The organism is Escherichia sp. MOD1-EC5189, assembly GCF_002966045.1.
In the GTDB taxonomy this organism is placed as follows: domain Bacteria; phylum Pseudomonadota; class Gammaproteobacteria; order Enterobacterales; family Enterobacteriaceae; genus Escherichia; species Escherichia coli_F.
The window spans coordinates 1-55,467 of record NZ_PTRX01000003.1 but is presented as its reverse complement, the minus strand read 5'-3'; the positions used below and the strand labels follow the sequence as shown (position 1 = coordinate 55,467).

The following is a 55,467-nucleotide window of genomic DNA, read 5'->3' as shown; positions in this document are numbered from 1 at the left end:
TGCAAATCCACGCCTATAACGGCGATGAAGTCGTCTACAGCAAAACTTATTATTCCATCGGCGGCGGTTTTATCGTCGATGAAGAACACTTTGGTCAGGATGCCGCTAACGAATTGAGCGTGCCGTATCCGTTCAAATCTGCCACCGAACTGCTCGCGTACTGTAATGAAACCGGCTATTCGCTGTCTGGTCTCGCTATGCAGAACGAACTGGCGCTGCACAGCAAGAAAGAGATCGACGAGTATTTCGCGCATGTCTGGCAAACCATGCAGGCATGTATCGATCGCGGGATGAACACCGAAGGCGTACTGCCAGGCCCGCTGCGCGTGCCGCGTCGTGCGTCGGCCCTGCGCCGGATGCTGGTTTCCAGCGATAAACTGTCTAACGATCCGATGAATGTCATTGACTGGGTAAACATGTTTGCGCTGGCAGTTAACGAAGAAAACGCCGCCGGTGGTCGTGTGGTAACTGCGCCAACCAACGGTGCTTGTGGCATTGTTCCGGCAGTGCTGGCTTATTATGACCACTTTATTGAATCGGTTAGCCCGGACATCTATACCCGTTACTTTATGGCTGCGGGCGCGATTGGTGCACTGTATAAAATGAACGCCTCTATTTCCGGTGCGGAAGTCGGTTGCCAGGGCGAAGTGGGTGTTGCCTGTTCAATGGCTGCTGCGGGCCTTGCCGAGCTGTTGGGCGGTAGCCCGGAACAGGTTTGTGTGGCAGCGGAGATTGGCATGGAGCACAACCTCGGTCTGACCTGTGACCCTGTTGCAGGGCAAGTTCAGGTGCCGTGCATTGAACGTAACGCCATTGCGTCAGTCAAGGCGATTAACGCCGCGCGGATGGCCCTGCGTCGCACCAGCGCGCCGCGCGTCTCGCTGGATAAAGTTATCGAAACGATGTACGAAACCGGTAAAGACATGAACGCCAAGTACCGCGAAACGTCTCGTGGTGGTCTGGCAATTAAAGTCCAGTGTGACTAATACTTTATCCTCGCCCATCTGCAACGGATGGGCGAATTTATCCCCGCTTTCTCGTCTGCTGTAATTTTCCCCACTACACTTCCACTGTTGCGTCAGGCGTTTGTCGCCATACGCTTACAGGGTGGCCCGCATGCAAAAAGCACAACGGATCATTAAAACCTATCGCCGTAATCGAATGATTGTTTGTACGATTTGCGCACTCGTTACGCTCGCTTCGACCCTGAGCGTGCGATTTATTTCACAGCGTAACTTAAATCAACAACGGGTAGTACAATTCGCCAATCACGCTGTAGAGGAATTAGATAAAGTACTGCTTCCCCTACAGGCAGGTAGCGAAGTCTTACTTCCGCTAATTGGTCTGCCCTGCTCTGTCGCCCATTTGCCATTACGTAAACAGGCGGCAAAACTCCAAACTGTGCGATCCATTGGCCTGGTGCAAGACGGCACACTTTATTGCTCCAGCATTTTTGGTTATCGCAATGTGCCCGTCGTGGACATTCTGGCTGAACTTCCTGCACCGCAACCACTTTTACGACTGACGACCGACCATGCCCTGATTAAAGGCAGTCCGGTTTTGATTCAATGGACGCCTGCAGCGGGCAGTAGCAATGCTGGGGTCATGGAGATGATCAACATCGACTTACTGGCGGCAATGCTGCTTGAGCCACAACTGCCGCAAATCAGTAGCGCCAGCCTGACGGTGGACGATCGGCATTTGCTCTATGGTAATGGGCTGGTAGATTCCCTTCCGCAACCTGAAGACAATGAAAACTATCATGTTTCTTCGCAACGCTTTCCTTTTACCATTAACGTTAATGGTCCGGGGGCTACGGCGCTGGCATGGCACTATCTTCCAACACAATTACCGCTGGCGGTGCTGCTAAGTTTACTTGTGGGCTATATCGCCTGGCTGGCGACCGCTTACCGGATGAGTTTTTCCCGTGAAATCAATCTGGGCCTGGCGCAACATGAGTTCGAATTGTTCTGCCAGCCTTTGCTTAATGCGCGCAGCCAGCAATGTATTGGTGTAGAGATTTTGCTGCGCTGGAACAATCCACGTCAGGGCTGGATTTCACCGGATGTGTTTATTCCTATCGCGGAAGAACATCATTTAATTGTGCCACTGACCCGCTATGTGATGGCAGAAACCATCCGTCAGCGGCATGTTTTCCCAATGAGTAGTCAGTTTCATGTTGGCATTAACGTCGCACCCAGCCATTTTCGCCGTGGTGTGCTGATAAAAGATCTCAATCAGTACTGGTTTAGCGCTCACCCGATTCAGCAACTGATCCTCGAAATCACCGAACGCGATGCCTTACTGGATGTTGATTATCGGATTGCCCGCGAGCTGCATCGTAAAAACGTCAAACTGGCGATTGATGACTTCGGCACCGGCAACAGTTCATTTTCCTGGCTTGAAACATTACGTCCTGACGTGCTGAAAATTGATAAGTCATTTACCGCAGCTATAGGTTCTGACGCGGTTAACTCGACGGTGACCGATATCATCATCGCACTGGGGCAAAGACTGAATATTGAACTGGTGGCGGAGGGTGTGGAAACACAAGAACAGGCGAAGTATTTGCGCCGTCATGGCGTGCATATTTTGCAAGGGTATTTGTACGCACAGCCGATGCCGCTACGTGATTTTCCCAAATGGCTGGCGGGCAGCCAACCGCCGCCCGCCCGGCATAATGGACATATCACGCCCGTTATGCCGTTACGTTAACGCTTACTCATCTTCATCGTGCGCCGGTTGCTCTTTAACAATGCGAACCAGATCAACACGATAATCATTGGCTTCAATGATGGTAATATGCAGTGGCCCTACATCAATCACATCGCCCACACGGGGAATGTGACCATTTGCCGAGATCACGAGGCCCGCGACCGTCGCGATATCATCGTCATCGGCAAGGTGCTCAACATCAAGCGCCTGCTGCAAGGCATGCAAATCTGTACCGCCTTTTACCAGCCAGCCGTCACCATCGGTAATGATTTCCGGCGTTTCGTCAGCGTCCGGGAATTCACCCGCAATGGCTTCCAGCACATCCAGCGGCGTGACCAGGCCTTGTACCACACCAAACTCGTTGGTCACGATAACGAAGCTCCCGCGAGCACGACGCAGCACGCCCAGTAGGTTGATCGGGTCAAGGGTTTCAGGGACGATAATCGCCGGAGACGCCGAAGCAATCGCCGCCACATCAACACCTTCTTCGAGCGCCACCAGCAGTTCTTTAGCACGTACGATACCGATGATTTCATCCAGTTCACCGCGACATACCGGGAACAGACTGTGCGGTGAGGAGAGCAGCTGCTCACGGATTTCATCCACCCCGAGATTAGCGTCAACCCAACTTATTTCACCGCGCGGCGTCATGATCCCGCGCAGAGAACGCGACGCCAGCGTCAGTACGCCGTTAATCATATAACGTTCTTCTTCGGCAAACGCACCTTCCGGTACCGGGATAGGCATCGGGTTATCGGCATCGTGCTGAACATTGGCCTGACGTTTCCCCCCCATCAAACGCAGGATGGCATCGGCAGTACGCGCACGCAGCGGCAAAGTCGACTGGTGACGAATAAAGTTGCGACGCGCAATCTGGTTAAACACTTCGATGATGATCGAGAAGCCAATCGCGGCATACAGGTAACCTTTCGGAATGTGGAAACCGAAACCTTCTGCCACCAGACTCAGACCAATCATTAACAGGAAGCTCAGACAGAGCACCACTACCGTTGGATGCTGATTAACAAATCGCGTCAGCGGTTTCGATGCCAGCAACATGACCGCCATCGCAATCACCACCGCAGCCATCATCACCGGTAGATGGTTAACCATCCCTACAGCAGTAATCACCGCATCCAACGAGAAGACGGCGTCAAGGATGACGATCTGTGTGACGACCACCCAGAAACTGGCGTAGCCTTTACCGTGGCCGGAATCATGATCGCGGTTTTCCAGCCGTTCATGCAGTTCGGTTGTTGCTTTGAACAGCAAGAATATCCCCCCGAACAACATAATCAGGTCGCGTCCGGAGAAGGAGAAATCCATGACGGTAAAGAGCGGTTTGGTCAGCGTGACCATCCATGAAATCAGCGACAGCAGCCCCAGACGCATAATCAGCGCCAGTGATAACCCCAGCAAACGCGCTTTATCGCGTTGTTTTGGCGGCAGTTTGTCAGCAAGAATGGCGATGAAGACCAGGTTATCGATACCCAGCACAATTTCGAGAACAACAAGCGTGAGTAGCCCCGCCCAAATTGAGGGGTCCATTAAGAATTCCATGACAAGCTCCTGCTTAAGGAATAGCTATTCGGCGCCAGAAATAATGCAGGCGTAACGACAAAAGGCAAACGAAAGGTGCGGCATAAAGTGCCAGAAAAGCAGGCGTTAAAAGGCCTGATGCTGAAATGACGTCGGTGACGATCCATACTGCGGGCTACTGCCCTATACTCCATGGTTGTTAAACGGGAGTTAAACATATCAGAGACACATCTGATTTGGCAAAGATTTACCTTCCTTTGCAAACGAATGTGACAAGGATATTTTACCTTTCGAAATTTCTGCTAATCGAAAGTTAAATTACGGATCTTCATCACATAAAATAATTTTTTCGATATCTAAAATAAATCGCGAAACGCAGGGGTTTTTGGTTGTAGCCCTTATCTGAATCGATTCGATTGTGGACGACGATTCAAAAATACATCTGGCACGTTGAGGTGTTAACGATAATAAAGGAGGTAGCAAGTGACCATTGCTATTGTTATAGGCACACATGGTTGGGCTGCAGAGCAGTTGCTTAAAACGGCAGAAATGCTGTTAGGCGAGCAGGAAAACGTCGGCTGGATCGATTTCGTTCCAGGTGAAAATGCCGAAACGCTGATTGAAAAGTATAACGCTCAGTTGGCAAAACTCGACACCACTAAAGGCGTGCTGTTTCTCGTTGATACATGGGGAGGCAGCCCGTTCAATGCTGCCAGCCGCATTGTCGTCGACAAAGAGCATTATGAAGTCATTGCAGGCGTTAACATTCCAATGCTCGTGGAAACGTTAATGGCCCGTGATGATGACCCAAGCTTTGATGAACTGGTGGCACTGGCAGTAGAAACAGGCCGTGAAGGCGTGAAAGCACTGAAAGCCAAACCGGTTGAAAAAGCCGCGCCAGCCCCCGCTGCCGCTGCCCCAAAAACGGCTCCAACTCCGGCAAAACCAATGGGACCAAACGACTACATGGTCATCGGTCTTGCGCGTATCGACGACCGTCTGATTCACGGTCAAGTCGCTACCCGCTGGACTAAAGAAACCAATGTCTCCCGTATTATTGTTGTTAGTGATGAAGTGGCTGCGGATACCGTTCGTAAGACACTACTCACCCAGGTTGCACCTCCGGGCGTAACAGCGCACGTGGTTGATGTCGCCAAAATGATTCGCGTCTACAACAACCCGAAATATGCTGGCGAACGCGTAATGCTGTTATTTACCAACCCTACAGATGTAGAGCGTCTCGTTGAAGGCGGCGTGAAAATCACCTCTGTTAACGTTGGTGGTATGGCATTCCGTCAGGGTAAAACCCAGGTGAATAACGCGGTTTCGGTTGATGAAAAAGATATCGAGGCGTTCAAGAAACTGAATGCGCGCGGTATTGAGCTGGAAGTCCGTAAGGTTTCCACCGATCCGAAACTGAAAATGATGGATCTGATCAGCAAAATCGATAAGTAACGTATTGTGTTGATTATCACTCAGTTTTCACACTTAAGTCTTACGTAAACAGGAGAAGTACAATGGAGATTACCACTCTTCAAATTGTGCTGGTATTTATCGTAGCCTGTATCGCAGGTATGGGATCAATCCTCGATGAATTTCAGTTTCACCGTCCGCTAATCGCGTGTACCCTGGTGGGTATCGTTCTTGGGGATATGAAAACCGGTATTATTATCGGTGGTACGCTGGAAATGATCGCGCTGGGCTGGATGAACATCGGTGCTGCCGTTGCGCCTGACGCCGCTCTGGCTTCTATCATTTCTACCATTCTGGTTATCGCAGGTCATCAGAGCATTGGTGCGGGTATCGCACTGGCAATCCCTCTGGCTGCTGCAGGTCAGGTACTGACCATCATCGTTCGTACTATTACCGTTGCTTTCCAGCACGCTGCGGATAAAGCTGCAGATAACGGCAACCTGACAGCGATTTCCTGGATCCACGTTTCTTCTCTGTTCCTGCAAGCAATGCGTGTGGCTATTCCAGCCGTCATCGTTGCGCTGTCTGTTGGTACCAGCGAAGTCCAGAACATGCTGAATGCGATTCCGGAAGTGGTAACCAATGGTCTGAATATCGCCGGTGGCATGATCGTGGTGGTTGGTTATGCGATGGTTATCAACATGATGCGTGCTGGCTACCTGATGCCGTTCTTCTACCTCGGCTTCGTAACCGCAGCATTCACCAACTTTAACCTGGTTGCTCTGGGTGTGATTGGTACTGTTATGGCAGTGCTCTACATCCAACTTAGCCCGAAATACAACCGCGTAGCCGGTGCGCCTGCTCAGGCAGCTGGTAACAACGATCTCGATAACGAACTGGACTAACAGGTGAGCGAAATGGTTGATACAACTCAAACTACCACCGAGAAAAAACTCACTCAAAGTGATATTCGTGGCGTCTTCCTGCGTTCTAACCTCTTCCAGGGTTCATGGAACTTCGAACGTATGCAGGCACTGGGTTTCTGCTTCTCTATGGTACCGGCAATTCGTCGCCTCTACCCTGAGAACAACGAAGCTCGTAAACAAGCTATTCGCCGTCACCTGGAGTTCTTTAACACCCAGCCGTTCGTGGCTGCGCCGATTCTCGGCGTAACCCTGGCTCTGGAAGAACAGCGTGCTAATGGCGCAGAGATCGATGACGGTGCTATCAACGGTATCAAAGTCGGTTTGATGGGGCCGCTGGCTGGTGTAGGCGACCCGATCTTCTGGGGAACCGTACGTCCGGTATTTGCAGCACTGGGTGCCGGTATCGCAATGAGCGGCAGCCTGTTAGGTCCGCTGCTGTTCTTCATCTTGTTTAATCTGGTGCGTCTGGCAACCCGTTACTACGGCGTAGCGTATGGTTACTCCAAAGGTATCGATATCGTTAAAGATATGGGTGGTGGCTTCCTGCAAAAACTGACGGAAGGGGCGTCTATCCTCGGCCTGTTTGTCATGGGGGCATTAGTTAACAAGTGGACGCATGTCAACATCCCGCTGGTTGTCTCTCGCATTACTGACCAGACGGGCAAAGAACACGTTACCACTGTCCAGACTATTCTGGACCAGTTAATGCCAGGCCTGGTACCACTGCTGCTGACCTTTGCTTGTATGTGGCTACTGCGCAAAAAAGTTAACCCGCTGTGGATCATCGTTGGCTTCTTCGTCATCGGTATCGCTGGTTACGCTTGCGGCCTGCTGGGACTGTAAGACTGTTGTACACTACCGGGGCCTTTTGGCCCCGTTTTTTTATCTGGAGGATTAATGACAATCACGGACCTGGTACTGATTCTTTTCATCGCCGCACTCCTGGCCTTCGCGATCTACGATCAGTTCATCATGCCCCGCCGTAACGGCCCCACCCTGCTGGCAATTCCTTTGCTCCGGCGTGGTCGCATCGATAGCGTTATCTTCGTCGGATTGATTGTCATTCTTATCTATAACAACGTCACGAATCATGGCGCGCTAATAACAACATGGTTATTAAGTGCACTGGCTCTGATGGGTTTTTATATATTCTGGATCCGCGTTCCGAAGATCATTTTTAAACAAAAAGGTTTTTTCTTCGCCAATGTCTGGATTGAATATAGCCGAATCAAAGCGATGAACTTGTCGGAAGATGGCGTGTTGGTGATGCAATTAGAACAGCGTCGGCTGTTAATCCGCGTTCGAAATATCGACGATCTGGAAAAAATTTATAAGCTTCTCGTTTCAACTCAATAAGTTATCAATTTAGCCAAAGCTATGTTTAGTGTATTTTTAATAATCAGACATAGCTTAGGCTATATTACCCCTTCCCTTATTTGTTATTTATTTTAACGTTTCATTGATATATAAATCTAAATGACAATCGTTATCAATTAACTGCTGAAATAATATATCCCAACAGTTGTTTTATATTCTAAAAATATGTTAATGTTGCGCCCTCATTTGGGGAGTAGCCGATTTCCAGATTCCGGAAATGTACGTGTCAACATACTCGTTGCAAAACGTGGCACGTACGGACTGAACACTTTCAGTCAGGCGAGACCATATGCACATCAATCGCTATGCCTGCATGAACGCGAAAATCATCGCGGTTTGTTGTTCATGTATGCATGTTTGCTGGGGGCGATGATGTGTTTTATGGATACCCCGGTCAGGACGTTGTCATGAATATCACTGCTACTGTTCTTCTTGCGTTTGGTATGTCGATGGATGCATTTGCTGCATCAATCGGTAAAGGTGCCACCCTCCATAAACCGAAATTTTCTGAAGCGTTGCGAACCGGCCTTATTTTTGGTGCCGTCGAAACCCTGACGCCGCTGATCGGCTGGGGAATGGGCATGTTAGCCAGCCGGTTTGTCCTTGAATGGAACCACTGGATTGCGTTTGTGCTGCTGATATTCCTCGGCGGGCGAATGATTATTGAGGGTTTTCGTGGCGCAGATGATGAAGATGAAGAACCGCGCCGTCGACACGGTTTCTGGCTACTGGTAACCACCGCGATTGCCACCAGCCTGGATGCGATGGCTGTGGGGGTTGGTCTGGCCTTCCTGCAGGTCAACATTATCGCGACCGCATTAGCCATTGGTTGTGCAACCTTGATTATGTCGACATTAGGGATGATGGTTGGTCGCTTTATTGGCTCAATTATTGGGAAAAAAGCGGAAATTCTCGGCGGGCTGGTACTGATCGGCATCGGCGTCCAGATCCTCTGGACGCACTTCCACGGTTAATAAGAACGCTGCCAGAGGTGAATATTAAAGTCCGTCTGGCAGTCGAACACTTCTTTTGCTGCCAGTGTTTGCCAGACTTCTGACTTCGCACGCCAGGCAAACGGCGTCATCTGCAATAATGCGACGGCTTCGTCACCGCGAAGACGCATCGGATAACACAACTCATCACTCTGCTGTAATGTAAAACCTTCCAGTTGTTCTGCATGTGGTGCATGAAGATGTACTTCATTGTAAATCAGCCCCTTCAGCTCCATCAAATGTCGCGGTCCCGGCGTGGCAGTAATGACCCAACCGCCAGGCTTCACTACTCGCGCTAATTCTTCTGCTTTACACGGCGCGTAAATACGTATTATGGCGTCCATACTGGTATCGGAAAACGGCAAACGGTGGCTGGAAGCAACACAAAAAGTGACCTGCGAATAGCGTTTCGCCGCCGCTTTTATCGCTACCTTCGAGACATCCAGGCCAAACGTGGTGATTTCGGGCAGCGCATCGGCAAATGCGTGTGTGTAATACCCTTCACCACAGCCAATATCCAGCACCGCCGTGGCCTTTTCATCAAGTCGTTCCCGCAGTTGGGCGACAATTGCATCACGCAGCGGCTGATAATGTCCGGCATCTAAGAATGCGCGGCGTGCTTGCATCATTTCCGCGCTGTCGCCCGGATCACGAGACCGTTTATGCTGAACGGGCAGCAGATTGACATACCCTTCTTTCGCCATATCAAACTGATGTCGCTGGGGACAGATATAGCTGTTTTTTTCACGCGAAAGAGGCTGATGGCAAAGTGGACAGGAAAACGACATGACAACTCCGGCAGGATACTAAAGGCCGCAAGTGTAACGCGAATCACGCGGCGGGCAAATATCCGAACGCCAGGAGCGAAGATAAAGCAAAGTAAAAAGCCTCGCATTCGGCGAGGCTTTATAGCGAGATTGAAGCGTATTCACACTTCAGATCAGTGGATTCGATCAGATAGCTGTTACGTTAACAGCTGCCGGACCTTTCTGGCCGTCCTGAATTTCGAACTCAACGTTCTGACCTTCAGCCAGAGTTTTGAAGCCATTACCCTGGATAGCGGAGAAGTGTACGAACACGTCTTTGCTGCCATCAGCCGGAGTAATGAAGCCAAAACCTTTAGACTCGTTGAACCACTTAACCTGACCTTTAATCTTTGCCATTTGAAAAATTCCTTAGATTGTTTTCTTCGCCCGCAGGCATAACATAGATAAAACTGACACATTACTGCATGAGGCACCAATATAAGGCTCGGCAGAGAAGCGGTATTCAACGTCAACGTGTTTACTCAGGACTTCTTTACTGAAAATGCCACACATAAACAGAACTGTACCTCGTTTAACCCGAAATCTGTTATCACATACAACGTTAATTATGGCAAGCCATTTTTAAACATGTCTCGATCAGACGCACAAATCTCGATACGTCTTCCACTTTTTTTGCACACTTATGCAACGGAATACGCGCCGATATATCATTGTGCTTAACCTTGCCAGTTCAGGCAGATACTTAAACTGACGTATTTCCTAACATAGTTCAATAAGTTCAGTTGTTCCAGGCCAATGGGAGAAGTTATTACATAGTGCGTGCAATATCACATTTTCTGCTATGCAATGAATAAAAAGTTATATCACTTTTTCTCATAAAACAGTCAGTTAACGCCTATCAATCACCCCAAAGAGAAGTCAATCGCCAAAGGTATTGTAAATTTAAAATAAGAAAAATTGATGAATGCGCAAAAAATCAAGAGAGAAACGTTTCGCTAATAAATAATAACACGCTTAATCACAAATCCGATGTAAACATCCTAATAAATTAATGGGCTAAATATCTTTTTCTGATATCCCGTTACGCAAATAAATAATATGATAATTATTTGAAGTCAGACCAGAGTTTTAATTTGAAGCAGTTGCACCATGACAGTGCGTATAATCAGGATGAATTGAGTAACCCTTCAACGACGGGGTTACTCAAGATTGAGGAAGGATTACCGTTCGGCGACCAGACGAATAATATCTTCGTCTTCAACCGATTTTTGACTCTCAACGGTCTTTTTATCTGCTTTCTCAGGTTCGTTTGCTTCGCACAAACGACGTAACAGTGCATTTTGACGTTTTTGCTGATCCAGCAACGCCTCAAGCAGTTCAATCTGTTCGTTAGTCCGTGAACTGGCACGATTGATAAAAAACCACAAGATGAGCCCGATAAGAAGAACCACCACCGATACAACCAAAGACGCAATGTTCATCACGCCTGAATTTACAACTTCGTTCATTTCACCACCTCTGAGTAGAGGCGCTATTCTACCACTGCTGGAGAGGAAGAAAATCTAGTGCTGAAAAAATGATATCACCACGGGATAAACTGGTTAATGGCACAAATTCCGCTGAAAAATTGTACATCCTGATCGCACATCATGTTGAATACCTGCGCCCAAAGCAGCAAGCAAGCCAACACCACGACAACCAGAACGACCCATCGAAACTTTTTCACTCCAATCTCCGTTTCACCTACCTTATGTCATTAAACTAGCATGCGTTAGTTAAACAGCGCCTAACTATGTCGATATTCGTGCTTTTTCAGAATGAGTCGCTTGCTTCAGCGCATATTGCCGCTACGATTAAGCGAACATAAAAAGAGAAGAGGTTGTAATGCGATTCATCATTCGCACAGTTATGCTGATAGCACTGGTATGGATAGGATTATTACTCAGCGGATATGGCGTTTTGATTGGAAGCAAAGAGAATGCCGCGGGATTAGGTTTGCAATGTACCTATCTGACCGCCAGAGGCACCAGCACGGTACAATACCTGCACACTAAAAGTGGTTTTCTGGGGATAACAGATTGCCCGTTGTTACGTAAAAGCAATATTGTGGTCGATAATGGTTAAGGGTAATAAATAACCAGATTCTCACTCATGAGTAAAATATTCTTATCGCAAGTGCGTTTAATATAACGCCACCTTCAACTTTATTTTTCTCATGCTAAATAAAGAACCTGTCTGTTTGATATTCAGACAGGTTCTTACTCTCATCAGAACGGATAGTCGTGATAACCCATTTGGGCAGAAATTTTGCGCGCCGCGGTATGCAACATTGCGACATATTCCTGTAAACGCTCTTCAGAGAAACGCAACGTCGGGAAGGAGATGCTCAGACCGGCAATGACCACGCCAAAGCGATCAAATACCGGAACCGCAATGCAACGCAGTCCTTCTTCCTGCTCTTCGTTATCTTCGCCATACCCCTGCTCGCGCACCTGGTCCAGAACGGGTAATAACGCTTCTGTACTGGTGATGGTCCGTTCGGTACTGCGTTTATACTCCACGCCCTCAAGAATTTGCTTCACTTCATCGCGATCGCGCCATGCCAGCAGTACCTTACCAATCGCGGTGCTGTACAGCGGATTACGACGCCCAATCCGTGAATACATGCGCAAATTGTACATAGAGTCAATTTTGTGGATGTAAACAATACTGTCTTCGTCCAGTGCGCCAAGGTGGATAGTTTCTTTCGTCAGGCGGGAAATCTCACGCATCTGGATATCTGCGCTACGAATTAAATCGACGTTTTGTAACGCGCGAGCGCCCAGTTCAAACAATTTCAGGGTCAGCGAATATTTCTCCGACTCCCCTTCCTGCGCCACATAACCCAGGGTTTTCATGGTCTGTAAAAAGCGATAAACGGTGCTTTTTGACATCATGACGCGCTGCGACAGCTCGGTTATCCCTATTTCGCGCTCTTCACCCAGCGCCTGCAAAATGCCAAAAACTTTCAGCACGGAAGATACAGAATCAGGCTGTTTATCCAGATCTGCGTTAGCCATTTATCACCTCATTGCGAGTGTTTTATAAAAATCAGAACTGTTTTTTATTATAATTTCGCACCTGGGTGGTCGCAATCCATCTTTTGCCGGTTAGTTACAATTCTGCGACATCCACCGTGAATATCAGTGCTAGAATCTTACCCCTGCCGATTATTCACCAAAGATATAAAATTCCTATGCCAAAAGTTCAGGCCGACGGCCTGCCATTGCCCCTGCGATACGGTGCGATATTAACCATTGTGATTGGTATTTCGATGGCTGTGCTTGACGGCGCAATCGCCAACGTCGCCTTGCCAACAATCGCCACAGACCTTCATGCCACACCGGCCAGTTCCATCTGGGTAGTGAACGCCTATCAAATCGCCATTGTCATCTCCCTGCTCTCGTTTTCGTTTCTGGGCGATATGTTTGGCTATCGACGTATTTATAAATGCGGTCTGGTCGTTTTTCTGTTGTCTTCACTGTTCTGCGCCCTTTCTGATTCACTACAAATGCTCACCTTTGCGCGTGTCATACAAGGTTTCGGCGGTGCAGCGTTGATGAGCGTTAATACTGCACTTATCCGCCTGATCTATCCACAACGTTTTCTGGGTAGAGGGATGGGCGTAAACTCGTTTATTGTTGCCGTCTCTTCTGCTGCCGGGCCGACAATTGCTGCAGCAATCCTCTCCATCGCATCCTGGAAATGGTTATTTTTAATCAACGTACCGTTGGGTATTATCGCCCTGCTTCTGGCCATGCGTTTTCTGCCACCCAATGGCTCTCGTGCCAGTAAACCCCGTTTCGACCTGCCCAGCGCCGTGATGAACGCGTTAACCTTCGGCCTGCTTATTACTGCATTGAGTGGTTTCGCTCAGGGGCAATCGCTGACGTTGATTGGCGCGGAACTGGTGGTAATGGTTGTCGTTGGTATTTTCTTTATTCGCCGCCAGCTTTCTCTTCCCGTACCGCTGCTACCGGTGGATTTACTGCGTATCCCGCTGTTTTCGCTTTCTATTTGCACATCTGTTTGCTCTTTCTGCGCACAAATGCTGGCAATGGTTTCCCTGCCCTTTTACCTGCAAACCGTGCTCGGGCGTAGTGAAGTCGAAACAGGTTTACTTCTGACACCGTGGCCGTTAGCAACAATGGTGATGGCTCCGCTGGCAGGCTATTTGATTGAACGCGTACATGCAGGATTGCTGGGTGCTTTAGGGTTGTTCATCATGGCTGCGGGGCTTTTTTCCCTGGTTCTGCTGCCCGCGTCACCTGCGGATATCAATATTATCTGGCCGATGATCTTATGTGGCGCTGGATTTGGCTTATTCCAGTCACCCAATAACCACACCATTATTACCTCCGCTCCGCGCGAACGTAGCGGTGGGGCCAGTGGCATGTTAGGGACGGCTCGTCTATTGGGTCAGAGTAGTGGCGCGGCGCTGGTGGCGCTGATGCTAAATCAGTTTGGTGATAATGGTACACACGTCTCGCTGATGGCTGCGGCTATTCTGGCAGTGATTGCTGCCTGTGTCAGTGGCTTACGTATTACCCAGCCACGATCCAGGGCATAAAAAAAGCGCGTCGATCAGGACGCGCTTTTTAGTATTTACTTCATATTACTTCAGGTATTCACCCGTACGCAGAGCTTCAATACGTTTATCCAGCGGCGGGTGAGTCATGAACAACTCACTGAGCGATTTCGACTTCCCGTTAATACAGAAAGCCATCATGCTGGTTGCTTCTTGTGGTTCATAGCTGGTTTTCAGGCGTTGCAGCGCGGCAATCATTTTCTCACGACCAACCAGTTTTGCTGAACCCGCATCGGCGTGGAATTCACGGTGACGCGAGAACCACATGGTGATAATGCTCGCCAGAATACCAAACACCAGTTCCAGCACCGTCGCGACGGCAAAGTAGATCAGTGGGTTGCCGTTGCTCTCTTCACCTTCGTCACGGTTACCGCCCATGAAGCCAGCAGCCAGCTGCGCCAGAATACGTGAAATAAAGATAACGAAGGTGTTCACCACGCCCTGAATCAGCGTCATGGTGACCATATCACCATTGGCGATGTGACTGATTTCGTGAGCAATTACCGCCTCAGCTTCATCCGGGCTCATGTTCTGCAGCAAACCGGTGCTGACAGCAACCAGAGAGGCATCACGGCGCGCACCGGTTGCAAAAGCGTTGATGTCCGGCGCATGGTAGATAGCCACTTGCGGCATAGCGATCCCCGCCTGACGAGCCTGGGTTGCTACAGTATTGACCAGCCAACGTTCCCTTTCGTTACGCGGTTGCTCGATCACTTCCCCGCCAACAGATCGTAATGCCATCCATTTGGACATCAGAAGCGAAACGAAGGAACCACCAAAACCGAACAGCAAGGCCATGATCATCAGCCCCTGAACGCTGCTCGACTGTATCCCTGTCAGGCTCAGTACCAGCCCGAAAACGACCATTACGGCCAGGTTCGTTAGCAGGAAGAGCGCGATTCGCATCATAATTTTCTTTTTACCTCAGTTTAACAAAACGCAATATGCGATACCCACATCGTATGGGTTACGCGACTATTTTCAAGTCTGGATAGTGCGTAAGTCACCAGAAAGACACAACTTTACATTTTGTAGCATCTGATTTACGGCATCTTGCCGCTGTTAAAAAATCAGGCACAATTTCTTGTGCCTGATTGATGTTACTTGACGGGAGCGGGTTGTTCCGCGGGTCTGGCTTTTTCAAGCTTCGCCAAATCGAGTGCGATATTCACCGTCTCATCCAGATAAGGATCCGGTTCCTGGTAATCTTTCGGTAGATCATCCAGCTTCTTCAACTCCGGTTTACCTTCGCGTTTAAAGCGTTCGTTCAAACGCGCCAGACGCGTCGCATCATCTTCATTATTCTCTTTCTCACGCACCGCGTAATTCAGAGAAACGATATTGCGCTTGTCCTTCATGGCGTTGAAGCGCGCGATATCCTTCATGATGTTCTGGAACTCAGGATCTTTCGCGATACGCGCATTATGCGCCTTCAGCAACTCCGGTTCAAAGGCCGTTAAATCGCCTGATTTCACATAGGTTGCAGCATCAATGCTATCCCACGGCAGCGCGTTATCTTCAAATTTCTCTCCCGTTTCCGTTTCTTCATTACCTGTCGGCATGATGATGTCTGGCGTTACGCCCTTACGTTGCGTACTGCCGCCGTTAACGCGATAGAATTTCTGGATCGTGTATTGAACAGAACCCAAAGCTGGCCATTCAGGACGTAACATCTGATCGTAAATACGGTTCAATGAACGGTACTGCTGGACAGTGCCTTTACCAAATGTCGGTTCACCCACAACCAGCGCACGACCGTAATCCTGCATTGCCGCAGCAAAGATTTCTGAAGCCGAAGCACTAAAGCGGTCAACCAGCACCACCAGCGGGCCTTTATAGAAGACCTGACCGTCGGTATCGCTGTCTTCACGAACTTTACCGTTGTTATCACGAACCTGAACAATCGGACCTGCAGGAATAAACAGGCCTGAAAGCGATACTGCCTCGGTCAACGCCCCACCGCCATTGCTACGCAGGTCGATGATCACACTGCTGACATTCTGTTTTTCCAGTTTCTGCAGTTGTACTTTGACATCATCTGTCAAACCCACATAGAAGCCAGGAATATCCAGCACGCCAACTTTCTCTTTACCGACGGTCTTCACCGACATTTTAACCGCGCGGTCTTCGAGGCGAATACGTTCACGGGTCAACGTTACAGTACGGGTCTTGGTCCCTTTACCGGCAGGTAAAATTTCCAGACGAACTTTACTGCCCTTCGGCCCTTTAATTAAGGCAACCACGTCATCAAGACGCCAGCCAATCACGTCAACCATCGGCTTGCCTGTTTGACCAACACCGACAATTTTGTCACCAACGCTGATAGCTTTACTCTTCGCTGCCGGGCCACCTGCCACCATCGAATTGATAACGGTGTAGTCATCATCCATTTGCAGCACTGCGCCAATACCTTCCAGCGACAAACTCATTTCAGTGTTGAACTGTTCGGTATTACGCGGGGAAAGATAGTTGGTATGCGGGTCTATTTCACGAGCAAACGCCGTCATTGCCAGCGAGAAAACATCTTCGCTGTTGGTTTGCGCCAGACGACGAATGGCAAATTTGTAGCGGCGAGTCAGGGTTTCACGAATTTCTTTATCCGTTTTTCCTGTCAGCTTAAGACTTAACTCGTCGAATTTGACTTTACTGTCCCACAGCGCGTTCAACTCAGCCTCGTTTTTCGGCCATGGAGCTTTGCTGCGGTCAAGGTTATAAGTGTCGTTGCCGGTAAAATCCATCGGCTTTTCCAGTACCGACAAAGCGTACTGGTAACGTTCAAAACGGCGCTTTTGCGCCAAATTGTAGAGATCGTAGAAAACGTCGAGTTTGCCTGAACGCAGTTCATCGCCTAACTCGGTTTTCTTTTTCGCGAACTGTTCAACATCGCTTGCCAGCAGCACGTTGTGGCTGTAATCGAGCAGATTCAGGTAGCGGTCAAAGATTTTAGCCGAAAATGCCTGATCGAGGTCGAACTGGCGATAATGAGAACGGGTGAAGCGCGACGTTACGCGCTCACTCACCGTCGCATGCTGCGTCTCTTCCTTTAACACCGGAATTTGATCAGCACGCGTGATATCTTCTACAGCGAAGGTCTGGCCTGCTATTGCAAGCAGGCCAGCTAACGCGGTAAGCCTAAAAAACATGTTCATGCCTGGCCCGGCCTCCGTTTCAGAACACCAGGTGTTCTGCGCGCACAATCAAAGACATACCCGAATTCAGTTGGACGCGGACGCCGTCTTTGGTGATTTCTAATACGGTGGCATCCATCGCGTTTTGACCCGCTTTCACCTTCAGGGCTTGTCCGACAGTCAGAGCTGAAATGTCAGAAACTGGGGTGTGCTGTTCTTCGCGAGGTGCTTTTGCTGTTTTTGGCGCTTTCTCTACCGGCTTTTGCGCACGTGGTTTACGCTCAGCGCCTTCTTTGCGGCGTGGCGTGGTCGGACGTGGCTTGCGTTCACGGCGCGGTGCGTCTTCTTTCTCACCAGCAGCTGCGGCAGCTTCGCGTTTTTTCGCTTGCTGCTCAGCACGCTGTGCTTGAACACGTGCTTTCGCTTCTTCAAGCTGCTTGCGAGCATGCTCTACATGTTGCTCGTCCAGCTCACCGCATGGGTTGCCGTCAAGATCGACACGCGTTGCGCCGGGTTTAACACCGTAAAGGTAACGCCAGCTCGAGGTATAGAGACGTAAAGCGGATCGCAATTGCGTTTTGCTCAGGTTCATTTCCCCGGCAACACGATCGACCAAATCCTGAAAAATACCGATTTTCAGCGGACGCGCTTCACCTTCCGCACTGAAACAGTGGGGAAAACGTTCGGCCAGAAACGCGATTACTTCTTTACTGCTATTCAACTTAGGTTGATTTTCCATGAAATTTCCTGATTACAACGGACGTAGCCAACAAGCGCAGGCATGAACAGGCGTCATTATAATGACGCCATCAGTAAATGCTACGTTATCCGTTGATTATCCTGCGACGCTCGCAAAGAATTTTTTGTAATCCGTCATTGCAAGCACCTTTTCAAGCTGTGCCACAAGCTGACGTAAGCCCTGCTCGTCCTCGTCTGTAAAGCGACCGAAGACGGTACTGTCGATATCGAGAACACCAATAATCTGATTTTTCACCACCAGCGGCAGGACAATTTCAGAATTACTTGCTGCATCACAGGCAATATGTCCGTCAAAAGCGTGAACATCCTCGATTCGCTGCACTTCATTACGGGCAACTGCAGTGCCACACACACCGCGCCCGACGGGGATGCGTACACAAGCAATTTTGCCCTGAAACGGTCCGAGAACCAACGTCTCGTCCTCAAGTAAATAAAAACCTGCCCAGTTTACGTCAGTGAGACGCTCATATAACAACGCACTGGTGTTCGCAAGCGTTGCCAGAAAACTGGTTTCTCCCGCCATCAGCGCGTTAAAGTCACGGTTTAAATCCGCGTAAAATTCTGTTTTGTTCATTATGTAATCACTTGGTTGTCTTACCTGGAACTGCCAGCCTATTAAAATAAGCATTAAATGCGTTAATGCTCAAGATCATTCCCATCATGGGTTAAGATTAATGTTAATTCTTATTACATTTGGCACGTCATGGCTCTTAACACACCACAAATTACGCCGACAAAAAAGATAACAGTGAGGGCAATTGGCGAGGAACTGCCGCGTGGTGATTACCAACGTTGCCCACAATGTGACATGCTGTTTAGCCTACCCGAGATAAACTCTCATCAAAGTGCCTATTGTCCGCGCTGTCAGGCAAAAATTCGTGACGGGCGCGACTGGTCGCTAACGCGCCTGGCAGCAATGGCATTCACCATGCTGTTGCTGATGCCGTTTGCCTGGGGCGAACCGCTGTTGCATATCTGGCTGTTAGGTATTCGTATTGACGCCAATGTCATGCAAGGCATCTGGCAAATGACCAAACAGGGCGATGCAATAACGGGGGCGATGGTCTTTTTTTGCGTTATTGGTGCCCCCCTTATTCTGGTGACCTCCATAGCTTATTTATGGTTTGGTAACCGACTGGGAATGAATCTACGCCCGGTACTGCTGATGCTTGAGCGATTGAAAGAGTGGGTGATGCTGGACATCTATCTGGTCGGTATTGGCGTTGCTTCTATAAAGGTGCAGGATTATGCGCACATTCAGGCGGGTATTGGTCTGTTCTCTTTTGTTGCATTAGTGATATTGACCACGGTGACGTTGTCACATCTTAATGTCGAGGAACTGTGGGCGCGATTTTATCCACAGCGCCCCGCTACGCGTAGGGACGAGAAACTTCGTGTCTGCCTGGGATGCCATTTTACCGGCTATCCCGATCAGCGTGGTCGCTGCCCGCGTTGCCATATCCCGCTACGCCTGCGTCGCCGTCATAGTCTGCAAAAGTGCTGGGCAGCGCTGTTAGCATCAATCGTGTTGTTGTTACCTGCCAACCTGTTACCTATTTCTATCATTTATCTGAATGGTGGGCGGCAGGAAGATACGATTCTTTCCGGGATTATGTCGCTGGCAAGTAGCAACATTGCGGTCGCCGGAATCGTGTTTATCGCCAGTATTCTGGTGCCATTTACCAAAGTGATCGTCATGTTCACTTTACTGTTGAGCATTCATTTTAAATGCCAGCAAGGTTTACGCACACGGATTCTGTTACTGCGGATGGTGACCTGGATCGGTCGCTGGTCGATGCTCGACCTGTTTGTCATATCTTTAACCATGTCGCTAATTAATCGCGATCAGATCCTCGCTTTTACTATGGGACCGGCTGCGTTTTATTTCGGCGCAGCGGTAATTTTGACTATTCTTGCTGTGGAATGGCTGGACAGCCGCTTACTTTGGGATGCACATGAGTCAGGAAACGCCCGCTTCGACGACTGAAGCGCAGATTAAAAATAAACGCCGTATCTCACCTTTCTGGCTGCTGCCGTTCATCGCGCTTATGATTGCCGGTTGGCTGATTTGGGACAGTTATCAGGATCGGGGTAATACCGTCACCATCGACTTTATGTCGGCGGACGGTATCGTCCCGGGCCGCACACCTGTTCGTTATCAGGGCGTTGAGGTCGGAACAGTGCAGGATATCAGCCTGAGCGACGATCTTCGTAAGATTGAAGTCAAAGTCAGCATCAAGTCCGATATGAAAGATGCGCTGCGCGAGGAGACACAGTTCTGGCTGGTGACGCCAAAAGCCTCGTTGGCAGGTGTCTCCGGGCTGGACGCCCTCGTCGGGGGTAACTATATCGGCATGATGCCGGGTAAAGGTAAAGAGCAGGATCACTTTGTCGCACTCGATACCCAACCGAAATATCGGCTGGATAATGGCGATCTGATGATCCACCTGCAAGCCCCCGATCTCGGTTCACTGAACAGTGGTTCACTGGTCTATTTCCGCAAGATCCCGGTGGGTAAAGTCTACGACTATGCCATCAATCCCAATAAACAAGGTGTGGTGATAGATGTCCTGATCGAGCGGCGTTTTACCGATCTGGTGAAAAAAGGTAGCCGTTTCTGGAACGTTTCTGGCGTTGATGCCAACGTCAGTATCAGTGGTGCGAAGGTGAAACTGGAAAGTCTGGCGGCACTGGTTAACGGTGCGATTGCCTTCGATTCACCTGAAGAGTCGAAACCTGCCGAGGCGGAAGATACCTTTGGTCTGTATGAAGATCTGGCCCACAGCCAGCGTGGCGTAATAATAAAACTGGAACTGCCGAGTGGGGCCGGATTAACCGCCGACTCGACGCCGTTAATGTATCAGGGGCTGGAAGTCGGACAGCTGACTAAACTGGATTTAAATCCTGGTGGTAAAGTCACTGGGGAAATGACCGTTGATCCCAGCGTCGTCACGCTGTTACGGGAAAATACCCGCATCGAATTACGTAATCCAAAATTATCCCTTAGCGATGCTAATCTCAGTGCCTTGCTGACCGGCAAAACCTTCGAGTTGGTGCCGGGCGACGGTGAGCCACGTAAAGAGTTTATTGTTGTTCCTGGCGAAAAAGCCCTGCTCCATGAGCCAGATGTTCTGACGCTGACCCTGACAGCACCAGAAAGTTACGGCATTGATGCTGGTCAGCCGCTCATTCTTCACGGCGTGCAGGTAGGCCAGGTTATTGATCGTAAACTCACCAGCAAAGGCGTCACCTTTACCGTCGCCATCGAGCCTCAGCATCGCGAACTGGTAAAAGGCGATAGCAAATTTGTCGTCAACAGCCGTGTCGACGTGAAGGTGGGGCTGGATGGCGTTGAGTTTCTCGGTGCCAGCGCCTCAGAATGGATTAACGGCGGGATACGTATTCTGCCAGGCGATAAAGGCGAGATGAAAGCCAGCTATCCGCTGTATGCCAATCTGGAAAAAGCGCTGGAGAACAGCCTTAGCGATTTACCCACCACAACCGTGAGTTTGAGTGCAGAGACATTGCCAGATGTGCAGGCAGGATCGGTAGTGCTGTACCGTAAATTTGAAGTTGGTGAAGTTATTACTGTGCGTCCGCGAGCTAACGCGTTTGATATCGATCTGCATATTAAGCCGGAGTATCGCAACCTTCTGACCAGCAACAGCGTGTTCTGGGCAGAAGGTGGGGCGAAAGTTCAGCTAAATGGTAGTGGTCTGACTGTACAGGCATCCCCGCTCTCCAGAGCATTAAAGGGGGCTATTAGCTTCGATAACCTCAGCGGTGCCAGCGCCAGTCAGCGTAAAGGCGACAAGCGAATTCTGTATGCTTCCGAAACAGCGGCCCGTGCGGTTGGAGGGCAAATTACGCTTCACGCTTTCGATGCCGGAAAACTGGCGGTCGGGATGCCAATTCGCTATCTCGGTATTGATATCGGGCAAATCCAGACGCTGGATCTGATTACCGCGCGCAATGAAGTACAGGCAAAGGCGGTACTCTATCCGGAATATGTCCAGACCTTTGCACGCGGTGGTACACGCTTCTCAGTGGTCACACCGCAAATTTCGGCAGCTGGCGTTGAGCATCTTGATACTATCCTCCAGCCGTATATCAACGTCGAACCAGGCCGGGGCAATCCTCGCCGCGACTTTGAATTACAAGAGGCCACCATAACTGATTCGCGTTACCTGGATGGCTTAAGCATTATTGTTGAAGCGCCGGAAGCCGGTTCGTTAGGCATCGGTACGCCTGTGCTGTTCCGTGGTCTGGAAGTCGGTACGGTTACCGGAATGACGCTGGGGACATTGTCAGATCGCGTGATGATTGCGATGCGCATCAGTAAACGCTATCAACACCTGGTGCGTAACAATTCCGTCTTCTGGTTGGCATCGGGTTACAGTCTGGACTTTGGTCTGACGGGCGGCGTCGTGAAAACCGGCACCTTTAACCAGTTTATCCGTGGCGGCATCGCCTTCGCTACGCCTCCGGGTACGCCGCTGGCACCGAAAGCCCAGGAAGGCAAGCACTTCCTGTTGCAGGAAAGTGAACCGAAAGAGTGGCGTGAATGGGGAACAGCGCTTCCCAAATAATGCCCACTGCTCCGGCGTGCCTGCGCCGGAGCGTTTATGCTAAACTGCGCGCCTGTTTTTTTGCCAGTGGTACATGCTCGTGGCCCAACACACCGTTTATTTCCCGGACGCCTTTCTGACACAAATGCGCGAAGCAATGCCTTCGACGCTCTCATTTGATGATTTTCTGGCCGCCTGTCAGCGCCCGTTGCGCCGTAGTATTCGCGTTAATACGCTGAAAATCTCCGTTGCTGATTTCCTGCAATTAACCGCCCCTTATGGCTGGACGCTTACGCCAATTCCGTGGTGTGAAGAAGGTTTCTGGATTGAACGCAACGATGAAGATGCCTTGCCATTGGGTAGTACCGCCGAGCATTTAAGTGGCCTGTTTTATATTCAGGAAGCCAGTTCAATGTTGCCCGTCGCCGCCTTGTTTGCTGACGGTAATGCACCACAGCGGGTGATGGATGTCGCTGCCGCGCCCGGCTCCAAAACGACGCAAATTGCCGCGCGGATGAATAACGAAGGGGCGATCCTTGCCAATGAGTTTTCCGCCAGTCGGGTAAAAGTGTTACATGCCAATATCAGCCGCTGTGGCATCCGTAATGTTGCGCTCACGCATTTTGATGGCCGTGTATTTGGTGCGGCAGTGCCAGAAATGTTCGATGCCATTTTGCTGGACGCTCCCTGCTCCGGCGAAGGCGTGGTGCGTAAAGATCCCGATGCGCTAAAAAACTGGTCACCAGAAAGCAATCAGGAAATCGCAGCTACCCAACGGGAACTGATCGACAGCGCCTTTCATGCATTACGCCCTGGCGGTACGCTGATTTACTCGACCTGTACCTTAAACCAGGAAGAAAATGAAGCCGTCTGCCGGTGGCTGAAAGAGACTTACCCCGACGCAGTAGAGTTTTTACCGCTTGGCGATCTCTTCCCTGGTGCAAATAAGGCGCTGACCGAAGAAGGCTTTTTGCATGTTTTCCCACAAATTTACGACTGCGAAGGCTTCTTCGTTGCTCGTCTGCGTAAAACTCAGGCGATCCCCGTCTTACCCGCCCCAAAATACAAAGTGGGCAATTTCCCGTTTAGCCCGGTGAAAGATCGCGAAGCCGGTCAAATTCGTCAGGCGGCTGCAAGTGTTGGCTTAAACTGGGATGGAAACCTGCGACTCTGGCAACGCGACAAAGAACTGTGGTTGTTCCCGGTGGGCATTGAAGCCTTGATCGGTAAAGTCCGATTTTCTCGGTTGGGGATTAAACTTGCCGAAACACATAACAAAGGTTATCGCTGGCAGCATGAAGCGGTTATTGCCCTTGCCTCCCCCGACAATGTGAACGCTTTTGAACTGACACCGCAGGAAGCGGAAGAATGGTATCGCGGGCGCGATGTTTACCCGCAAGCCGCGCCAGTAGCGGATGATGTATTGGTTACTTTCCAGCATCAGCCGATTGGTTTAGCCAAACGGATTGGTTCGCGACTGAAAAACAGCTACCCGCGTGAACTGGTGCGCGACGGGAAGCTTTTTACCGGTAACGCCTGAAAGCGCACAAAAAAAGCGCACTTTTTGACTGGCACATTCGGCTGCCTCAACTAGGCTGAAAAATGGTGCGATCGGACTGGTCGTACCACAACCGGCAGCTAAATGGAGAGCACGAAGATGAAAACCAGTGTGCGCATAGGCGCTTTTGAAATCGACGACGGCGAATTACACGGCGAATCGCCGGGTGATCGAACGTTAACCATTCCTTGTAAATCAGACCCCGATTTATGTATGCAACTGGATGCCTGGGATGCTGAAACCAGTATCCCTGCCCTGCTAAATGGCGAACACTCTGTCCTTTACCGTACCCGTTACGATCAACAATCTGATGCCTGGATTATGCGTCTTGCCTGATCCAAAAAGAACCCGTCGGCATGGCGGGTTATTTGTCCTGGTTATTCCCCCGTTGTAAAATCTCTCCTAAACTTAACGGTACGGCACCACACTTCGGGGATGAAATGTTCGCGCTGGTACTTTTTGTTTGCTACCTGGATGGCGGTTGTGAAGATATTGTTGTGGATGTCTACAACACGGAACAACAGTGTCTTTATTCTATGAGCGATCAACGGATCCGCCATGGCGGTTGTTTTCCGATTGAGGATTTTATAGATGGTTTCTGGCGACCTGCACAGGAGTACGGTGATTTTTAATTATTGCAATTGCACAAGAGTCAGTTCTCCCCCAAAGACAGCACCGGTATCAATATAATGCAGGTTGCCAATATCCACGCGATGGCGCAACGGTGTATGACCAAACCAGAAATGATCAGCACCTGTAATTCCCTGCCCTTTTTGGCCTTCACGTAATCGTGAGCGGCTCCACAAGACCTGATGCAAATCGACGTCCTTTTGCCATTCATAAACATCATCCGGATAATCGGCATGGGCAATAACATGTTTGCCGGTGCGACTGTGTACTTCAAGAATAAAGGGCAAATACTGACATTTTTCCAGCGCCGTTTTCGCTTGTTTCTGTTGATTATCTGCCAGCGCAATAAACCAGTCGCCGCCATTCATCAACCACAATGACATCTGCTGGGATGCCAGCGCATCCATCGCCATCTGTTCATGATTGCCTCTTACCGCACGAACCCAATGTTGTTCCAGTAACTGCAGGCAACGTAAACTTTGCGGCCCACGATCGATAACGTCTCCCACTGAGATAAGTAAATCTCGCCACGGATCAAAACGACAATGCCATAATTTGCGGCGCAACTGCTCAAGACAACCGTGTATATCGCCTGAAAGCCAGATATGTCGCCATTGATGACCCGCAACTCTCTGATAAACGGGCGCAGGCTGTTTCATCAATATTTTCCTCCCGCGCTAAAGATCACATAATCTTAACAAGAATGTTAAAAAACGCTGGACTCAGACAGTAGAGTGTGTGTTATGGTTGACTATAAAGTCAGCGAAGGGAATGCTTCTGGCTTTTAACAGATAAAAAGAGACCGAACACGATTCCTGTATTCGTCAACGAGAAATAAAATCATTTAAAATCAATATATTAAATAAAAAAGCGCGCATTTTTCAATCCTGAACACATAGCATTGCATACCAATGCATTCAATTAGTTACCATTTTTTTCGAGTTTTTTAGAGAAATTTTCGGGAATATTTCAGGTCAATCCATGCATACACAAGCAATTCCTGTATTGAATAATTCCGTAGCAATTATGTAAAATCATCGCCGGCTGATTTTCATTCAAACTCGCGCTATCGAACGTCCATCAGCCAGCCGTGGCACGTTCTTGCATACGACGTGCTACGGTTTCATTTATCTCCGACCGGAAACCTCTTATACAAAGTTGACACACCAACATCATAGATAATAGCCACCTTCTGGCGAGGAACGCCTGATGCAATTAATCGCCCGGCCTGCGCCCATTGTTCTGGTGTTTGTTACTATGAGTGTGCAGAAAAATATCGTATAATGCTCTCCTCAGCATCCGTAAAGTATCACGAACTTAGCTTTTAAATAACAAACAACCAGATTTTACACTTCATTAAATTTAGGGCTAATATGGTCGAAAGTAATAATTAAGGAGATTATCGTGTTATCTTACTTAATAGCAATTCATTTTGTTTTACTTGGGAATTCTTCTGATTTAAAAAGCTTTTGGAAATCTGAAGTAATACGGCGGGAGTATATGGATATCTGGAGGCTTTTCAGAGAAAAAAAACAACGTAACAGGAATTTCCTTTTCTGGTGGCGGCTGGCTAACGAAATGTATATTAATGGTAATAAATTACATAAGAAAGCTGCTAAAAAGTTAAACAATAAAATAATTAACAAATTTGGTTGCGAGATTGGACTGGGAGCAAAAATTGGAAAAGGGCTAACAATTCCCCATCACGCTGGAATTGTTGTTCATTTTGCTGTTGATGCTGGTGAAAATCTGGTGTTACGACAGAATACTACGATTGGACAGATAGATGGTGACATACCTGGTTCAAGAGTAAAAATTGGTAGTAACGTTGATATCGGAGCTAATTGTTGCATCATTGGATTATCACGTAAAATTGGGGATAATGTAAAAATAGGCGCAATGTCTTTTATAAATAAAGATATACCATCGAACTGCACATATATAACTAAAAAGAGCGGTGTTGTATTGTATAAATAGAGCACATAAAGCCATCGATATTTCTATCGATGGCTTTTTCTTTTTATTGTGGGGCGACTGGCCACTCAATATCCGCTGCTACTGTTGTATCAACACGATTCAACAATACCCGATATGTCTTCCATGCAGCCAGTAACGATGCCTCTTCTTCCGTCGCAATATCCAAATCTACAGCATCCTGAAGTGGCGCAATATGCTCGCTAGCTACCTGCATCAGGCTGTTTTTTGTTTCTTCCGCCTCCTGGCTCCGAAACAGTTTTTCTGCTTCTGCATCTTTCACCCAAGATGTACCGTTCCACTTCTGAAACTCCCCTTCCGGGGATAACCAGGTGACATTTTCCGGTAATGGGCCAAGTTCAGAAATAAATAACGCGTCGCCGGAAGCCACGTCATAGACGGTTTTACCCCGATGGTCTTCAACGAGATGCCACGATGCCTCATCAGTGTTGAAAACAGCCACGAAGCCAGCCGGAATATCTGGCGGTGCAATATCGGTACTGTTTGCTGGCAGACCTGTATGAGGTGGAATGTATGCATCACCTTCACCAATAAATTCATTAGTTCCGGCCAGCAGATTATAAATTTTTATGGTCTGTGGTTGTTCACTCATTCTGAATTCCATTATGCGAGCCTCACAATATAGTTAAATGCGATGTTTTTGACGGTGTTTTCCGCGTTACCAGCAGCGTTAACGGTGATGGTGTGTCCATGTGAACCAATCGCAACGGAGTGCGTGTGTGCACCAATACCGACAGTGTGCTGATGAGAACCAATACCTACAGTATGAGAATGTGAGCCAGAGGAACCTGTTGTTGCTGATGTATATTGAGTTGCCAGACGCCCAGATGTCAGTGGAATTTTCCCCCCCTGGTTTGCACCATCTGATGTTGGTATTGAATGCGTGTGACTCCCGGCGTTACTGGTAGTTTTGGTCCCATAGTCAAATAGTGAGGTTGTTTTCGTCCCGTAATCAAACGACGATGTGGTTTTCGTACCCAAATCCGTACTGGATACGCTGGCGCTGTGGGTGTGCGATTTAATGCCGTCCTGTTCCTGAGACAATACGGCACGACCACTGGCGGGCTTGCCCTTAATCGTCCAGCCACGCATATCAGGGATCACGCCTGACGGATAAGCGGCTGCAAGTTTCGGGTATGCAGACTTGTCAAAAGTCTGTCCCTGCATCAGAGCATAACCAGATGGAACTGTATCTGATGGCCACGGGATCGGGGCACCTACAGGAAAGGTCGAATTATCTTCCAGACCAAGATATTTAAGGACATCAGCAACAGAGCTTTTTGCCAAAATATCTCGCCCAACCTGTGTCAGGTCAGCCAAATTAGCGGTATCTTGATTGGTAAAATACGGTAATTTGTTTTCGGATGCTGAAAGATTAGCAAGTGCGGTAAGTATGGCATTAATTCTCTGATAGTTCTTATCTAATGCAGACGACATTTTTGCGATAAAGCCGGCCTGATCGCCATCGTCCTGTACATCCAGTCCACTTTCATTTGCTGTATATTGTGCTATTGCAGATGCAATAAAGCTGGCCTGCCGAATAACCTTATTGACTTGCGCACTGGATGCTTTCCCTGCTGTAAATCCGGATAAAAGCGCAGGCAACGCTTCCCATTCCTCCTGCGGCATAACATTGGCATTTTTACCCGTTGCGAATGCTTTAAAGTCATTTTTTGCCATCAGAGTAATACTCCCCATGCCCCTACATCAAAACCACTGATAAATTCGTTATCCATATCAAAACCAAAAAATTTTGAGCCTTCCGATGGGGTTTTCACCGAAGGTGTTTCAATGTCACCCGCCCAAACCCCGGCGGCTTTAACTGTGAGATACCCCTGTTTAATTGCCGCAATTAACTCACGCGATACATCTGAAATATCAGTATCAGGAAAGACCCAGACCGATATCGTCATGTCCTGGTTATCGACTATCTGCATTCGCAGCCCGGATCCTGCTGTTGCAGCGTCAAGAATTGCCGGAAGCGAATCATTCCGTCCGTCCCAGTTATTAATCGCAATCTTCGCTTTAAGAATGACACGATAAGTTTCATCGCTGAGATACATGTATCCTGAATCAGGATCGTATGGTCCCCGCCATACCCCCTGATCATATCCAAGCCCGTCGGTATCCCAGCTGAAATAGACACCTGAGATAGGCTGGCTGACAACACGGCTACGTCCGATCCACAATCCAAGAATGTCAAGTTGCACACCAACCGCAGAGTCAATATCAAATGCAGTAATCAGCCCTCTGGTGGCAGCCGCAACATCAATAAGTGGCCGGGTCATCAGATCAACATGCGCAAGAAATTTAGGTTTGGTGGCGTGGTAGTTCGTGATTAGTTCGGTGTATTTGCTCATGACTCCACCGTTATAACGATATTTTCCGGGGTACAGGACGCAGATTCGTTGTATCTGATATCAATGTTTGATGACGACAAAGCCCCCGGGGATTTCCCAATCGTCAGTTCCTGAATATCGTAATAGCGTGCATTCCCGCCACTCACCACGCCAAGATTCGCCGGTGAGTAAATGCGACTTAAAAGGACCGAATCACCAATCATCAGACTATTGATATAGCCGGAAATAGCCTGCTGGATCTGCTGCCCTATCTGTGAGGTATAACCCGTAAAAACTTTTAATTTAATCCGGGCATAAACAGGTACATCACTGGAACGCGAGAATTTGATTACATGGGGATTGCCGTATTTATCCGGAACCGTAACGGATGTTGTACCGTGAGTGGCTGTCCCCTGGCCTTTATTCCCTCTGATAGCCTGAGCAATATCCGTCACATCACCGCCATCCACAATTACAGCAACAGAGTGTGGCGGTAACCCGTTACCGTCCTCCGAACCAGTATCGTTTTCATAGAGTTTGTGGCGGGTTACACCGGTAACATTAGAAACAGCACCATCCAGTGCTTCAAATGGGGTTATTGATGGCAACGCAACACTTTGCGACTGGCGGATACGTAACTCAGCGTCAGTTTCTGCCGGAGTGCCCACAGTAGCCGCAGCAGGATTAGTTACCGAAACCCAGCCACGGGTTGGCGTATTAATTTCAGTGATAGTTCCAGCCAGCGCCGCCACTGCACCACTGACGGAACATGTTGCGGTCGCCATCACTGTACCATCCACGCCGACCACCACTGAAGCAGGCAAACGCCATATCACATTATTACTGTCTTTCACGCTGCCATTAATGATGGTTGTTCCGGCAGTTCCTGTAAGAAGCAAATCAACCGTAGAATTCGTTGCGCCTTTACGTGAAATACCATTTATTTTCACGTTACTGGTCAGTGCAGCCCCATAGCCGGTTGCCGGTGAAAAACAGTTGTAGACAGTTATCGCCATATTATTGGCATCATGAATCGCCAGCGCCATCAGAGCCACCATCTGGCCGTCTTTGCTGTCCGGTTCGAGGTAGGCATCACTGCCATAAATCTGCTGAAAATAGCCAATCAGGGTGCTGAGTATCGTCTGATAATCAGGCGCACTGATCCCCTCCGCGGTTACCTTTGCAGATAAACCGAGAGAATCAAGGTTCAGAGCCATTACGCCTCCGATGTAACAGTCGTTATTCCATAAAGAGTGTCGATTTCAGCGGAAAACATGACACGTCGGGTCGTGGTATCCACTGTAGTATTGAAAGAGAGGATTGATTTAACGCCCCGCGTTTCGAGGATGCGCTTACGGATCGCCAGATTGTAGGTTTCCGGCTTCTGCTTACCGAGTACGGACTGGATCCACGGAGTCCCTTCGGTGGTGTCTAGAAACCATTGCCCATACCACAATTCGAATTGCGTTTTTACCGCCTGCGCCACGGCCTCCGGTGAGTTAATCAGCCAGGTATCATCACCGCTGCCAAAGGTGTAATCGCCATCGGCGTCTTCACGTCTGTATCGCATCAGTTTACTCCGTCGGTATTGCTTCCACCGCGCTGAACACCACCATGAGTGTGCGTATCATCGATTAGCTTGCCGTTAGCCTTCACGCTACCCAAAAACTCAACAGCACCAGTGATTTTTGAAGCCACACCAGAAACAACAGACCCCACCATGCCCCCCATCCAGGTTAACAGGCCATGAATGGTTACTTTCTCAGAAAAATCAGCCAGAGGGGCAACCACATCAAGACCACCCGGAGCGACAATTTTAATTTTCCTGGTATCAGGATTAAGCTCAAAATAGGTGCTGCCGTCGTCACTACGCAGCTGCGCGCCACTGGTGCTTATTCCGCTTATTTTCTGCGCCTGAGACTGCGGCCCGACGATACAGAAAGCATCCGATAAATCATGCACCCGGTCATCGACCGGCTCCTGTATCCCGCCACTCTGCCACCAGAAATCAATACAACGATCGGCAAAAATCACCAGGCATTCATCACCGGCTTTAACTGGAAACGTTAGCGTACAGCCTCCGCCACGCGGGAATACCACTGGCACATCCACCAGCAATGGGTAATTTTTGGTAATGCGGTTGCCGTCGTTATCAATTTCAACGTAACGGATAGCAGGCTGTACAACCGCCGTCACCGCATCAGGAGCGAATGACTGAACAATGCCTGGCAAGGCGACACGGATCTGGTTCTTTGTTGTTTCCCGTTCAGATTTAAATGTTTCGGCAAGGTCGCCGCTGCGGGTCTGGTCAGATACTGCCATTTAGTAGGCTCCAGAAAGCAAAAAACCCGCCATCCGGCGGGTTTTATGTGACTAATTTGATCTTTTCAGTTTATAAGCCCCATCTTACCGGCGCTTCGATAGTTAATTACATCGCCTGAAGAGCCGCAAGGCACAGCTACAGTCGACATTTTGACAAATCCTTTACCGCCCTGCTTTTGGCATAAAGTGGCATGCATTTTTGCTAAACGCGCAGCATGACCAAAATCAATTTTAGTTCCGTAAGTTGAATCTCGTAGAGCTGCTTTTTTTGCAATTCCAGTAATATTTTTGTCTTTAATTACAGATGCAAACAAACTCAAATCATTTCCAATTTGATTGAAGCAAGTACGATTAATATCAACATCGGCATACGCTGAAATGCGTTTGCAATCTGAGATCTGAGAAAGCACAGATGTGTTAACCAGTTGCAAATTTAATTTGTAGTCACCGACATAGGTATAAACTTTGTTAGGGTCCGTGGTTCCCGGATAACGAGTTACGAATGGAATGCTGTTGTACGCATCTCGCAAAGATTCTGCACCCTTACTTTTAAGCTCGTTCCCAACACCAGCAACGATAACCTCTGGATGTGAAACTTCAAATTGAGACTTTTCTTCGCGCTGTATTTGAAGCCTGCTTTTCTGGCTCTCCTCAACTTGCTTATCGTACGCTTGTTTTTCTTCATTTTTTTGGGATAGCCATTTTCCCTGCGCTTTAGCACCATTAGGATCCCAACTACATGAAGTTAAAAAAAGAGAAAATACGATTGTGGTTATCGCAAGCCTGCTCACTATTATGCACCTCGATTCATCGCTGACTGGCTAGGAATATCACTAGCACCTCGAGCAAAGCACATCATATCCATGTACCACGCCTGGCCCCTTGTGTCGCCAGTGTACATAATCCCGCGCACAATATAAACGCCATCCGTTGCGATGCTGGCAGGCTGCGATGTGGTGCCGCTTAGCGTGATATTTCCGTCCGTGTTCTGGTCGGTGATCTGCCCACCAGCCATCGCAATATCATTGTTCGACAGCGCGGTGCGGTACACGGAAGCCTGATCCAGCTGAATAAGCCCGTTAACCCGGATGTTCGGATTAATAAGAGCGCGGACGTTTACACCGTTGCCGATAGTCTGCTGCGGCATGCCGATAAGCCCGGTGGCGCTGTTGAGCACAATCGCGTCGTGAACATACTCGTTATTCGCCACCATCTGGCGCTGACCGTCCACAAATTGCCATGTTGCGCCACATTGTCCGGCCACGTTATCCATAAGATGCCGTGTCATGCCGAACAGCACCCGCCCTCGAGGGTATACGGTAGCAGGCATTTCAGGCGTCAGTCCTTCGGTCGCGCCTTTGGCCTCAAAGTCTTTCATCAGCGCACGGTTCACATCTGCGACCGTGTAACCGGCAGCCAGCGTCTGTGAGGTTATACTGGTGGCAAATGCCAGATCAGTATCTGCTGCCTGAATCAGGACGTAGGTATCAACCGGACTGTCTTTTCCTGTGACCGAGTAGCGAATTTCACCGCTGAAAATCAGTCCGTAGTTGCGGCCATCTGTCTGGCCCACGTCCGCCGCGTCGACTTCGCGCACGGTCCCGACGTCGCTTGCCGCCACCTCCGGCGCGATACCGTCGTAACCGGCAATCAGCCGCACTTTCGAAAATTCCTTCCCAGTGATTCGGTTCACAGTATCTGCCGAGAGGTTATAAATTTTGATAGTCCCTACCCGGGACGCGCTGCTGATGTTGAACCAGTCGATCGTAAAGGTGACTTTGAAATCACTTAGCTCAATTCCCTGACCGTTCCCGTCCACAAGCTGCAGCTCGAAATGTCTCATCCAGTTCTGTGACATGCTTACTCCGTTGATACCAGTAAATGGCTGCGACCGCCCAGGTCAGTTTTTGTGGGGTAATCCTGTGTGTTGTCATCACAGACCACCACCAGCTTAAAACCAAGCCCCATACAGGCGTACTGCGCCAGCAGGTCAGCACCAGTGACGAGAGGAATACCGGAGATTACCGGCTCCCCTCTGTCGTTCTGCAGGTCCATAATCCAGTACAGATCGCGCCATATGATGCTAATCCGCCAGGTGACACCACCCAGGACGATGCTGAACTGCTGATTGTCCGCTGTCAGCGGAATTTCCTGAATTGTCATTAGCCGCCCCCCAGTAATGACGCCACGTTACCCGTAATGCTTTTCAGCAGTGAAGTATCTGGAGGCTTTGTGGTTTTGTTGCCGCTATTCTGTACCGCCGACGTGCTGGCCCCTTCCTTCATGTTGGTTTTATCCGCGACGGTAATCTGCTGTGTCCGGGAGATAAGGACCTCCCTCAGGGTAAGGACGGCGGACAGGACATTTTCGGTTGTCTTGTCCGTCGTCACTTCCAGCGCCCGGATCAACATGTTGCTGTACAGCCGTTTACCGGTTACCACATCGAAGGGGATACGGCTTTCCTGCAAATCCAGTAGCTCCTGATACGTCTGCTGAGGACTCAGGCCGAGCAGGCTGGTAGCCGTCAGGTTACTGGCAAAATCCAGCAATGTGCCGCCACCGGCGAAACCAACCTCCATCACCACTTCTGACGGTTTTTTATAGGCATGATCAGCGACAGCAGCCCCAACCTCTACCGGATGCTCGGTTATTTCAAGCATATCTGTATGCTTCTCTGAAATAACAACACTGGGAACAATCATTCCTATTTTTCTGCTCTGCTGATGAAAAAGTGTAGAGAGAATATCCACTAACCCACCCTCACCTGATTACTTCGCATAACCTGAGCATTTGCAGACTGTTGCCGACGTGCAACCTCATTACCGACAGCGTGCGGATCTCCGCCACCGTAAATGTGGTAGGTATTTTGCTGGTTAACCTCTGTCATTTTGCCACTAATTCCCGCCACGGCAGCCTTATTAATCAGCTCTCGAGAATAGATATTTCTTCCATTTTCATGCTGGATAATGCTGCTCATCAATGCTGACATGGTTTTCGGATCGCTCATATTCAGGGCAGCCCGGGGATCCACTCCCAGTCGTTGCGATACAGCCCTGATATACGCAGTTGTGTTGTTATTATCAGAGGCAGGTGCCCAGGTAGAGATAATTTTTTCCACACTGTTTATTCCTCGCCCGGCGTACAACATTAACTGACGAGCAAGAGCCCGTAATCCATCAAAGGCAGTTTCAAATCTGGCAAATCGCCCGCCCGGGTGTTCAAGAGAAGCCCCCGCCTGACCAGCAAAATTAAGGTTTCCCGGATTGTTATTCCGTTCTCCTCGTTTCGTAGCCTGTGCATGTTGTTCCGGCTCATCATCACCAAACCAGCCGCGTACCGTCCGGCCCACACTGCGGGGATCGAATCCCCAGTGCTCTTTAATCCAGTCGGCAGTACTGTTAGCGCTGTCTGTAACCATCGGCATCGCTGACGGATTTTCGCTGCCCTGATTAAGTATCTGTTTGCCGATGCTGACGGCATCAGCCCAGCGTCCATCTTTGATAGCGTTGAGCAGGTCGGCGATCATGTTCAGCATTTTGCTGAATTCGCCCATCTGGTCGATGAAGTTGCTGAAATCCCACTTCAGGGACCATGATTTGGGGTCAATATTGAGTAGTTTCGCCAGCGCTTTCGCCAGATCGTTAACGGTCGTTTTAAGGTCACGAACCATCTTCAGCGCGGCATCGACCTCCGGTTTCCACTTGCCCCAGTCAATCAGGCTGTCGCCGCCTTCCTTCCAGGTCTGATAGTCCTCCCACAGGAGGGCAATCCCCGCCGCCAGCGCGGTAATGAGGCCAACCGGCGACATCCAGAACGTACTGTTCAGAATGCGCAGCGCAATCGTCAGTGCGCCAAACAGCGAGATCAACTCCCGCGTTTGCTTATCCAGCGATTGCCACCAGGTGATAAGGCCTGATGTCCCCTCAATCAGTCTGAAGAACAGCCGCCCGATAATATCCCCGAGCGCCAGAATGCCTTTTATGGCTTTCGTCAGGGTCTGCTCGATACGAGGGAAGTTGTCCAGGATATGGCGGCGCAGGGTGTCCAGCGAACCTGCAAGCCCACCCGCAAGATTAGAGCCGATTTTGTCACGGGCCATGCCTGCCATCGCGCTAAACTCACGCAAGGAGGTCATAAATTTGTTGGAGCTTCTGGCCGCCTCGTCAGCATTGAAGCCGATAGCTTTCGCCATTGCGCTGTACTGCCCGGAGAAGCCACCCACACCCCGGCGCATCGCCATAAGGGTATTTTCGTCAATGCCCAGCATCTGCGCATACTGGTTAGCCCGGTAATACGGCATGCTGCTGAGTTTCTGTCCAACGCCCGTAAAGATAGCGGCCATGTCACGCATGTTACCGCTGGCATCACGGGTCTGTACGCCCAGGCGATTCAGAAATCCCTCCGCCCCGGGATTATTACGAATAAACCGGGAGAGGTTTTCCAGAGAAGATCGCGCAGCGTCCACGCTGCCGCCAACCTGCGAAACCGCATAGCCAATAGACTGAATTCCCTGGACTGTCGCGCCGGTGCGCTGTGACGCCCAGTAAAGATTATCCAGACCGGAGGCGATCTTAGCCGTGAAGGCCACCACGGACAGCGCGGCTCCTTCAACGGCCAGCCCCATTTTGATGACATTTGCCGTTGTACCGGCGAGGACAGAACCGAACTTTTTCGCTCCTGCATCATCCACACTGAAGCCAAGCGAGACGAGGAAATCTTTAATAGTTTCAGCGTTCATTATCCTCTCTCCATTTCTCAATGCGCCGCTGGTTATCCGCTTTTACCGCCAGATGGTCATTCAAGAGAGCAATGTCGTACAAATCGACAGAGCCATCTTTAAGTGCTGTATAAGGAATTAACCCGGCGTCAACCGGATTGAGAAGGTAGGACAGCCCGTCCGGCAGGCTGTTAAACGTCAGCCCTGTTGCAGGCTCTGCGTCGTGCTGGTAAGGGGTGTAGGCAAAAAATTTCCCAGCGAATCGGCGACCACCCGCGCCACCAGATGAAGCATGACCAGCAGGTCAATATCATCAAACATCAGTTCGCCCCGGGTAAATACCGGCACCCATCCGTCCATATGACGCCGCGACACCACCGCAAGACAGGGATGAATAATCGCATCGGTGTCATCTTCGGTCAGGGAAGACAGTTCCTCAGCGATACGCGGGAGCATGGTTTCAAACACCGGTTTTAACTGCTCGAATTTCACGGTGTCGATTTTGCCATCAGCAGGCAAACGGGAGCGAATGCTCCCGAAATCTGACATCATTCCTGCCAGCACCGGCAGAAGTTTGCGGGTCACTTTCAGCTGGTCAAAAACGCTGAGTTTTGCCACGCGATATTTCACGCCTTTGATTTCGAATTCCATGTATTAAAACTCCCCGAGAACCTGGTCAATCTTGCCGCAGTCAAATACCCACGGCATCGTATTACCGGTTTTAGCGTTGGCGTTATCCGGTTGTTTCTGGAACGCAACACTGCGTGCCGTGATGATGTCGCCGCTGACCTTGTTGCGGATCACGATAACGTTATTCCCCCATGTGGCAGAAGACTGGCTCTGTGCGTTATACGCCAGCGACAATTTTTTATTTGTCGGTGATGTCTTCAGAAGGTTAACGGTAATCGTCCCGCTTTTATCTGCATGGAGACTGTGCATCACTTCGCCATCAGCACCGATGGTCATGGTGTTTTTAGGACCGCCCATCGCAACCACAATCCCCTCTTCAGAACTTGCCGAACCGTACCCGAGGTCAATCGAACCGGTCGGCCCGGTCAGCGTCGCAGTGACATCCATAAAAGAATAGGTAGACATTCACTTCCCCTTAGCGAACAACGTTAATCTGTACGTCAGCGTAATGAACCGCGCCTGCAAGTTTTATTGCAGCCTGAATCACCGGAGCCTTACGGGCTTCACGTTCTGATTGAGCCTGTTCATCCAGCGGCTGAGCGTATACGTAATAACCTTTGGGCAGTGTGTCACCTGATGACAACTGACCAAGGTCGCCCCCGTTCCATACGCCCGGAGCAATCAGTCCATTCTGAACGGCCTGATCCAGTGATTTTTCAACATTTGATAACAGTCGGGTAATACCGGCTTCAGTCTGGGGAACTTTCGTGGTACTGGTATAAAGCAGGTTATAGAGGTTGGTCTGCACATAATTCTGTAACCAGTCCAGGCCGTGGCGTTCATCAAAGAAATCGCCGTTAGCCATCACTCCCTGCTGGAGGATAGCCGTATCATTCTGGTAGTACACGAACACATTGCAGTTTTTTGCATCAAGTGCCGATGCCTGGCTGACTGTCAGTGTTTCATACCCGACACCCGGCTCCTGCTTAAACTTGAGCGTAATCGCGGTATTACTGCCATTGAAATTAACCGTGAATGCCCGGCCAAATGCAGATAACGCAACGTATTTATTACCCGATGAATACTGAATAAAACTGCGTGAATATCCGGCGGTTTTCAGTTTTGATGCCAAATCATCGCTGGATGCAGTCTGCAGGCATTTCTCATCGCTTGTCGTAATCGCCAGAATACGGCTTACAGAAGAGGATTCGATCGCCGCAGCCACTTTCAGCCAGTCTGCATCCGGAATATCTTCATCGTCTGCAATCCCCAGCCCATACCATGAAGTATAATCGAGCATGGCATTCACAGCCTGCTCCAGCGTCTCAGGCGTGGCCTGTTCGCTGTCTCCCTTCGTTTTCACCCAACGACCAACAAAAACCTCCTGAGGTTTCGGTGATTGTGAGAAAAACACCTGCGCAGCCTTATATTCTGGTGATTCCACGCCAAAATCTTTTCCAATATCTTCCGCGGCAGAATAACGGCGAATGCGCTCACTTACCGGAATGATTGTGGACGGGCCGAGAATGAGTAATGCACCAAAATTTCGCCCTGATGCTGCACGCGGCGACATGATCACATCAACATTAACAACGTTTGATACAGGCAAGCCCTGTGCCATAGCTTAATCTCCGAAAAAGATGACTGGTGCTTCCACCAGCGATTTAATACCGTACTCGCGCACAACCTTCCGGCGCAGACGCACCGTCATATCGTAGCGGCGGACCCATTGCTGATTAATAAGTTCAGGGAAGGGAGTCAGACCTGTGTAATCGCCAAGAGACAGCCCCAGCGCATTCAGTGCTGCGTTGTTCTGCGGTACAGATATACCGTCACGAAACCGGGACGCATACACCATCCCCGCCGGACCATAAAACGAAGCCATACACTCAATCGTTTCATGCCGCCAGAGCTGAGAGCCATCATCGGTCTGTCTGGTGAATGCCGGGCTGTCATCACCTGACCATCCGATAACCCCAAACGCACACCAGTTCGTTTCAGCTGGTAGCAGTGGCGGTTGCTCTTTCTGCCAGCGCGGACGAACCATCCCGGCAGACAGACCGGAAACGTTACGCATCCACTGGCTTAACAGCCTGTCGAGCGCTTCGTCATAATCCGGATCGCCACTGGTTGGTATCAGCCATCCGCGCTCTGTGCTGGTGTTATTGCTCAACCGGAATTCCCCCATCAAACGGCAGCAACTCACAATGCGCCTGAACGAATCCGGCACCATAAGCTGTATACGGGTCGACGAAGGTCACACGGTAATCACGGCCCTGATACGTCACGATATCGGAATCACGGCCAGTCTGTCCCTGCGTCAGTCGCTCAGTCGTCACAATCAGAATTGCACCACTGATTACCTGCCCTGCCTGCATACGGCGGTTTTCCAGAGAGCGATCAACAGTTACGACTCCGGCAAACTGCTTTTTAACTTCACTGTCGCTGCCGATCCCGTCCTCATCCACCGTTTGCACTCGGCGTGTTACCCACAAATTGAAGTCGCAAAAATCGGGGTCAAAAAGCACATCTGTTACATCAAGAGTCGGCATCTTTATCCCTCACAACATGGGTAATGGCTCTGCGATATTGCCCGGTGTCAATTAATGGTTTCGCCAGATCGGTTCCCGGAGATTCGCCAGCAGCACGCCGGGCAAGTTCCAGTGTTGCCCCCTTGCGCCCCCGACGAGCCCGGGCTTCAACAGTACTGTCAGCAAGCGGCGTAAAGCCGGTAATGGTCATGTAACGCCTGACGCCATTAGCGGCCAGCGTTCCGGCACGGTTGAGTGCACTTTCTGCTCCCGCAGCATTACCATCAAGTGCAGCCTGCGCCGCGGCTTTGAGCTGCGGCACCGTCTGCTCTTCTGCCGATTTAACGCCGGGGACCAGGTGAGGTCGTGGCGGGATATTCTGCTCTGGTGAGCCGTATTCGTTGAGGTAACCGATGCCCGCATTACCAAACGGAACATCATCCCGCCCGCTGTCTTCCGAAGGGATGCCGACCAGCACATCCTTTTTGGTTAGCGACCTGAGCGCATCCAGAATGGCCTGAGCGTTATCCACCCTCGTTGTTACACCGCTTTTGAAGCTCATAGCTGGCGACCACCTGCACCGAACATCGTGATCAACTGATAAAATTCAGCGCCATGTCGGGTGTTATTCCAGAAACCTGCATCAGGATTCAGCGTCGCGCTGGTGTCATAACTGACGCTTACCTTGTCAACAGACTTTGAGGATTGAACACCATTGGTTGAACCGCCCGGGCCGCCAACCAGCATTGCCCGACTATCTGCCGCCCATAGCGTCATGTAGTGAGCCACGAACAACTCGGCAAAGTACGGAAACAACTTTTTTCCGGTGACGTTTTCGCTCAGCAGTTCATCGGCCAGATTCAGACGAAACTGGATTTGCGCTTCGGGATATTTGGCAGGGTCAGCAAACTGCGGGAAGTCGCGGCGAAAATCACTTACCGCTGGCAGACTTTGATTCTTTGGCATTTTTTACCTCGTTACGCGCGTCAGTGTCTTTGCCAACGGATACTTCCGCGTGCGCACGAGTGAACCAGTGCGTGGCAACGTCTTCCTCCACTGCATGACGGCCTTTAACAAACTCGCGCCGTGAACCGTCGGGAAGCGTGAGCACAAACGGGGTATGTACGTGTATTACTGCATTATTTTTTGCCATCTGGTCATCCTTAATGGCCCCGCCAGGGGGCCATGTGGCTGTTAAATGCCATCAACGTACGAAATGGTTTCTTTGTACACTGGCTCGACTGCACCCAGCTTGCCGTAGTAAGTGACGATCTGATACAGACCGCGATACTGCACCGGCACGCTCTGAAGCGGAACCAGCGGGTAGCGGACGTATTTTTTATCGTTGGTGTACGCAACCATGCGATCCTTATTCCCCACACCACGGCCTTTCAGCCATTTAACCGCGCGGATATTCAGCGGAACACCGTTCTGGTGATAGCTGATGGTGTTGGTCTGAAGGTACGTCAACAGGGACTGGTTACCCGCAGATGAAACGATGATGCTGGACAACAGAGCAAACTGCTCAGGTGGGATCAGCAAATCACGCGGAACCACAGAGTAACCAGAAGCGGCCCACGCATCAGACAGCACCTGGTTAATGCTTGCGCGGATTTCGTCCGGTGTTGAGGTTGCCCACGTTTTGGCAGCGTTGTTGACAGGAACACCGTTCAGGGTAACAAGGCCTTTCAGGTTTAATGCGGAATCGCCAACATATACCTGTTCATCGTTATCCATCTGCCATTTCAGTTGCATACCGTCATACTTCTGCGTATCAATCGGGCGGCCGACCTGCTGAGCAGCCTGCAATTCTATGACCGTCCAGCCAAGTTCCATCCCCCACAGGTTCAGCGGGTTACCGGATTTGCCGATATCCACGTTCACGCCAGCAATAGCGGTTGAGTCTTTGCCTACCCAGTTTTTGCCATTCGGATTTGCACCAGTACCCGCAGCGGCGAAGCTGGTATTCGTCCAGCTGGAACTGTCATCTGCAATGGAGACATCTTCACGCAACTGAATATCGCGGGTCCAGGTGTACCCCACCAGTGGCAGGTTCAGCGTCTGGTCGAGTCGCTCCAGCTCCCCGATGAGAAAGGCACCAGAGCTGTCAACGGTTGCCTGATCAAAAGTAATCATTCGTCTGTTCCTTAAATCTTCCAGGAAATTTCTGCATTGCCGTCAGCATCACCGGCACCTGTGAATTCAGCGTTGGTCAGCACCACGTTTTTGCCACTGACTGACGTGGCCATGAATCCACCCAGCGGCACTTTGATGGATTCATCAGTGGAGACGACAACGTATACCGGGTCGCCTTTTTTGATGGTGCTGGCATCAAAATCAGAACCGAGATTAACGGTCACGTAGCCACGCTTCATGGCGTCGCCCGGGAAGTTCTTGCCAGTCCCCACCTGGCGAACCATGTCCGGCTGCGAAGTGGTCGGATAAGGGCGCACGTAGATCCCCTTCACTTTGTCTGCGGTATCACCATCTGCCAGCGGCACGAAAAAACCGTCATCATCGTATTTACCAGCCAGGCCATAGGCAGCGAAGGCGTTATCGGATTTAAGGACCACCGGTTCGACGGTTAAGTCCTGCGGGCGAGAGACGGCCCCGGCAATGCCAACAGGCATCCGGTACAGAAATACATTATTCATTTTTTACCCTTTACGGTTTGCCCAGAATTCAGCGTTTTGTTTGTTCAGGGAAGCGATACTGGTCATGCCCATGTTTGGGCGCTGTGCATCGCCGGTGGTGGCGCGGGTGTTTCGCCCTTTGGCAATCTCAGACACGGCATTAAACGCCATGTTGACCGATTGTTTCGGTAATTTGCGGATATCCGCATCACCGACTATCTGGCGAACCAGCGTTTTGTCAGCAGAAGCCAGAACCTCACGTTTGAACGCGGTCGGTTTCATCTTACGGCTCAGATCGATACCCGGAACGATAACTTCGGCACGCCAGGCTGAGTCACCAGTAATCGTGGTTTCCTCTTCATCGTCCTCGCCGTCACCGGTCGGATTATCGTCAGGCTTATTGTCGTTATCGCCCGTCGCATTTCCTTCCAGCTTAGCCAGCAGGGCTTTCAGTAATGTTTTGAGGTCATCATCACTGTCGCCGGTTGGACCTCCGCCCATCTCTGGTGCTTTGTCCGGTAGCGGTTGCTGCGGGGACAGGTTGATGTTGAGATTAACGCCCTGCGGCAAATCCCCCTCATCTCCTGTAACCGATGCGGGAGCCGACTCCACCAGTTCGTTCATGGTGTCGGCATCTCCTGTCTTGATGGCTGCACGCATGCGGTTCCACCAGTTTTTCTTTTGATTTGCCATTGTGTCTCTGTCTCCAATTGCACAACGATTTCCGGCTCTGCCTTTGGGGACAAGAGCCACATGGTTTCCGGTAATATCGACCTGCTCGGCTTTACCTGGCTCGGTCTGCTCGTACTCCGCGTCATAGCCACACGACACTTCGCGCAGGCCATCTTCGATAAGCTGAATGGCGCTTTCGTCTTTGACGATAAGGTCAGCCAGCATCAAATCAGACTGGTCACCGGTCCCGCGCCGCACATTCTGAAGATGCCCGACAGCAAGCTCTTTCCAGTTCTCGGGATTTACCAGCCGCACATCCCCGTTTTCATCCTCGGGATGCAACACCGTGATACTCATTCCTTCGAATGAGGCAAGCGTGGCGGGATGGAATACCTGCTCAGGAGAACGCGTGACGACTATTTCACCGAACTTATCGGGTTTCAGTTTTGGCAGGTCATCAGCACCATAGAGCTGCTTACCTGTTCGTCCTATCGGCACGTCTTTGCACAGCAACGAGCCGTCAGCCAGCTGATAGCGGGTTTCCCCCAGCCGGGTATTGAAAAAATATTTCATGTGTTACCTGCGATTCAGGCGGGATAAGAATGGGAGGTGGGAAAAACGATTTCTTTATAACAGCGACAATTCGGGAGCTCGCCAGCGTGACCGGTCATGCCATCAAGCGTTGGAGGTTTGCCCCATTCGACAAACTTACCTTCCATCTCCCGATGAGAATGCCGGACGTCGCCATCTTCGGCTGTACGCCAGATATAACCATTCGAGCCGATTGACAGCGCACGCGCCTGATCCAGCGCGCCGGTTGCACGTCCAAGTTCAGTACGGGCGATAAGGTTCGCTCGTGAGCGTGACACGTCACCGGACGCAGCTATCTCTTTCGCGAATGGCTCAGCGCGGCCACCAGACACAACGGCCTCGATGGCCTTGTTCTGAATGTCATACACCCGATCGGCGGCCTCAAGAGGCAGTGACTTGATGTACTTAATTTGCTCGGCGACGATGGATTTCATCACCTGGCCTACCGGGGCGCGGTCGACCATGTTGCGCAGCTCTGCGCTGATGTTCCGGCTGTGTTGACGCCACTGCTTTTCATTCTGGCGCGCTATGTCTGCGGTAAAGTTCTCAGCTACCTTCGTCGCCCAGGGGGTGATGATTTCGCTGTAGCGCTCCAGCGCATCCATTATTTCGGTTACGCTATCGTTTGAACCATCGTAGCGCCCATTTACGATATCCCCGACCGCCCGCGCTATCTGCCGTAGGCTCGTTCGATATCGGATCTCCGCCTGGCGACTCTGGCGGTTTGTCGCCAAGTTCGCCGATGCCTGGCGGCGCTTCGTCTTCGGCATTCTCTATGTCCTCGTCGGTAATGGATGCCCCGATGCCGGTTACGTCAGAATTTTCGCGCAAATCGGTCATAGCGGCTTTCAGTGTCATCAGACCATCACCCAGCGCCGTACTGATTGCGTTGGTAGTGTTTAACGCCACCGTTGAGCGATCGACATCAGACATTTGCCAGAGCGGGTTAAACTCAAACGTGAAATCGTCCGGCAGCGGCTTACCGAGTTCCGAGCGGTGCATAATGTCCAGTATCCGGCGCATCGGCATCCGTAAGCGGCGCTCCTGCAATGAGCTCACCCGGTCGTAATAGTTGGCAAGATCTGCATCACCGGTAGAAAATCCTTTCGGGGACTGTCCGAACAACCGCACCAGTGGAATACCAACAGCGCCACTAATCTGTTCTGCAAACTGCGATAGGATGTCATCCAGACCACTGAAGCTGTACTGATGCGTTTCAAACTTATCCCGCGAGTCCATGAGCGTCATGCCTTCATTGCTCTGGAACTGGCGGATCAGGTCGATGTTCTTCAGCAACGCTTCGAAAGCTGGGCCACCAAGCGCGATAATCTCGCGCAGCTTCTCCACGCTGTAGGTGCGCAGATGCGCTTTGTAGACCAGCTGAGCCGCGCCGACAGTGGCGCTGTCGAACGCAGTAAGCCGATCCCAGATTCGCTCTACAACCGACATTCCCCATTCGTTCTCGGTCATCTTCTGCTGGAATGGCAGCGTGACGCCATCGAAGCGAATCAGGCGGCTGTGATGGATGCGCCAGGCCGGGATGCCCGTTGCAGTGGTCACCACATCGTAAAACTCAGGTTTGCCGAGATCCGGCCCCATCTCTTTAATGCGGCGGGTCAGCACCGGGTTAATCATCCAGCGGTCGAGCGGGAGAATGCCCTTAAACTTGCCTTCTCCAATGGTTTCGAGCCGCAGCGGGGTCATTGGTGCCTGCCCCTCGATCATGATGAAGCCAACCGCACCGCCATAGAGACGAGACCATTTCAGCACGTCATTCAGCGCATCCCAGATTTGCAACTCATCAAGTTGTGATTCGAGAATGCCGCGATCTTTTGCATCAATTTCCGAAGTGATGCGAATGCCTTTGCGGGTCATATCATCCGGGATAGCATCGACTGCTTCGCCGATGATCCAGGATGAACGATAGGACCATTCCACCAGCATGCGGTTACGACTGGTAAAATTAGCCCGGTAGGTGGATGCTGAGTGCTGGTTAGGTGTCTGCATCCCTACGCGGGCAATAAAATTCTCATAACCATCAGCTGTGGCCTGCGCAGTTCGCCGCAGGGCTTGTTTGTTTCGTGCCATCAGGCCTGTCTCCCCAGCTGTTCCCAGATATCCAGCGATGTATCAATTGGCGCGAAGGCCATAATGAATGCGTCAGCAACGTTTGGTGACGGTATCTCGCGTTTTGCGAGGTCTTTTTTACTTTCGACCATCACACGTCCGTTACGGTCGAAATCACGATGAGGTGTTGTCAGTTCCAGTTTCAGCTTTTCAAGCAACGGACAACGAGAATCTATGCTGATCAGCTCATCCACAGGATACTGTTCTCCGTTGTTAATGGCGTTAAACGTATTTCTGAAACGGTCAGCCACCAGCCACCATGCCTGAGCCTTAAGATTTGCGAAAAAGTCTTTGTTGGGGATGCCGTTGTATTCGTCATCTGGTTCATGCACACCAGCGCCGGCGTTAAACCTCTGGTAATTCACACGTCGCGCGTATGCATTCTCGCTCTTCCGGTCAGCGTTAATTTCAGAGAATTTAGCACCGGCAGAAGCACCAACACCGATAGAGTCGTAAACAATATCTGCTTCACGCTCCAGCGCCGCCTGATAAGTACGCTGGCAGCTCTTCAGTAATTCATCTTCTTTGGCCTTCCATTCGTCGGCCCAGAAAACAACGGATCCGTGACGGTAAACGTTAGCGCACTTATCTGTACCACTGTCAGCCACGTCAAAGCCAATACGCTTTCTTCCACTGGGTTCGAAATTTAACGTTTTGTGCGCATCCACTGCGGCTTCTATCCAGGACAGTTTGATGATTGCCGCATCATCATCAGACTCCGGAACGCCCTCATACACATGTTTAAAACCATCCGGATCACGGCGTCGCGCCGCGTCGATAACCTTAAGCATGGTGTCAGACAGAAACGGATTTTCGTCATAGTTAATTTTGCGGATGAGAGTGCCTTCAGGCGGATCAACAACGAAGTTACGCCAGACGAAATCAGTAACAAGTCCGGGGTTGAATATGAACCAGCATTCCGAACCCTCTTTACGGATCGTTGGCTCCAGAATTTTCCACTGGTATTCAGTCAGTGCGTGGGCTTCTTCCAGCCACAACACGTCGATCCCCTCCAGTGACTTAATTTCTTCGATGTTGCGCCATAATCCATAAAAAACAAATTCCGAGCCAGTAACCCGGTTAATGATTTTGTTGTTCAGAATCCGGAAACGGTGCCGCAGGCCAAACCTGTCTATCTGAATTTTGAGCAGGGTATACACCGACTCTTCGATTTTATTCTGGATCTGACGGGCACAACAAAAACGCAGGGTGTATTTATTCGACAGAAATATGGCAATGCCAGCGGCATCCCATGATTTTGACGATGACCGGCCACCATAAAGCACTTTGTTACGTGCCCGCGTAGTCCAGAAACTACGTAAAGCCGGATTAAGCGTCGGTTTGGATGTCAGAGTAGAAGTCATTGAGGTCACGCTCTCCATTGCCATCATCAATACCTGCATCACGGCGAAGACGATCAGCCTCCAGAGACACCTTATCAGTGGCGGCCTTGCGGTAGGCTGTATCAGCAAATATTTTTCCTACCGTCGCAAGCGTGCCAACGATGGACTCAATACGAACTGTATTGCGCATCATTGCTTTCTCGGCGGCGCTGATATTTTCCATCAGCATCTTCCTTTCCTGGTCCCCATTAGCATCTTCCAGCGACACCAACCACCGACCAATATTCTCTGCAGCGACAAGGTTGTTAGCACGAAGGCGAAATAATTCGTCCTCGAGCGTCAACGCTTTAGCATCCTCTATCACCTCATCTTTGAGCAGAAGGCGACGGGCATAACCACCGTGTTTTAATGCCTGCTGGTTACCGGGTTGGAATGGGTTAGTCGGGGGATCGGTACGCATTCCGCGTATCGGTTTCGTATCCGGTGTAGGTTCTGTTTTTGGTTGCGTACCTTTTTGTGTAAGGTCAGTAATGGCAGGCTTTCTGCTGGTACGCACTTTTCTTTTTTGCGTACCATTTTTGCAAACCTGCGTACCGCCACTGCGTACCCAACCAAGCTTTTTAGCCCTCTTCCTGATAGCCCCTTCTGTTACGCCGTATTTCTCGCCTATATCACGGAGGCTAAGGACTCCGGCCCGGTATGCCGATTCGATGGCCTCCCAGTCCGGTTTTGCCATGAATTTTTCCTCTTAGTGACATTATCGCAGCCCCTCACAGAAGAGCTGCTGTAATGCCTAACCATCCTGATGTTGTTGTGATTTCGCATTAACTAAGTCAATGAAGTCCTGGCACATTTCAAGACGATGACCATGATCATCGACAAAGTTATAACGCCGAAATATATCAATAATTTCATTGGGACTTTTCCCCACAATATGAGGATATTGTTTTGATTCGTAATTATGTTTCATCATCAAATCTCCAGTCAGTTGGGTATGATTCAGCAACTCTCACACTGGAAATAGCCTTTCACAATGGAGGTATCTATCAATACTCTGGTGTTCCATCCAGGATCTATCAGGGTCTTATGAATGCCAGTTCAAAAGGCCAGTATTTTCACCAATTCATTAAAAATGTGTATCCATACCGTAAGGTAGGCTAACCTTCAGTGGGGGAGAAGAGCATCCCCCACATTCATATATCAACCAGATTAGATAACAGAATTTCATGCCTCCTAGACAATGGCGCCCTTTCATTTTTCAGCGAAATATTCTGCTCTTACGGGCGATCAGTTCTGCATACACTGCCGAACACTGTCGACAATTTTGCAGACCTGAGAAGCTGTATCTAAAAGTTGGCGCGCCTTATCCAGGCTGACGCACCCCACCAATAAAAAAGGCACCAGTATCGCTACCAGTGCCCATTTCGCCGCCGTTCGCGGCATTCTGTGTGTCCAGTGTTTTCGGCTCATAACACACCTGGTTATCAGCGTTTCAACTGAAAGTGAGGTCCGTCTTTCAGTGTTTTCCAGTCCCCGCCCCATTCGATGGCAGTTCCCAGCTCTGCGGCAGCCTGCTTAAATGCCTGCGCGATTTTCTCGTACAGAGGCCAGTCCCATGACACCTGGCTGCCAATGTAGGCAACAACATCCACCGCATCACCGGTCAGGTGGCGGCTGTTCATGGTCTGGCTTTTCCCTTCCGCGACCAGCTGTTTCTGGCGTTCTTTCGTGCGCAGCCCTTCCGTAATACCGAAATCAACCTCCGTCAGCTCCAGCGCACGGCGAACGACAGCAACCAGCTGTGGTTTAACGCCCTCCAGATTTTTTTCACTGCGACGACTGAATCTGAATTTACCCGACATGCTCACCTCCGGAATGAAAGGATTTTTGAAACGTTCCCGCGTGCACGTATCACCAGCACGCAGAACAGCAGATTAAGCCCCACCGCCAGCCAGTTCGCCGCTAACGGGCGACCGCACAGATAGCTGAGTGGTGCAAAGGCATACAGCAGCATCAGCAGCCAGGCCAGCCATGACATCAGCGGCTTATGTCTGGAATCGCGACGACGATAAAAAAAGAGCGTCAGCACGATAACCGTGCATAACGCCACATTCAGCAATCCGGGAAGGTTACTTAACATTGCCGCCACCTCCGCCCCGCAGGCGGGAGAACACACCGGACACCAGCGATGCAATATCCTGCTGGTGGATGAACGACAGAATCTTCACCGACACCACCGATACCAGCACCGCACACAGCGCATCTGCCGATGTACCGTCATACCCTGTTTTTGATGCAATCCAGGCTGACAGCACGCGCGCCCCCAGCACGCCGACGATAAACGACACCAAAAAATGCGCCACCACACGCCAGACTGAAAGCGCCTGCGGCATCGTTGCCACAAATAACGCCCCGGCGAACGCACCAAACACAATCCCGAAATCCGTTCCGGTAAACAGCCCGAATACCGTCGCCCCGCCGAGCGCCGCAGCCGTGCCGGAACCAGATAAGGGTTCAGACATACGTTTTTCTCCTGTAAATAAAAAAGGGCCACCAGCGGCCCGTAAAAACACCCCGTCAAAGGCACCCGCAGATGCCTTTTGCGCGGCGTTATTTGATGTGATATGCGCCGGGTGTGGCGAGGATATGAAAAAGGCCCGCCGTAGCGAGCCATGAAAAAAATGAATAAAAAAACCGCCTGGTGCGGCGGTTAAGGATGTATTTCCAGGTTTTGCTTAGTACGCGATTAATCTCAACGTTATTCTGAGCGATGCTTACAACATCGGAATGATGCATTACCGACCCTGCCAGGAAATACAAAATCTCCACCGATAATGCACCATTCTGCTGCCGTAAAAAATAAGCACTGAGGCTACACCCGGCCTCAAATCATAGCCAGAGAACAGAACGCTTTTTCAAAACAACCTGCTCCCACGTAATAAAAAATACGCCAGTGCTGCAATACAATAAGGCTTGTTCCTCTGGAGCGGGTAGCGGGAATCGAACCCGCATCATCAGCTTGGAAGGCTGAGGTAATAGCCATTATACGATACCCGCATATGGTGCCGACCACCGGAATCGAACTGGTGACCTACTGATTACAAGTCAGTTGCTCTACCTACTGAGCTAAGTCGGCAATGGTTCTTCGGGGGAGCGATATCACCGATCAAAGAAGAGTTCCCCCTCAGAACCGCTTTCGATGATACGATTTAATATTCCAATCGCAACAATACTTTGCGTCAAGTTATGTAAATTTATTTATATGTTTTTATTTTATGTGAATAATTCACTTCCACTTAAAATATAAATGACAATATATAAACAAATTTATTTTGAAGGCGATTATTAAATGTCGTTTCTTATGCCACACCACAAAAACAACAAAACCCGCACAATGGCGGGTTCTGGTAAAGTTCATGCGCTTGGTTCGCCTCGCGATACAGCTTTGCGAAGCGTACCGGAATTGAAGCAGTTTATGTGCAAAAATGCAAGAACTTTTTTAAAGCTGCATCAACCTTTCCACCAGTTTATCTCTGCGAACAACAAACCAACCATTGGCTCTCGCCAGTTCCAGCCATGACTCAAGGGAAATAACAATATCATCATCCCGTAACTGAATTGTGGAAACAGTGACACCGCCTCTCTGATAACAGAGAACTCGCGTGTCGTAACTTTTCTGGCATGAAACTGGCGTTGACGGATCCTTTTGACTGAAATAGCAGTCTTCCAGTTTTTCGAACACATCCCACGCCTGATCGGTTTCGAGCATTTTGGCGTGGCGTGCTGCGCCTCGTTCTGTCCAGAGGATGAGGGAGCGGGCTTTGGGTGAAACTGGATTTTGTGAGTAGTTTAAAGCGACCCGCAATTCTTTAAGGTCATTACCAACAACTTTGAAAAAGTGTTTCCCTTCAACGAAGCGTACTTTGTTCTCATGATGATTCTGGCGAATACGCACCGACTCAGTGCCGTAAAGCTGCGCCAAAAGTTCGGTGGTAATAACAGGAATCTGGTTATGGGTGATCGGGGAGAGAGTTTCAACAGAGATTTGGGTAATGACTCCAACTTATTGATAGTGTTTTATGTTCAGATAATGCCCGATGACTTTGTCATGCAGCTCCACCGATTTTGAGAACGACAGCGACTTCCGTCCCAGCCGTGCCAGGTGCTGCCTCAGATTCAGGTTATGCCGCTCAATTCGCTGCGTATATCGTTTGCTGATTACGTGCAGCTTTCCCTTCAGGCGGGATTCATACAGCGGCCAGCCATCCGTCATCCATATCACCACGTCAAAGGGTGACAGCAGGCTCATAAGACGCCCCAGCGTCGCCATAGTGCGTTCACCGAATACGTGCGCAACAACCGTCTTCCGGAGACTGTCATACGCGTAAAACAGCCAGCGCTGGCGCGATTTAGCCCCGACATAGCCCCACTGTTCGTCCATTTCCGCGCAGACGATGACGTCACTGCCCGGCTGTATGCGCGAGGTTACCGACTGCGGCCTGAGTTTTTTAAGTGACGTAAAATCGTGTTGAGGCCAACGCCCATAATGCGGGCAGTTGCCCGGCATCCAACGCCATTCATGGCCATATCAATGATTTTCTGGTGCGTACCGGGTTGAGAAGCGGTGTAAGTGAACTGCAGTTGCCATGTTTTACGGCAGTGAGAGCAGAGATAGCGCTGATGTCCGGCGGTGCTTTTGCCGTTACGCACCACCCCGTCAGTAGCTGAACAGGAGGGACAGCTGATAGAAACAGAAGCCACTGGAGCACCTCAAAAACACCATCATACACTAAATCAGTAAGTTGGCAGCATCACCGAGATTTGAGTGGTCATAACGATAACTCCGTACATTTGGAAATTATCGCCACCGACGACGCCAATCGAACTGGTGGCGAACTGTGCAGGGTTGGCGTAACCGGGTACGGAAACCGGCGAGCCTTTCGGCTCCCCCACACAGCCCGCCATAAATCGCGAATGTGACTGTGCAAACGATATGAAAAAAGACGCGGGCGCGTCTCATATCGCTCCGTAAACATCCGGGACGCCAATCCCGACGCCAGATTTTGCTGGCGCGTGAGGAATATAGCCCCGGATAACAGATTGAGTCAACAAACGGTTTTTAGATCCCCGGAAGAGAATGCATCACGCATCGGTAGATAGAGCATATATTCAGCAAGATTTAGCCATACATCTACCCGACTGCAGCACGTCCGGAAACACCACTCAGGGTGTGCGTCATTCAGCAATTCAGCCATTTTTCGCTTAGTCATCCCCCTCCCTTCATATCGTTGCCGGAGGATACAAATCAATCCTGGGTGTTCTACCAGCACTTCACTAATCACCCGATCAATGCATAACGCCTCTGCATCAGTACAATGCACCAGCCAGCTTTTTTGCTTGCCGTTGATCATATCCCGCAAAAAAGCCTCAAGTTCAGGTTTGTCCAGACCTGCTTTTTTCATCCTCCGGAGCGCCTCGTTAATTGCCGTTTTTGTCAGCTTTTTAGAGGTCAGCAACTGGTTGAACATATTTCCCGTCTTACCGCCGCCAATATACGACCAGCGCCCCCACATGCGCAGTTTTCCCTGAATCCAGACACTTTCCAGCGTGGTGAGACGAAGGTGTTCCCCGCTTTTGCCTGTATTTGTTGGGTAAATCATAAATAACCTTCCTTTCTCCAGATTTCTTGCGTACGAAAAACACCTTCTGCATGCATCAGGCGTAATTCTTCTTTGGTGTAATCGCTGGTTTTTACCCGCCCGTCGATTAAATCGTGGCATGAGCTGCAGGCAATCGCTGCCTGCATATCGTGTGGTTTTGTCGCTGTTCCGCACGTCCCCGCCAGCCTGTAATGCGCCAGCACAGATGTTTCGGGATTGTGATTGCAGTAGCCAGGAATTCTGACGGTGCACATCTGCCCCCGCGCCGCTTTACGTAAATCCACCATTACGCAAACTCCAGTAACTGTGCGGCCACATTTTCGACTTCCTCCGGAGAGGAAAATTTACGGAACAGGATCCAGTTCCACAGCACATTCAGTACAGATTTATAAACCTGCTGAAACTCGGTTTCGTCCATGTTCGCAAATGCGATAGATTTTGCCCTGCGCCCACGACTACCATCAGGATAAATATGCTCGGTGTAAAATCCTGCCTGAATGGTTACCCACTCGCGGAAAGCGTCAAACGACTTTAGCAATGCCGTATCCCGGGTTCTGCATGTCGCAACGGTATTAAGGTATTGCTCTGCGGCATCACTCAGGGCTGGAGTGTGTTCCCGACCTACTGATTCGCACAGGTAATCAACGAAGCCCGATACCAGTTCTCGTTCTCGAGGCGTGATCACCCCACCGCTCGGAGTCCAGTAATCGAATCCCAGTTGCAGGAGTTTGAAAAAACGCTTGTGAAATGCGTAGTTACGCACACGCTTAAAGTCTGCGTGTATCCACTCGCCTATTTTTATTTGATGCAAAAAATCACAACTCTCCGGCGTCGCCGGGAGAAGTAATCCGGAAGAGGTTTGTTTGACCAGTTGTATATGCGCCATTGCTGTCTCCAATGGCGCTGTAGGTTGCCAGTTGTTCAGGCTGGCTTACGAATTATAACTCATTCGCGAACCACCTTGAAACCGAGCCTTTCAAGGTATTCAATGAATGCCTCGATAGATAAAATTACATGATCATCAGGGATTAACGTTGTGTAGACAACTTTCCCATTCTCAACGCGCACAGCATAGAGGCCATTTTCACTAAAAATTTTACGCAGTTCTTCGATGTTCATCATCAGAGTCCTTCCGGATAATTCGCACTCCCCTTCAGGGGACCATCCCTCTTATCCCTGCGCGCTACTTAAGTATTTTTGATTCTATTCCGGCACCGTCCAAAACTTCAAATGCGTTGAAAATAAAAACAAAAACCCGCCGAAGCGGGTTAAGTGCGGGTGCGTTGAGGATGCCTGACACATCAGAGGTGGCGGGAGAGTAATCTCCCGCCTGGTCACTATTACTCTCTAGATTCGTAGTCTACGAAGACAGCGACCTCCGTCTGGCCGGTACGGATTCGTACCTCGCAGAGGTCTTTCCTCGTTGCCAGTGCCGTCACTATGACGGTTAAACAGATGACGATCAGGGCGATTAACATCGCCTTTTGCTGCTTCATAGCCTGCTTCTCCTTGCCTTTCGGCACGTAAGAGGCTAACCTACATGTGTCTAGCATGAAATTGGCCTCAGATTAATGTTAAGCGTCTTGCAGGACGCGTAATGTTAACTGGGGCTTTTCTCTATCTGCCGTTGGTGTTCATGCCCGAGGTAGATAGCCTCAAGCACCCGCAGCAATTCTATTTAACTCCCGTCACTTCGCCAATATGAAATCAATCAGAAAGGCGATCCATAAGAACAACAGCAAGACAATAAATTGCCATTACAGCCGCAATAGCCAGCGCACATTTCAGAACCAGCACGATGACCTCCCATATTTGACGTACACGCGCATGATTCAATATGCAGCAACCTATTTCCTGCTTCAATATAAAATCAGGTATTGTTGTATAACTATTTAACTAACTCCCTATCCCCACATCTCAGGCGCTCAACGTCTGTGTGCGGGGCGTTTTTTAATACCTTACCCCCAGCGGCAAATCGCATACACCACCAGCGCCACCGCCATTGTAATTCCTACCGTTGTGAATGCTTCAGGCCAAGTCATCGCAAAACATCCTCCGCGCTTATCAGTTCGTTCCGCTTCAGGTAGTCCATCGCCATCTCCGGTAATTTGCAGTCTGGATTAGCTTTTTTCAGTTGACTGACCAGTCGTTTAACCCACATTGTTAATTCCCGTACCTGAACATCCCCTTTGGTATCCTCATTGGTGAGGATACCATCGTCTTTCCCCTGAAGCATGGCGGCGCAGCAGGCGTTCCATGAAATTTCCTGAAGGGAACGACGAATCTGTGTGCTGCATATACTCCTCCCTGACTCCTGGCTGTTAAACCATGTTTCAAATTCCGGCACTACTGGTGCTGGTTGGGTGGTGACATTGGCAAAGGCTGCACGCAACCCGGCCTTAATTTCCTCTACCTCATCAGCACCTGGAGATGAATCTGACAGTGCGTGATGGAATGCGTAAGCCATGTCGTCGCTTACTGCTATCGGCTCTGCTTCCAGTGATACCAGTGCAATCTGCGTCCTGACCCACGCCACCCGCGCCGGATTCATATGGCACATGTTGTTCCCTTTTTCTTCATAGTAATGCCCTTTACTCTCGTTAAATGGCAACACCTCATACAGCCCGGCACTTCTGAAATCAGCGTGTAATTGTTCCAGTGCCGCTTCGCTGGAGGTACCGATTGATGTGAGATAATCGAAAAGATTGGCGCATAAACCATAATTTCGAGAAAACACCCCACCTGGTTTCGCCCCATTACTCAGCCACAAATCATAAGCAATATAAAACCCGTAAAGCTGTTTTCTGATATTTTCTTTGGTTTCTTGCATTATTTATTACCGCCCTTTCTGGCGGCCTCCTGATGTTCTGAGGGTGCAGAAATCCCTCCGGTTAAGGATTAAATTGTA

At 50.0% G+C, this 55,467-nt stretch carries 66 protein-coding genes, 2 tRNA genes and 4 pseudogenes (1 of these 72 only partly in view); 16 read left to right on the top strand and 56 right to left on the bottom strand.

All coding sequences use genetic code 11. The annotated features are described in order from the left end of the window. Together sdaA and ATB02_RS03205 are read left to right on the top strand one after the other, a co-directional pair. A protein-coding gene (gene sdaA / locus ATB02_RS03210; RefSeq protein WP_054250503.1) for an L-serine ammonia-lyase crosses the window boundary here: on the top strand, window positions 1–986 show its 3' portion. 379 nt of this gene lie to the left of the window's left edge; only the last 986 of its 1,365 coding nucleotides appear in the window; its start codon lies beyond the left edge, outside the window; the stop codon is at window positions 984–986. A 130-nt stretch (window positions 987–1,116) separates the two neighbouring features. Continuing rightward, window positions 1,117–2,715, top strand: coding sequence for an EAL domain-containing protein (locus tag ATB02_RS03205; RefSeq protein ID WP_001353154.1), 1,599 nt, complete (start codon window positions 1,117–1,119; stop codon window positions 2,713–2,715). Between the two features lie 3 nt (window positions 2,716–2,718). Here the strand turns inward: ATB02_RS03205 and yoaE are convergent, their stop codons facing one another. Together yoaE and ATB02_RS26865 are read right to left on the bottom strand one after the other, a co-directional pair. Continuing rightward, window positions 2,719–4,275 carry a CNNM family cation transport protein YoaE gene (yoaE, locus tag ATB02_RS03200; protein ID WP_000394976.1) on the bottom strand — a complete coding sequence of 519 codons (1,557 nt, stop codon included), beginning with the start codon at window positions 4,273–4,275 and terminating at the stop codon, window positions 2,719–2,721. Beyond that, on the bottom strand, window positions 4,263–4,421 hold the full coding sequence (locus tag ATB02_RS26865; RefSeq protein WP_269218577.1) for a protein YoaL: 159 nt from the start codon (window positions 4,419–4,421) through the stop codon (window positions 4,263–4,265). Before ATB02_RS26865 ends, yoaE begins: the two co-directional genes overlap by 13 nt. 316 nt (window positions 4,422–4,737) lie before the next feature. Here ATB02_RS26865 and manX point away from each other — a divergent pair, with 316 nt between their 5' ends. The 5 genes from manX to mntP all read left to right on the top strand — a co-directional run bounded on the left by manX (window position 4,738) and on the right by mntP (window position 8,944). Further along, window positions 4,738–5,709, top strand: a complete 972-nt coding sequence (manX, locus tag ATB02_RS03185) for a PTS mannose transporter subunit IIAB (RefSeq protein WP_000150546.1) — start codon at window positions 4,738–4,740, stop codon at window positions 5,707–5,709. Between the two features lie 62 nt (window positions 5,710–5,771). Continuing rightward, a complete protein-coding gene (manY, locus tag ATB02_RS03180; RefSeq protein WP_000406926.1) occupies window positions 5,772–6,572 on the top strand; it encodes a PTS mannose transporter subunit IIC in 801 nt (266 codons plus the stop codon). Window positions 6,573–6,584: 12 nt separating this feature from the next. Beyond that, on the top strand, window positions 6,585–7,436 hold the full coding sequence (gene manZ, locus ATB02_RS03175; protein WP_000228655.1) for a PTS mannose transporter subunit IID: 852 nt from the start codon (window positions 6,585–6,587) through the stop codon (window positions 7,434–7,436). 54 nt (window positions 7,437–7,490) lie between these two features. Further along, on the top strand, window positions 7,491–7,949 hold the full coding sequence (locus ATB02_RS03170; protein ID WP_000156255.1) for a DUF986 family protein: 459 nt from the start codon (window positions 7,491–7,493) through the stop codon (window positions 7,947–7,949). A gap of 428 nt (window positions 7,950–8,377) precedes the next feature. Further along, window positions 8,378–8,944: a manganese efflux pump MntP gene (mntP, locus tag ATB02_RS03160; protein WP_001296134.1), complete on the top strand. Its 567-nt coding sequence runs from the start codon at window positions 8,378–8,380 to the stop codon at window positions 8,942–8,944. Here the strand turns inward: mntP and rlmA are convergent. From rlmA to mgrB, 5 genes are all read right to left on the bottom strand, one after another. After that, window positions 8,941–9,750, bottom strand: a complete 810-nt coding sequence (gene rlmA / locus ATB02_RS03155) for a 23S rRNA (guanine(745)-N(1))-methyltransferase (protein ID WP_105271070.1) — start codon at window positions 9,748–9,750, stop codon at window positions 8,941–8,943. The genes mntP and rlmA overlap by 4 nt on opposite strands. Window positions 9,751–9,915: 165 nt before the next feature. Continuing rightward, window positions 9,916–10,125 (bottom strand): transcription antiterminator/RNA stability regulator CspE, encoded by a 210-nt coding sequence (gene cspE, locus ATB02_RS03150; RefSeq protein ID WP_001062678.1) that lies wholly within the window; start codon window positions 10,123–10,125, stop codon window positions 9,916–9,918. A 12-nt stretch (window positions 10,126–10,137) separates the two neighbouring features. Continuing rightward, window positions 10,138–10,281 (bottom strand): DUF2627 domain-containing protein, encoded by a 144-nt coding sequence (locus ATB02_RS03145; protein WP_001295496.1) that lies wholly within the window; start codon window positions 10,279–10,281, stop codon window positions 10,138–10,140. A gap of 668 nt (window positions 10,282–10,949) precedes the next feature. Continuing rightward, window positions 10,950–11,237, bottom strand: coding sequence for a YebO family protein (locus ATB02_RS03135; RefSeq protein ID WP_001006866.1), 288 nt, complete (start codon window positions 11,235–11,237; stop codon window positions 10,950–10,952). Window positions 11,238–11,311: 74 nt separating this feature from the next. Further along, window positions 11,312–11,455, bottom strand: coding sequence for a PhoP/PhoQ regulator MgrB (gene mgrB, locus ATB02_RS03130; protein ID WP_000714550.1), 144 nt, complete (start codon window positions 11,453–11,455; stop codon window positions 11,312–11,314). Between the two features lie 158 nt (window positions 11,456–11,613). On the opposite strand from mgrB, the gene ATB02_RS03125 reads away from it, so the two are divergent. Continuing rightward, entirely contained in the window at window positions 11,614–11,853 is a 240-nt protein-coding gene (locus ATB02_RS03125; protein ID WP_001211011.1) for a YobH family protein, read from the top strand. Window positions 11,854–11,996: 143 nt separating this feature from the next. Here ATB02_RS03125 and kdgR read toward each other — a convergent pair whose 3' ends face one another. Then, complete coding sequence (gene kdgR, locus ATB02_RS03120; protein WP_001262182.1) at window positions 11,997–12,788, bottom strand: DNA-binding transcriptional regulator KdgR; 792 nt, start codon at window positions 12,786–12,788, stop codon at window positions 11,997–11,999. A gap of 176 nt (window positions 12,789–12,964) precedes the next feature. Here kdgR and ATB02_RS03115 point away from each other — a divergent pair, with 176 nt between their 5' ends. Further along, entirely contained in the window at window positions 12,965–14,338 is a 1,374-nt protein-coding gene (locus ATB02_RS03115) for an MFS transporter (protein WP_105271069.1), read from the top strand. A 45-nt stretch (window positions 14,339–14,383) separates the two neighbouring features. Here ATB02_RS03115 and htpX read toward each other — a convergent pair whose 3' ends face one another. The 4 genes from htpX to msrC form a co-directional block, all read right to left on the bottom strand. Then, window positions 14,384–15,265 carry a protease HtpX gene (htpX, locus tag ATB02_RS03110; RefSeq protein WP_000984517.1) on the bottom strand — a complete coding sequence of 294 codons (882 nt, stop codon included), beginning with the start codon at window positions 15,263–15,265 and terminating at the stop codon, window positions 14,384–14,386. A 191-nt stretch (window positions 15,266–15,456) separates the two neighbouring features. Next, window positions 15,457–17,505, bottom strand: coding sequence for a carboxy terminal-processing peptidase (gene prc, locus ATB02_RS03105; protein ID WP_001055790.1), 2,049 nt, complete (start codon window positions 17,503–17,505; stop codon window positions 15,457–15,459). 19 nt (window positions 17,506–17,524) lie between these two features. After that, window positions 17,525–18,223, bottom strand: a complete 699-nt coding sequence (gene proQ, locus ATB02_RS03100; protein WP_000431368.1) for an RNA chaperone ProQ — start codon at window positions 18,221–18,223, stop codon at window positions 17,525–17,527. A 96-nt stretch (window positions 18,224–18,319) separates the two neighbouring features. Beyond that, window positions 18,320–18,817 carry an L-methionine (R)-S-oxide reductase gene (msrC, locus tag ATB02_RS03095; RefSeq protein WP_001043890.1) on the bottom strand — a complete coding sequence of 166 codons (498 nt, stop codon included), beginning with the start codon at window positions 18,815–18,817 and terminating at the stop codon, window positions 18,320–18,322. A 129-nt stretch (window positions 18,818–18,946) separates the two neighbouring features. Between msrC and yebS the strand changes: the two genes are divergently transcribed. From yebS to ATB02_RS03070, 5 genes are all read left to right on the top strand, one after another. Then, window positions 18,947–20,230, top strand: coding sequence for a membrane integrity lipid transport subunit YebS (gene yebS / locus ATB02_RS03090; RefSeq protein WP_001354731.1), 1,284 nt, complete (start codon window positions 18,947–18,949; stop codon window positions 20,228–20,230). After that, on the top strand, window positions 20,199–22,832 hold the full coding sequence (gene yebT / locus ATB02_RS03085) for a lipid-binding membrane homeostasis protein YebT (protein WP_001360729.1): 2,634 nt from the start codon (window positions 20,199–20,201) through the stop codon (window positions 22,830–22,832). The genes yebS and yebT overlap by 32 nt, the downstream gene beginning before the upstream one ends. A gap of 79 nt (window positions 22,833–22,911) precedes the next feature. Next, the gene (rsmF, locus tag ATB02_RS03080) at window positions 22,912–24,351 is read left to right on the top strand and encodes a 16S rRNA (cytosine(1407)-C(5))-methyltransferase RsmF (RefSeq protein ID WP_105271124.1); all 1,440 of its coding nucleotides are present in this window, start codon (window positions 22,912–22,914) and stop codon (window positions 24,349–24,351) included. 117 nt (window positions 24,352–24,468) lie between these two features. Next, window positions 24,469–24,705 carry a YebV family protein gene (locus ATB02_RS03075; RefSeq protein WP_001295499.1) on the top strand — a complete coding sequence of 79 codons (237 nt, stop codon included), beginning with the start codon at window positions 24,469–24,471 and terminating at the stop codon, window positions 24,703–24,705. A 104-nt stretch (window positions 24,706–24,809) separates the two neighbouring features. Next, window positions 24,810–25,001, top strand: coding sequence for a YebW family protein (locus ATB02_RS03070; protein WP_001296140.1), 192 nt, complete (start codon window positions 24,810–24,812; stop codon window positions 24,999–25,001). Here ATB02_RS03070 and pphA read toward each other — a convergent pair whose 3' ends face one another. Further along, entirely contained in the window at window positions 25,002–25,658 is a 657-nt protein-coding gene (gene pphA / locus ATB02_RS03065; RefSeq protein WP_105271068.1) for a protein-serine/threonine phosphatase, read from the bottom strand. It abuts the gene before it with no gap. Between the two features lie 464 nt (window positions 25,659–26,122). Then, window positions 26,123–26,248: pseudogene (locus tag ATB02_RS03055) on the bottom strand (helix-turn-helix domain-containing protein); the annotation flags it as partial. Between the two features lie 155 nt (window positions 26,249–26,403). On the opposite strand from ATB02_RS03055, the gene ATB02_RS03050 reads away from it, so the two are divergent. Continuing rightward, window positions 26,404–26,976, top strand: a complete 573-nt coding sequence (locus ATB02_RS03050) for a serine acetyltransferase (protein ID WP_122995823.1) — start codon at window positions 26,404–26,406, stop codon at window positions 26,974–26,976. Window positions 26,977–27,019: 43 nt separating this feature from the next. Here ATB02_RS03050 and ATB02_RS03045 read toward each other — a convergent pair whose 3' ends face one another. The 28 genes and pseudogenes from ATB02_RS03045 to ATB02_RS02910 all read right to left on the bottom strand — a co-directional run bounded on the left by ATB02_RS03045 (window position 27,020) and on the right by ATB02_RS02910 (window position 47,872). Then, entirely contained in the window at window positions 27,020–27,598 is a 579-nt protein-coding gene (locus ATB02_RS03045) for a tail fiber assembly protein (RefSeq protein ID WP_105271067.1), read from the bottom strand. Continuing rightward, window positions 27,598–28,221: pseudogene (locus ATB02_RS26590) on the bottom strand (tail fiber protein); the annotation flags it as partial. The gene ATB02_RS03045 and the pseudogene ATB02_RS26590, both read right to left, overlap by 1 nt. A 452-nt stretch (window positions 28,222–28,673) precedes the next feature. Continuing rightward, on the bottom strand, window positions 28,674–29,354 hold the full coding sequence (locus tag ATB02_RS03035; RefSeq protein WP_105271065.1) for a DUF2612 domain-containing protein: 681 nt from the start codon (window positions 29,352–29,354) through the stop codon (window positions 28,674–28,676). Beyond that, a complete protein-coding gene (locus ATB02_RS03030; RefSeq protein WP_105271064.1) occupies window positions 29,351–30,550 on the bottom strand; it encodes a baseplate J/gp47 family protein in 1,200 nt (399 codons plus the stop codon). Before ATB02_RS03030 ends, ATB02_RS03035 begins: the two co-directional genes overlap by 4 nt. After that, complete coding sequence (locus ATB02_RS03025; protein WP_105271063.1) at window positions 30,550–30,903, bottom strand: hypothetical protein; 354 nt, start codon at window positions 30,901–30,903, stop codon at window positions 30,550–30,552. Before ATB02_RS03025 ends, ATB02_RS03030 begins: the two co-directional genes overlap by 1 nt. Continuing rightward, window positions 30,903–31,655 (bottom strand): Gp138 family membrane-puncturing spike protein, encoded by a 753-nt coding sequence (locus ATB02_RS03020; protein WP_105271062.1) that lies wholly within the window; start codon window positions 31,653–31,655, stop codon window positions 30,903–30,905. The genes ATB02_RS03025 and ATB02_RS03020 overlap by 1 nt, the downstream gene beginning before the upstream one ends. Window positions 31,656–31,720: 65 nt before the next feature. After that, the gene (locus tag ATB02_RS03015) at window positions 31,721–32,446 is read right to left on the bottom strand and encodes a hypothetical protein (RefSeq protein WP_105271061.1); all 726 of its coding nucleotides are present in this window, start codon (window positions 32,444–32,446) and stop codon (window positions 31,721–31,723) included. Window positions 32,447–32,448: 2 nt separating this feature from the next. Then, window positions 32,449–33,513 (bottom strand): hypothetical protein, encoded by a 1,065-nt coding sequence (locus ATB02_RS03010; RefSeq protein WP_105271060.1) that lies wholly within the window; start codon window positions 33,511–33,513, stop codon window positions 32,449–32,451. 2 nt (window positions 33,514–33,515) lie between these two features. Then, the gene (locus ATB02_RS03005) at window positions 33,516–33,818 is read right to left on the bottom strand and encodes a phage baseplate plug family protein (protein WP_000155119.1); all 303 of its coding nucleotides are present in this window, start codon (window positions 33,816–33,818) and stop codon (window positions 33,516–33,518) included. Beyond that, on the bottom strand, window positions 33,818–34,405 hold the full coding sequence (locus tag ATB02_RS03000; protein ID WP_001430514.1) for a phage baseplate protein: 588 nt from the start codon (window positions 34,403–34,405) through the stop codon (window positions 33,818–33,820). The genes ATB02_RS03005 and ATB02_RS03000 overlap by 1 nt, the downstream gene beginning before the upstream one ends. Beyond that, entirely contained in the window at window positions 34,405–36,393 is a 1,989-nt protein-coding gene (locus tag ATB02_RS02995) for a hypothetical protein (RefSeq protein ID WP_001683165.1), read from the bottom strand. The genes ATB02_RS03000 and ATB02_RS02995 overlap by 1 nt, the downstream gene beginning before the upstream one ends. Then, window positions 36,383–36,547, bottom strand: a complete 165-nt coding sequence (locus ATB02_RS26585; protein ID WP_071819661.1) for a DUF6889 family protein — start codon at window positions 36,545–36,547, stop codon at window positions 36,383–36,385. The genes ATB02_RS02995 and ATB02_RS26585 overlap by 11 nt, the downstream gene beginning before the upstream one ends. Before the next feature lie 23 nt (window positions 36,548–36,570). After that, a complete protein-coding gene (locus ATB02_RS02985) occupies window positions 36,571–37,023 on the bottom strand; it encodes a phage tail assembly chaperone (RefSeq protein ID WP_000393961.1) in 453 nt (150 codons plus the stop codon). A gap of 3 nt (window positions 37,024–37,026) precedes the next feature. Beyond that, window positions 37,027–37,467, bottom strand: a complete 441-nt coding sequence (locus tag ATB02_RS02980) for a DUF3277 family protein (protein ID WP_000109249.1) — start codon at window positions 37,465–37,467, stop codon at window positions 37,027–37,029. Between the two features lie 10 nt (window positions 37,468–37,477). Continuing rightward, window positions 37,478–38,623 carry a DUF3383 family protein gene (locus ATB02_RS02975; RefSeq protein ID WP_072646359.1) on the bottom strand — a complete coding sequence of 382 codons (1,146 nt, stop codon included), beginning with the start codon at window positions 38,621–38,623 and terminating at the stop codon, window positions 37,478–37,480. 3 nt (window positions 38,624–38,626) lie between these two features. Continuing rightward, a complete protein-coding gene (locus ATB02_RS02970; protein ID WP_000069886.1) occupies window positions 38,627–39,175 on the bottom strand; it encodes a phage neck terminator protein in 549 nt (182 codons plus the stop codon). Further along, window positions 39,165–39,554 carry a head-tail adaptor gene (locus ATB02_RS02965; protein WP_032314226.1) on the bottom strand — a complete coding sequence of 130 codons (390 nt, stop codon included), beginning with the start codon at window positions 39,552–39,554 and terminating at the stop codon, window positions 39,165–39,167. Before ATB02_RS02965 ends, ATB02_RS02970 begins: the two co-directional genes overlap by 11 nt. Then, on the bottom strand, window positions 39,541–40,095 hold the full coding sequence (locus ATB02_RS02960; RefSeq protein WP_105271059.1) for a hypothetical protein: 555 nt from the start codon (window positions 40,093–40,095) through the stop codon (window positions 39,541–39,543). Before ATB02_RS02960 ends, ATB02_RS02965 begins: the two co-directional genes overlap by 14 nt. After that, window positions 40,092–40,499 carry a DUF4054 domain-containing protein gene (locus ATB02_RS02955; RefSeq protein ID WP_105271058.1) on the bottom strand — a complete coding sequence of 136 codons (408 nt, stop codon included), beginning with the start codon at window positions 40,497–40,499 and terminating at the stop codon, window positions 40,092–40,094. Before ATB02_RS02955 ends, ATB02_RS02960 begins: the two co-directional genes overlap by 4 nt. After that, a complete protein-coding gene (locus ATB02_RS27050; protein ID WP_105271057.1) occupies window positions 40,465–40,686 on the bottom strand; it encodes an STY1053 family phage-associated protein in 222 nt (73 codons plus the stop codon). Before ATB02_RS27050 ends, ATB02_RS02955 begins: the two co-directional genes overlap by 35 nt. 41 nt (window positions 40,687–40,727) lie before the next feature. After that, window positions 40,728–41,669, bottom strand: coding sequence for a DUF2184 domain-containing protein (locus ATB02_RS02945; RefSeq protein ID WP_105271056.1), 942 nt, complete (start codon window positions 41,667–41,669; stop codon window positions 40,728–40,730). A gap of 11 nt (window positions 41,670–41,680) precedes the next feature. Further along, window positions 41,681–42,187, bottom strand: a complete 507-nt coding sequence (locus ATB02_RS02940) for a structural cement protein Gp24 (RefSeq protein ID WP_001066731.1) — start codon at window positions 42,185–42,187, stop codon at window positions 41,681–41,683. 3 nt (window positions 42,188–42,190) lie between these two features. After that, window positions 42,191–43,411 (bottom strand): DUF2213 domain-containing protein, encoded by a 1,221-nt coding sequence (locus ATB02_RS02935; protein WP_105271055.1) that lies wholly within the window; start codon window positions 43,409–43,411, stop codon window positions 42,191–42,193. A gap of 14 nt (window positions 43,412–43,425) precedes the next feature. Further along, window positions 43,426–44,034, bottom strand: coding sequence for a phage head morphogenesis protein (locus ATB02_RS02930; RefSeq protein WP_085328839.1), 609 nt, complete (start codon window positions 44,032–44,034; stop codon window positions 43,426–43,428). Between the two features lie 13 nt (window positions 44,035–44,047). After that, window positions 44,048–45,517 (bottom strand): DUF1073 domain-containing protein, encoded by a 1,470-nt coding sequence (locus tag ATB02_RS02925; protein WP_105271054.1) that lies wholly within the window; start codon window positions 45,515–45,517, stop codon window positions 44,048–44,050. Continuing rightward, window positions 45,517–46,920, bottom strand: a complete 1,404-nt coding sequence (locus ATB02_RS02920) for a PBSX family phage terminase large subunit (protein WP_000204763.1) — start codon at window positions 46,918–46,920, stop codon at window positions 45,517–45,519. The genes ATB02_RS02925 and ATB02_RS02920 overlap by 1 nt, the downstream gene beginning before the upstream one ends. Beyond that, on the bottom strand, window positions 46,886–47,635 hold the full coding sequence (locus tag ATB02_RS02915) for a hypothetical protein (protein WP_001533360.1): 750 nt from the start codon (window positions 47,633–47,635) through the stop codon (window positions 46,886–46,888). Before ATB02_RS02915 ends, ATB02_RS02920 begins: the two co-directional genes overlap by 35 nt. A 57-nt stretch (window positions 47,636–47,692) precedes the next feature. Beyond that, window positions 47,693–47,872: a hypothetical protein gene (locus tag ATB02_RS02910; protein WP_032218059.1), complete on the bottom strand. Its 180-nt coding sequence runs from the start codon at window positions 47,870–47,872 to the stop codon at window positions 47,693–47,695. Here ATB02_RS02910 and ATB02_RS02905 point away from each other — a divergent pair. Continuing rightward, entirely contained in the window at window positions 47,848–48,060 is a 213-nt protein-coding gene (locus ATB02_RS02905) for a KTSC domain-containing protein (RefSeq protein WP_071702711.1), read from the top strand. The two genes, ATB02_RS02910 and ATB02_RS02905, sit on opposite strands and share 25 nt — an antisense overlap. 323 nt (window positions 48,061–48,383) lie before the next feature. Here ATB02_RS02905 and ATB02_RS02900 read toward each other — a convergent pair whose 3' ends face one another. The 14 genes and pseudogenes from ATB02_RS02900 to ATB02_RS27045 form a co-directional block, all read right to left on the bottom strand. Then, window positions 48,384–48,761, bottom strand: coding sequence for a M15 family metallopeptidase (locus ATB02_RS02900; protein WP_062887077.1), 378 nt, complete (start codon window positions 48,759–48,761; stop codon window positions 48,384–48,386). Window positions 48,762–48,763: 2 nt separating this feature from the next. Continuing rightward, on the bottom strand, window positions 48,764–49,039 hold the full coding sequence (locus ATB02_RS02895; protein WP_000950567.1) for a phage holin family protein: 276 nt from the start codon (window positions 49,037–49,039) through the stop codon (window positions 48,764–48,766). Then, a complete protein-coding gene (locus tag ATB02_RS02890) occupies window positions 49,029–49,421 on the bottom strand; it encodes a putative holin (protein ID WP_074551340.1) in 393 nt (130 codons plus the stop codon). Before ATB02_RS02890 ends, ATB02_RS02895 begins: the two co-directional genes overlap by 11 nt. A gap of 460 nt (window positions 49,422–49,881) precedes the next feature. After that, window positions 49,882–49,956, bottom strand: a tRNA-Gly gene (locus ATB02_RS02880). Window positions 49,957–49,959: 3 nt separating this feature from the next. Then, window positions 49,960–50,035 (bottom strand) — tRNA-Thr (locus tag ATB02_RS02875). Between the two features lie 363 nt (window positions 50,036–50,398). After that, window positions 50,399–50,953, bottom strand: coding sequence for an ORF6N domain-containing protein (locus ATB02_RS02865; RefSeq protein WP_105271053.1), 555 nt, complete (start codon window positions 50,951–50,953; stop codon window positions 50,399–50,401). Window positions 50,954–50,962: 9 nt separating this feature from the next. Next, window positions 50,963–51,660, bottom strand: a protein-coding gene (locus ATB02_RS02860; RefSeq protein WP_094096600.1) for an IS1-like element IS1A family transposase whose coding sequence is annotated in 2 segments (ribosomal slippage) — window positions 50,963–51,411 and window positions 51,411–51,660 — 699 coding nt in all. Because the reading frame shifts where the segments join, the coding sequence is not laid out codon by codon here. A gap of 33 nt (window positions 51,661–51,693) precedes the next feature. Continuing rightward, window positions 51,694–51,852, bottom strand: coding sequence for an ash family protein (locus tag ATB02_RS26320; protein ID WP_241957632.1), 159 nt, complete (start codon window positions 51,850–51,852; stop codon window positions 51,694–51,696). Between the two features lie 152 nt (window positions 51,853–52,004). Beyond that, window positions 52,005–52,559 (bottom strand): DUF1133 family protein, encoded by a 555-nt coding sequence (locus tag ATB02_RS02850; protein WP_105271052.1) that lies wholly within the window; start codon window positions 52,557–52,559, stop codon window positions 52,005–52,007. Further along, window positions 52,556–52,846 carry a DUF1364 domain-containing protein gene (locus ATB02_RS02845; RefSeq protein WP_000228038.1) on the bottom strand — a complete coding sequence of 97 codons (291 nt, stop codon included), beginning with the start codon at window positions 52,844–52,846 and terminating at the stop codon, window positions 52,556–52,558. The genes ATB02_RS02850 and ATB02_RS02845 overlap by 4 nt, the downstream gene beginning before the upstream one ends. Further along, the gene (locus tag ATB02_RS02840) at window positions 52,846–53,445 is read right to left on the bottom strand and encodes a DUF1367 family protein (protein ID WP_105271051.1); all 600 of its coding nucleotides are present in this window, start codon (window positions 53,443–53,445) and stop codon (window positions 52,846–52,848) included. The genes ATB02_RS02845 and ATB02_RS02840 overlap by 1 nt, the downstream gene beginning before the upstream one ends. 155 nt (window positions 53,446–53,600) lie before the next feature. After that, window positions 53,601–53,681, bottom strand: a pseudogene (locus ATB02_RS26580) (hypothetical protein); the annotation flags it as partial. 218 nt (window positions 53,682–53,899) lie between these two features. After that, window positions 53,900–54,055: a Hok/Gef family protein gene (locus ATB02_RS02835; protein ID WP_198600573.1), complete on the bottom strand. Its 156-nt coding sequence runs from the start codon at window positions 54,053–54,055 to the stop codon at window positions 53,900–53,902. Window positions 54,056–54,597: 542 nt separating this feature from the next. After that, window positions 54,598–55,038: pseudogene (locus tag ATB02_RS27045) on the bottom strand (hypothetical protein); the annotation flags it as partial. Between the last annotated feature and the right edge of the window lie 429 nt (window positions 55,039–55,467).

Excerpts from the sequence above, each read along its gene's own strand:
- ATB02_RS03205 (WP_001353154.1), top strand. The coding sequence starts at position 1,117 with ATGCAAAAAGCACAACGGATCATTAAAACCTATCGCCGTAATCGAATG.
- yoaE (WP_000394976.1), bottom strand. The coding sequence starts at position 4,275 with ATGGAATTCTTAATGGACCCCTCAATTTGGGCGGGGCTACTCACGCTT.
- ATB02_RS26865 (WP_269218577.1), bottom strand. The coding sequence starts at position 4,421 with ATGGATCGTCACCGACGTCATTTCAGCATCAGGCCTTTTAACGCCTGC.
- manY (WP_000406926.1), top strand. The coding sequence starts at position 5,772 with ATGGAGATTACCACTCTTCAAATTGTGCTGGTATTTATCGTAGCCTGT.
- manZ (WP_000228655.1), top strand. The coding sequence starts at position 6,585 with ATGGTTGATACAACTCAAACTACCACCGAGAAAAAACTCACTCAAAGT.
- ATB02_RS03170 (WP_000156255.1), top strand. The coding sequence starts at position 7,491 with ATGACAATCACGGACCTGGTACTGATTCTTTTCATCGCCGCACTCCTG.
- mntP (WP_001296134.1), top strand. The coding sequence starts at position 8,378 with ATGAATATCACTGCTACTGTTCTTCTTGCGTTTGGTATGTCGATGGAT.
- rlmA (WP_105271070.1), bottom strand. The coding sequence starts at position 9,750 with ATGTCGTTTTCCTGTCCACTTTGCCATCAGCCTCTTTCGCGTGAAAAA.
- cspE (WP_001062678.1), bottom strand. The coding sequence starts at position 10,125 with ATGGCAAAGATTAAAGGTCAGGTTAAGTGGTTCAACGAGTCTAAAGGT.
- ATB02_RS03145 (WP_001295496.1), bottom strand. The coding sequence starts at position 10,281 with ATGTGTGGCATTTTCAGTAAAGAAGTCCTGAGTAAACACGTTGACGTT.
- ATB02_RS03135 (WP_001006866.1), bottom strand. The coding sequence starts at position 11,237 with ATGAACGAAGTTGTAAATTCAGGCGTGATGAACATTGCGTCTTTGGTT.
- ATB02_RS03125 (WP_001211011.1), top strand. The coding sequence starts at position 11,614 with ATGCGATTCATCATTCGCACAGTTATGCTGATAGCACTGGTATGGATA.
- kdgR (WP_001262182.1), bottom strand. The coding sequence starts at position 12,788 with ATGGCTAACGCAGATCTGGATAAACAGCCTGATTCTGTATCTTCCGTG.
- ATB02_RS03115 (WP_105271069.1), top strand. The coding sequence starts at position 12,965 with ATGCCAAAAGTTCAGGCCGACGGCCTGCCATTGCCCCTGCGATACGGT.
- htpX (WP_000984517.1), bottom strand. The coding sequence starts at position 15,265 with ATGATGCGAATCGCGCTCTTCCTGCTAACGAACCTGGCCGTAATGGTC.
- prc (WP_001055790.1), bottom strand. The coding sequence starts at position 17,505 with ATGAACATGTTTTTTAGGCTTACCGCGTTAGCTGGCCTGCTTGCAATA.
- proQ (WP_000431368.1), bottom strand. The coding sequence starts at position 18,223 with ATGGAAAATCAACCTAAGTTGAATAGCAGTAAAGAAGTAATCGCGTTT.
- msrC (WP_001043890.1), bottom strand. The coding sequence starts at position 18,817 with ATGAACAAAACAGAATTTTACGCGGATTTAAACCGTGACTTTAACGCG.
- yebS (WP_001354731.1), top strand. The coding sequence starts at position 18,947 with ATGGCTCTTAACACACCACAAATTACGCCGACAAAAAAGATAACAGTG.
- yebT (WP_001360729.1), top strand. The coding sequence starts at position 20,199 with ATGAGTCAGGAAACGCCCGCTTCGACGACTGAAGCGCAGATTAAAAAT.
- ATB02_RS03075 (WP_001295499.1), top strand. The coding sequence starts at position 24,469 with ATGAAAACCAGTGTGCGCATAGGCGCTTTTGAAATCGACGACGGCGAA.
- ATB02_RS03070 (WP_001296140.1), top strand. The coding sequence starts at position 24,810 with ATGTTCGCGCTGGTACTTTTTGTTTGCTACCTGGATGGCGGTTGTGAA.
- pphA (WP_105271068.1), bottom strand. The coding sequence starts at position 25,658 with ATGAAACAGCCTGCGCCCGTTTATCAGAGAGTTGCGGGTCATCAATGG.
- ATB02_RS03045 (WP_105271067.1), bottom strand. The coding sequence starts at position 27,598 with ATGGAATTCAGAATGAGTGAACAACCACAGACCATAAAAATTTATAAT.
- ATB02_RS03035 (WP_105271065.1), bottom strand. The coding sequence starts at position 29,354 with ATGAGCAAATACACCGAACTAATCACGAACTACCACGCCACCAAACCT.
- ATB02_RS03030 (WP_105271064.1), bottom strand. The coding sequence starts at position 30,550 with ATGGCTCTGAACCTTGATTCTCTCGGTTTATCTGCAAAGGTAACCGCG.
- ATB02_RS03025 (WP_105271063.1), bottom strand. The coding sequence starts at position 30,903 with ATGCGATACAGACGTGAAGACGCCGATGGCGATTACACCTTTGGCAGC.
- ATB02_RS03020 (WP_105271062.1), bottom strand. The coding sequence starts at position 31,655 with ATGGCAGTATCTGACCAGACCCGCAGCGGCGACCTTGCCGAAACATTT.
- ATB02_RS03010 (WP_105271060.1), bottom strand. The coding sequence starts at position 33,513 with ATGTCACAGAACTGGATGAGACATTTCGAGCTGCAGCTTGTGGACGGG.
- ATB02_RS03005 (WP_000155119.1), bottom strand. The coding sequence starts at position 33,818 with ATGACAATTCAGGAAATTCCGCTGACAGCGGACAATCAGCAGTTCAGC.
- ATB02_RS02995 (WP_001683165.1), bottom strand. The coding sequence starts at position 36,393 with ATGAACGCTGAAACTATTAAAGATTTCCTCGTCTCGCTTGGCTTCAGT.
- ATB02_RS02985 (WP_000393961.1), bottom strand. The coding sequence starts at position 37,023 with ATGGAATTCGAAATCAAAGGCGTGAAATATCGCGTGGCAAAACTCAGC.
- ATB02_RS02980 (WP_000109249.1), bottom strand. The coding sequence starts at position 37,467 with ATGTCTACCTATTCTTTTATGGATGTCACTGCGACGCTGACCGGGCCG.
- ATB02_RS02975 (WP_072646359.1), bottom strand. The coding sequence starts at position 38,623 with ATGGCACAGGGCTTGCCTGTATCAAACGTTGTTAATGTTGATGTGATC.
- ATB02_RS02965 (WP_032314226.1), bottom strand. The coding sequence starts at position 39,554 with ATGCCGACTCTTGATGTAACAGATGTGCTTTTTGACCCCGATTTTTGC.
- ATB02_RS02960 (WP_105271059.1), bottom strand. The coding sequence starts at position 40,095 with ATGAGCTTCAAAAGCGGTGTAACAACGAGGGTGGATAACGCTCAGGCC.
- ATB02_RS02955 (WP_105271058.1), bottom strand. The coding sequence starts at position 40,499 with ATGCCAAAGAATCAAAGTCTGCCAGCGGTAAGTGATTTTCGCCGCGAC.
- ATB02_RS27050 (WP_105271057.1), bottom strand. The coding sequence starts at position 40,686 with ATGGCAAAAAATAATGCAGTAATACACGTACATACCCCGTTTGTGCTC.
- ATB02_RS02945 (WP_105271056.1), bottom strand. The coding sequence starts at position 41,669 with ATGATTACTTTTGATCAGGCAACCGTTGACAGCTCTGGTGCCTTTCTC.
- ATB02_RS02940 (WP_001066731.1), bottom strand. The coding sequence starts at position 42,187 with ATGAATAATGTATTTCTGTACCGGATGCCTGTTGGCATTGCCGGGGCC.
- ATB02_RS02935 (WP_105271055.1), bottom strand. The coding sequence starts at position 43,411 with ATGAAATATTTTTTCAATACCCGGCTGGGGGAAACCCGCTATCAGCTG.
- ATB02_RS02930 (WP_085328839.1), bottom strand. The coding sequence starts at position 44,034 with ATGGATGCGCTGGAGCGCTACAGCGAAATCATCACCCCCTGGGCGACG.
- ATB02_RS02925 (WP_105271054.1), bottom strand. The coding sequence starts at position 45,517 with ATGGCACGAAACAAACAAGCCCTGCGGCGAACTGCGCAGGCCACAGCT.
- ATB02_RS02920 (WP_000204763.1), bottom strand. The coding sequence starts at position 46,920 with ATGACTTCTACTCTGACATCCAAACCGACGCTTAATCCGGCTTTACGT.
- ATB02_RS02915 (WP_001533360.1), bottom strand. The coding sequence starts at position 47,635 with ATGGCAAAACCGGACTGGGAGGCCATCGAATCGGCATACCGGGCCGGA.
- ATB02_RS02910 (WP_032218059.1), bottom strand. The coding sequence starts at position 47,872 with ATGATGAAACATAATTACGAATCAAAACAATATCCTCATATTGTGGGG.
- ATB02_RS02900 (WP_062887077.1), bottom strand. The coding sequence starts at position 48,761 with ATGTCGGGTAAATTCAGATTCAGTCGTCGCAGTGAAAAAAATCTGGAG.
- ATB02_RS02895 (WP_000950567.1), bottom strand. The coding sequence starts at position 49,039 with ATGTTAAGTAACCTTCCCGGATTGCTGAATGTGGCGTTATGCACGGTT.
- ATB02_RS02890 (WP_074551340.1), bottom strand. The coding sequence starts at position 49,421 with ATGTCTGAACCCTTATCTGGTTCCGGCACGGCTGCGGCGCTCGGCGGG.
- ATB02_RS02850 (WP_105271052.1), bottom strand. The coding sequence starts at position 52,559 with ATGATTTACCCAACAAATACAGGCAAAAGCGGGGAACACCTTCGTCTC.
- ATB02_RS02845 (WP_000228038.1), bottom strand. The coding sequence starts at position 52,846 with ATGGTGGATTTACGTAAAGCGGCGCGGGGGCAGATGTGCACCGTCAGA.
- ATB02_RS02840 (WP_105271051.1), bottom strand. The coding sequence starts at position 53,445 with ATGGCGCATATACAACTGGTCAAACAAACCTCTTCCGGATTACTTCTC.
- ATB02_RS02835 (WP_198600573.1), bottom strand. The coding sequence starts at position 54,055 with ATGAAGCAGCAAAAGGCGATGTTAATCGCCCTGATCGTCATCTGTTTA.